Annotated in this window: 52 protein-coding genes (1 of these 52 only partly in view); 16 read left to right on the top strand and 36 right to left on the bottom strand. The window is 65.3% G+C overall.

Translation table 11 applies throughout. The features are described from left to right. The 4 genes in view from PO768_RS04085 to PO768_RS04070 are tightly spaced (at most 27 nt apart) and all read left to right on the top strand, a layout consistent with a single transcriptional unit that may run on beyond the window. Window positions 1–362 carry the end of a patatin-like phospholipase family protein gene (locus PO768_RS04085; RefSeq protein WP_272645006.1) on the top strand. The gene continues 418 nt to the left of window position 1, outside the view, so only the last 362 of its 780 coding nucleotides appear in the window; its start codon lies off the left edge, out of view; the stop codon is at window positions 360–362. Continuing rightward, window positions 311–1066 carry a hypothetical protein gene (locus PO768_RS04080; protein WP_272645005.1) on the top strand — a complete coding sequence of 252 codons (756 nt, stop codon included), beginning with the start codon at window positions 311–313 and terminating at the stop codon, window positions 1064–1066. The genes PO768_RS04085 and PO768_RS04080 overlap by 52 nt, the downstream gene beginning before the upstream one ends. Window positions 1067–1093: 27 nt before the next feature. Then, a complete protein-coding gene (locus PO768_RS04075; RefSeq protein WP_272645004.1) occupies window positions 1094–1828 on the top strand; it encodes an MgtC/SapB family protein in 735 nt (244 codons plus the stop codon). Between the two features lie 14 nt (window positions 1829–1842). Continuing rightward, window positions 1843–2298 (top strand): MarR family winged helix-turn-helix transcriptional regulator, encoded by a 456-nt coding sequence (locus PO768_RS04070; RefSeq protein WP_272645003.1) that lies wholly within the window; start codon window positions 1843–1845, stop codon window positions 2296–2298. A gap of 21 nt (window positions 2299–2319) precedes the next feature. Here PO768_RS04070 and PO768_RS04065 read toward each other — a convergent pair whose 3' ends face one another. After that, the gene (locus PO768_RS04065; RefSeq protein WP_272645002.1) at window positions 2320–3234 is read right to left on the bottom strand and encodes a LysR family transcriptional regulator; all 915 of its coding nucleotides are present in this window, start codon (window positions 3232–3234) and stop codon (window positions 2320–2322) included. 374 nt (window positions 3235–3608) lie between these two features. Here PO768_RS04065 and PO768_RS04060 point away from each other — a divergent pair, with 374 nt between their 5' ends. Then, window positions 3609–3779: a hypothetical protein gene (locus PO768_RS04060; RefSeq protein WP_272645024.1), complete on the top strand. Its 171-nt coding sequence runs from the start codon at window positions 3609–3611 to the stop codon at window positions 3777–3779. Continuing rightward, window positions 3737–4159 carry a DUF4136 domain-containing protein gene (locus PO768_RS04055; protein WP_272645022.1) on the top strand — a complete coding sequence of 141 codons (423 nt, stop codon included), beginning with the start codon at window positions 3737–3739 and terminating at the stop codon, window positions 4157–4159. The genes PO768_RS04060 and PO768_RS04055 overlap by 43 nt, the downstream gene beginning before the upstream one ends. Window positions 4160–4174: 15 nt before the next feature. On the opposite strand, the gene PO768_RS04050 is transcribed toward PO768_RS04055, so the two are convergent. Genes PO768_RS04050 through PO768_RS04025 form a run of 6 tightly spaced genes read right to left on the bottom strand, consistent with a single transcriptional unit; the run spans window position 4175 to window position 12033 of the window. Then, the gene (locus tag PO768_RS04050; RefSeq protein ID WP_272645001.1) at window positions 4175–6070 is read right to left on the bottom strand and encodes an acyl-CoA synthetase; all 1896 of its coding nucleotides are present in this window, start codon (window positions 6068–6070) and stop codon (window positions 4175–4177) included. An 18-nt stretch (window positions 6071–6088) separates the two neighbouring features. Continuing rightward, window positions 6089–7048: an alcohol dehydrogenase catalytic domain-containing protein gene (locus tag PO768_RS04045; RefSeq protein WP_272645000.1), complete on the bottom strand. Its 960-nt coding sequence runs from the start codon at window positions 7046–7048 to the stop codon at window positions 6089–6091. A 55-nt stretch (window positions 7049–7103) separates the two neighbouring features. After that, window positions 7104–8738, bottom strand: a complete 1635-nt coding sequence (locus PO768_RS04040; protein ID WP_272644999.1) for a bifunctional 3-(3-hydroxy-phenyl)propionate/3-hydroxycinnamic acid hydroxylase — start codon at window positions 8736–8738, stop codon at window positions 7104–7106. Continuing rightward, the gene (locus tag PO768_RS04035; RefSeq protein ID WP_272644998.1) at window positions 8735–9691 is read right to left on the bottom strand and encodes a fumarylacetoacetate hydrolase family protein; all 957 of its coding nucleotides are present in this window, start codon (window positions 9689–9691) and stop codon (window positions 8735–8737) included. Before PO768_RS04035 ends, PO768_RS04040 begins: the two co-directional genes overlap by 4 nt. Before the next feature lie 12 nt (window positions 9692–9703). After that, complete coding sequence (locus tag PO768_RS04030) at window positions 9704–10846, bottom strand: biphenyl-2,3-diol 1,2-dioxygenase (RefSeq protein WP_272644997.1); 1143 nt, start codon at window positions 10844–10846, stop codon at window positions 9704–9706. Between the two features lie 14 nt (window positions 10847–10860). Continuing rightward, on the bottom strand, window positions 10861–12033 hold the full coding sequence (locus tag PO768_RS04025; RefSeq protein WP_272644996.1) for an OmpP1/FadL family transporter: 1173 nt from the start codon (window positions 12031–12033) through the stop codon (window positions 10861–10863). A gap of 64 nt (window positions 12034–12097) precedes the next feature. On the opposite strand from PO768_RS04025, the gene PO768_RS04020 reads away from it, so the two are divergent. Next, on the top strand, window positions 12098–12820 hold the full coding sequence (locus PO768_RS04020) for a TetR/AcrR family transcriptional regulator (protein WP_336297744.1): 723 nt from the start codon (window positions 12098–12100) through the stop codon (window positions 12818–12820). A 52-nt stretch (window positions 12821–12872) separates the two neighbouring features. On the opposite strand, the gene PO768_RS04015 is transcribed toward PO768_RS04020, so the two are convergent. Beyond that, window positions 12873–13097, bottom strand: a complete 225-nt coding sequence (locus PO768_RS04015) for a hypothetical protein (protein WP_272644995.1) — start codon at window positions 13095–13097, stop codon at window positions 12873–12875. Window positions 13098–13215: 118 nt separating this feature from the next. Further along, window positions 13216–13689, bottom strand: coding sequence for a hypothetical protein (locus tag PO768_RS04010; protein WP_272644994.1), 474 nt, complete (start codon window positions 13687–13689; stop codon window positions 13216–13218). 313 nt (window positions 13690–14002) lie between these two features. Here PO768_RS04010 and PO768_RS04005 point away from each other — a divergent pair, with 313 nt between their 5' ends. From PO768_RS04005 to PO768_RS03995, 3 genes are all read left to right on the top strand, one after another. After that, a complete protein-coding gene (locus PO768_RS04005) occupies window positions 14003–14629 on the top strand; it encodes an SDR family oxidoreductase (protein WP_336297743.1) in 627 nt (208 codons plus the stop codon). A gap of 621 nt (window positions 14630–15250) precedes the next feature. Then, entirely contained in the window at window positions 15251–15925 is a 675-nt protein-coding gene (locus tag PO768_RS04000; RefSeq protein ID WP_272644993.1) for a hypothetical protein, read from the top strand. Further along, window positions 15918–16619 carry an RES family NAD+ phosphorylase gene (locus PO768_RS03995; protein ID WP_272644992.1) on the top strand — a complete coding sequence of 234 codons (702 nt, stop codon included), beginning with the start codon at window positions 15918–15920 and terminating at the stop codon, window positions 16617–16619. The genes PO768_RS04000 and PO768_RS03995 overlap by 8 nt, the downstream gene beginning before the upstream one ends. Window positions 16620–16954: 335 nt before the next feature. Here the strand turns inward: PO768_RS03995 and PO768_RS03990 are convergent, their stop codons facing one another. The 20 genes from PO768_RS03990 to PO768_RS03895 form a co-directional block, all read right to left on the bottom strand. Further along, window positions 16955–18091, bottom strand: a complete 1137-nt coding sequence (locus PO768_RS03990; RefSeq protein WP_272644991.1) for a DUF1173 domain-containing protein — start codon at window positions 18089–18091, stop codon at window positions 16955–16957. A gap of 9 nt (window positions 18092–18100) precedes the next feature. Further along, window positions 18101–19321, bottom strand: a complete 1221-nt coding sequence (locus PO768_RS03985) for an LPD7 domain-containing protein (RefSeq protein WP_272644990.1) — start codon at window positions 19319–19321, stop codon at window positions 18101–18103. 54 nt (window positions 19322–19375) lie between these two features. Continuing rightward, complete coding sequence (locus tag PO768_RS03980) at window positions 19376–20074, bottom strand: OmpA family protein (RefSeq protein ID WP_272644989.1); 699 nt, start codon at window positions 20072–20074, stop codon at window positions 19376–19378. Between the two features lie 12 nt (window positions 20075–20086). Beyond that, entirely contained in the window at window positions 20087–22123 is a 2037-nt protein-coding gene (locus tag PO768_RS03975) for a type IV secretory system conjugative DNA transfer family protein (protein ID WP_272644988.1), read from the bottom strand. Further along, window positions 22120–23265, bottom strand: a complete 1146-nt coding sequence (virB11, locus tag PO768_RS03970) for a P-type DNA transfer ATPase VirB11 (RefSeq protein WP_272644987.1) — start codon at window positions 23263–23265, stop codon at window positions 22120–22122. The genes PO768_RS03975 and virB11 overlap by 4 nt, the downstream gene beginning before the upstream one ends. Then, the gene (gene virB10, locus PO768_RS03965) at window positions 23262–24830 is read right to left on the bottom strand and encodes a type IV secretion system protein VirB10 (RefSeq protein WP_272644986.1); all 1569 of its coding nucleotides are present in this window, start codon (window positions 24828–24830) and stop codon (window positions 23262–23264) included. Before virB10 ends, virB11 begins: the two co-directional genes overlap by 4 nt. After that, window positions 24827–25834: a TrbG/VirB9 family P-type conjugative transfer protein gene (locus PO768_RS03960; protein WP_272644985.1), complete on the bottom strand. Its 1008-nt coding sequence runs from the start codon at window positions 25832–25834 to the stop codon at window positions 24827–24829. The genes virB10 and PO768_RS03960 overlap by 4 nt, the downstream gene beginning before the upstream one ends. Then, window positions 25831–26583 (bottom strand): virB8 family protein, encoded by a 753-nt coding sequence (locus PO768_RS03955; protein WP_272644984.1) that lies wholly within the window; start codon window positions 26581–26583, stop codon window positions 25831–25833. The genes PO768_RS03960 and PO768_RS03955 overlap by 4 nt, the downstream gene beginning before the upstream one ends. Window positions 26584–26733: 150 nt before the next feature. Beyond that, entirely contained in the window at window positions 26734–27450 is a 717-nt protein-coding gene (locus tag PO768_RS03950) for a type IV secretion system protein (RefSeq protein ID WP_272644983.1), read from the bottom strand. Window positions 27451–27500: 50 nt separating this feature from the next. Then, window positions 27501–28556 (bottom strand): type IV secretion system protein, encoded by a 1056-nt coding sequence (locus tag PO768_RS03945; RefSeq protein ID WP_272644982.1) that lies wholly within the window; start codon window positions 28554–28556, stop codon window positions 27501–27503. Window positions 28557–28568: 12 nt separating this feature from the next. After that, entirely contained in the window at window positions 28569–28979 is a 411-nt protein-coding gene (locus PO768_RS03940) for a hypothetical protein (protein WP_272644981.1), read from the bottom strand. Continuing rightward, window positions 28976–31468, bottom strand: a complete 2493-nt coding sequence (locus PO768_RS03935) for a VirB4 family type IV secretion/conjugal transfer ATPase (protein ID WP_442953168.1) — start codon at window positions 31466–31468, stop codon at window positions 28976–28978. The genes PO768_RS03940 and PO768_RS03935 overlap by 4 nt, the downstream gene beginning before the upstream one ends. Then, window positions 31452–31784 carry a type IV secretion system protein VirB3 gene (locus tag PO768_RS03930; protein ID WP_272644979.1) on the bottom strand — a complete coding sequence of 111 codons (333 nt, stop codon included), beginning with the start codon at window positions 31782–31784 and terminating at the stop codon, window positions 31452–31454. The genes PO768_RS03935 and PO768_RS03930 overlap by 17 nt, the downstream gene beginning before the upstream one ends. Before the next feature lie 37 nt (window positions 31785–31821). Beyond that, on the bottom strand, window positions 31822–32085 hold the full coding sequence (locus tag PO768_RS29200) for a TrbC/VirB2 family protein (RefSeq protein WP_336297742.1): 264 nt from the start codon (window positions 32083–32085) through the stop codon (window positions 31822–31824). Window positions 32086–32288: 203 nt separating this feature from the next. Continuing rightward, a complete protein-coding gene (locus PO768_RS03920) occupies window positions 32289–32840 on the bottom strand; it encodes a lytic transglycosylase domain-containing protein (RefSeq protein WP_272644977.1) in 552 nt (183 codons plus the stop codon). A 9-nt stretch (window positions 32841–32849) separates the two neighbouring features. After that, on the bottom strand, window positions 32850–33425 hold the full coding sequence (locus PO768_RS03915) for a hypothetical protein (protein WP_272644976.1): 576 nt from the start codon (window positions 33423–33425) through the stop codon (window positions 32850–32852). A gap of 345 nt (window positions 33426–33770) precedes the next feature. After that, on the bottom strand, window positions 33771–37262 hold the full coding sequence (locus PO768_RS03910) for an NACHT domain-containing protein (protein WP_272644975.1): 3492 nt from the start codon (window positions 37260–37262) through the stop codon (window positions 33771–33773). 164 nt (window positions 37263–37426) lie between these two features. Next, window positions 37427–38617, bottom strand: a complete 1191-nt coding sequence (locus PO768_RS03905) for a hypothetical protein (protein ID WP_272644974.1) — start codon at window positions 38615–38617, stop codon at window positions 37427–37429. Then, window positions 38614–42309, bottom strand: coding sequence for a hypothetical protein (locus PO768_RS03900; RefSeq protein WP_272644973.1), 3696 nt, complete (start codon window positions 42307–42309; stop codon window positions 38614–38616). Before PO768_RS03900 ends, PO768_RS03905 begins: the two co-directional genes overlap by 4 nt. 262 nt (window positions 42310–42571) lie before the next feature. Then, window positions 42572–42892: a helix-turn-helix domain-containing protein gene (locus PO768_RS03895; RefSeq protein ID WP_272644972.1), complete on the bottom strand. Its 321-nt coding sequence runs from the start codon at window positions 42890–42892 to the stop codon at window positions 42572–42574. A 245-nt stretch (window positions 42893–43137) separates the two neighbouring features. Between PO768_RS03895 and PO768_RS03890 the strand changes: the two genes are divergently transcribed. From PO768_RS03890 to PO768_RS03880, 3 genes are all read left to right on the top strand, one after another. After that, window positions 43138–43623: an RNA polymerase sigma factor gene (locus PO768_RS03890; protein WP_272644971.1), complete on the top strand. Its 486-nt coding sequence runs from the start codon at window positions 43138–43140 to the stop codon at window positions 43621–43623. Continuing rightward, on the top strand, window positions 43620–44738 hold the full coding sequence (locus PO768_RS03885; protein ID WP_272644970.1) for a FecR family protein: 1119 nt from the start codon (window positions 43620–43622) through the stop codon (window positions 44736–44738). The genes PO768_RS03890 and PO768_RS03885 overlap by 4 nt, the downstream gene beginning before the upstream one ends. A 214-nt stretch (window positions 44739–44952) precedes the next feature. Continuing rightward, window positions 44953–45912 (top strand): alkaline phosphatase D family protein, encoded by a 960-nt coding sequence (locus tag PO768_RS03880; protein WP_272644969.1) that lies wholly within the window; start codon window positions 44953–44955, stop codon window positions 45910–45912. A 90-nt stretch (window positions 45913–46002) separates the two neighbouring features. Here the strand turns inward: PO768_RS03880 and PO768_RS03875 are convergent, their stop codons facing one another. The 4 genes from PO768_RS03875 to istA all read right to left on the bottom strand — a co-directional run bounded on the left by PO768_RS03875 (window position 46003) and on the right by istA (window position 50853). Next, window positions 46003–46659, bottom strand: a complete 657-nt coding sequence (locus PO768_RS03875; RefSeq protein ID WP_272644968.1) for a PEP-CTERM sorting domain-containing protein — start codon at window positions 46657–46659, stop codon at window positions 46003–46005. Window positions 46660–47089: 430 nt separating this feature from the next. Then, window positions 47090–48058: a C1 family peptidase gene (locus PO768_RS03870; RefSeq protein WP_272644967.1), complete on the bottom strand. Its 969-nt coding sequence runs from the start codon at window positions 48056–48058 to the stop codon at window positions 47090–47092. 489 nt (window positions 48059–48547) lie between these two features. Continuing rightward, window positions 48548–49285, bottom strand: coding sequence for an IS21-like element helper ATPase IstB (gene istB, locus PO768_RS03865; RefSeq protein ID WP_272645020.1), 738 nt, complete (start codon window positions 49283–49285; stop codon window positions 48548–48550). A gap of 17 nt (window positions 49286–49302) precedes the next feature. Continuing rightward, window positions 49303–50853 (bottom strand): IS21 family transposase, encoded by a 1551-nt coding sequence (istA, locus tag PO768_RS03860; RefSeq protein ID WP_272645019.1) that lies wholly within the window; start codon window positions 50851–50853, stop codon window positions 49303–49305. Between the two features lie 194 nt (window positions 50854–51047). Here istA and PO768_RS03855 point away from each other — a divergent pair, with 194 nt between their 5' ends. After that, a complete protein-coding gene (locus tag PO768_RS03855; RefSeq protein ID WP_272644966.1) occupies window positions 51048–51407 on the top strand; it encodes an H-NS histone family protein in 360 nt (119 codons plus the stop codon). Between the two features lie 173 nt (window positions 51408–51580). Here the strand turns inward: PO768_RS03855 and PO768_RS03850 are convergent, their stop codons facing one another. Then, a complete protein-coding gene (locus tag PO768_RS03850) occupies window positions 51581–53164 on the bottom strand; it encodes a methyl-accepting chemotaxis protein (protein ID WP_272644965.1) in 1584 nt (527 codons plus the stop codon). 541 nt (window positions 53165–53705) lie between these two features. Then, complete coding sequence (locus PO768_RS03845) at window positions 53706–53927, bottom strand: hypothetical protein (RefSeq protein ID WP_272644964.1); 222 nt, start codon at window positions 53925–53927, stop codon at window positions 53706–53708. A gap of 4 nt (window positions 53928–53931) precedes the next feature. Here PO768_RS03845 and PO768_RS03840 point away from each other — a divergent pair, with 4 nt between their 5' ends. After that, window positions 53932–54099, top strand: a complete 168-nt coding sequence (locus tag PO768_RS03840) for a hypothetical protein (protein ID WP_272644963.1) — start codon at window positions 53932–53934, stop codon at window positions 54097–54099. Between the two features lie 180 nt (window positions 54100–54279). Beyond that, window positions 54280–55650, top strand: coding sequence for a Fic family protein (locus tag PO768_RS03835; RefSeq protein WP_272644962.1), 1371 nt, complete (start codon window positions 54280–54282; stop codon window positions 55648–55650). 70 nt (window positions 55651–55720) lie between these two features. Here PO768_RS03835 and PO768_RS03830 read toward each other — a convergent pair whose 3' ends face one another. Beyond that, window positions 55721–56341: a class I SAM-dependent methyltransferase gene (locus PO768_RS03830; RefSeq protein WP_272644961.1), complete on the bottom strand. Its 621-nt coding sequence runs from the start codon at window positions 56339–56341 to the stop codon at window positions 55721–55723. Between the last annotated feature and the right edge of the window lie 179 nt (window positions 56342–56520).

Here is a 56520-nt window from a genome sequence, read left to right as displayed (position 1 = left end):
TGATCCGCGACGCGCTGTCGCCGGCCACTTTGTACAAGCTCAGCTCGCCCTGGTGGGGGCGCAGCAACACCTTTGCCGAGCGGCTCGATCCAGTGTTTCGCGGCCTGACCTTCGGCGATCTGCAGGCGCGGCGGCCGCAGTTGCTGGTCACGGCCACCGATCTGACCACCGGCGCGCCCTTCGAGTTCACGCCCGAGCAGTTTGCGCTGATCTGCTCCGATCTTGATAGCGTGCCGCTGTCCTTTGCGGTGGCGGCCTCGTCATCGGTGCCGCTGCTCTTGAGCCCGNGATCTGCTCCGATCTTGATAGCGTGCCGCTGTCCTTTGCGGTGGCGGCCTCGTCATCGGTGCCGCTGCTCTTGAGCCCGCTGACCCTGCGCAACCACGCCGGCAGCTGTGCGGAGCCGGCGCCGGCCACGACGCTGGCCGGTGGCAACCTATCGGCGCGCCTGCTTGATCTGATCGCCGACAGCTATCGCGACGCGAAGGAGCGGCCCTTCATCCATCTCATCGATGGTGGCGTGGTCGACAACCTCGGCGTGCGCGGTCTGCTGGAGCGCACGCTCGCCGGTGGCAGCTTCGAGGCCAGTTTCAAGGGCCTGAAGCCGGGATCGGTCCGGCATATCGTGCTGATCAGCGTCAACTCGGAGCGCGACACGGCCGAGCGCATCGACAGCAGCGACCGCGTCCCCGGCCATCTGCAGGTGCTGGACGCGCTGGTGTTTGGCGCTGGTTCGCGGCTGAGCAAGGAGACAGCCGTGATGGTCGACGATGTGGCGCGCCGCATGAACGAGGCGATCCAGGTCGAGCGTGCCAGGCCCGGCAGTGTGTTTGCGCCGGACGCCGAGATCCATGTGATCAACGTCGGCTTGCGTCAGCTGAGCGACCCCGAGATGCGCCGCCGCCTGCTGCTTGTGCCGACCGCGCTTACCGTCCTGCCGATCCAGGTCCACGAGCTGCAGAAGGCCGGCCGTGAGGTGCTGCGCGAGTCGCCGGCCTTCCAGCACCTGCGGCAGCGCCTGCTGGCCGAGACCGGGCCGGTCGCGCATGCGAACTCGGCGCCATGATGCGTTGGCCGCCCATTCGCTGATCCCATGCTCGGTCAACTGCAACATTACTGGAGCGGCGGCTTCCTCGCCGCCAATGCCTTCATCGGCCTGAACCTGATCGGGGCGCTGCTGCTGGGCATGCTGGTCGGCTACGAGCGCTCCTTCAATGGCCGGGCCGCTGGCATGCGCACCTACGGGCTGGTGTGCATGGCGTCCACCGCGCTGACGGTGTTCGTCGGCCATGCGCCGCTGTGGTACGGCGGCACGGCCCCTCATCTGGTGGCCGATCCGACCCGGGTGGTGCAGGGCGTGGTGACGGGCATCGGCTTCCTGTGCGCCGGCGTCATCATGAAGGACGGCATGAATATCAGCGGCCTGACGACAGCGGCCTCCATCTGGGCCGCTGCGGCGATCGGCGTGCTGCTGGGTGTGGGTTTCTATGCGTCGGCGCTGCTGCTGGCCCTGCTGTGCATGCTCTCGATGTCCCTGCTGCATCGGCTGGAGGCGATGCTGCCCGGGCGGGCGACGCTGGAGGTCTCGCTGACTTTCCGACCGACCCACCCGCCCTCGTACGAGGTCCTGTCCGGCATCGCGGCCTCGCGCGGCTACCGGCTGCTGCGCGACAGTCTCAGCATCACTTTCGCCGAAGGTCGGCCGGTCTGGCGCATTTGCGTCGTCGCGCTGGACCGCGCCAGCGCGATGGCGCCGGCCTTGCTGGCCGATGAGATTGCGGCCGCCGAAGGCATCGCGAGCTTCAGCATCGCGCCGGTGCGCCACTGAGTGGAGTGAAGAGAATGTTTGAACAAGAAGCAGGGGCCGCAGCCGCCCTGATGCAACAGGCCACGCACGCCATGGCCAGAGACATCGAAAAGCGCCTGCGTCAGCACCGGTTGACGCTGGCGCAACAACGTGTGTTGGCGATTCTGAGCAAGGGTCAGGCCCTGACGCCGAGTTCCCTCTCGCTAGCCCTGCAGCTGGACGCCGGCGCCACGACACGACTGCTGGATCGCCTGCTGGCCAAGCGCCTGTGCCAGGCGCGCTGCGACAACCTCGATCGCCGCTCGGTGCAGTTGCAGCTCACGGAGCTCGGCCAATCGGCGCTGGACGAAACGCAAGGCGCGGTCACGGCCGTGCTGCGCGACTGGTTCTCGGCTGTGGATGCTGCGGAGCTGGCGTTCGTCTGCGGTGTCTTGTTGCGGCTTCTGGCGTCAAGATCCGGCGGGGTTTCGACAAGCCCGGCCTCAAAATAGCCTGGCCTGTTCTGCCCTCATTCATGCAGCGGCGACCTTCGAGCGCTCCGCGTAATTGATCAGATGGTCCAGAAATTCCCGGGTGCGCGGCGGCATATGACGCCGGCTGGCAAAGGCCGCGATCAGCGTGAAGCGCTCGGCGATCCAGGGCGCCAGGATGCGCCGAAGTTCTCCGGTGCGCAGCATCGGTGCTGCCACCTGAAGCGCCTGGCTGCTGATGCCGACGCCGTCCAAGGTGCTGCGTAGCACCGCCTCGTGGTCGTTGCAGGTGAGCACGGGACTCACGCTGATGGTCGTTTCGCGGTGCTGGTCCGTCTCGTCAATCAGGCGCAGCGAGCTGTGATCCAAATCGGGCAAACTCAAACGCAGCAGGGCATGTGCTCTCAGATCCTGTGGCGCGCGAGGCTCACCGTGCTGTCCGAGGTAGTCGGGAGACGCGCACAGGATGGATGTGGTGTCGACCACGCTGCGGATGACCGTCTCGGAAGGCACCGCGATGTTGTCGGTCAGCAGCGTCAGGTCGTTGGCCTCGATGGCGCGAGCAGCCTGCATGTCGGACAGCAGCTCGATGGTCACCTTGGGGTAGCGGCGCCGGAATTCGGCCACGGCAGGTGCGACCAGATGGGTGGCCATGCCGGGCAGCGAGGAGATGCGAATCCTGCCCGACATCTCTTGGGCATGGCTGCGGGCCAGTTCCTCCGCTTCTTCTAGCTGCTCAAGAATGCCGTGCACGCGATCCAGATAGACCTCTCCGGCGGGCGTCAACGCAAGCTGGCGGGTGGTGCGATGAAGCAGCCGCACGCCCAGATGATCTTCCAGATCGGAGATCAAACGCGTCACCGCCGCAGGTGAGATGCCGAGCTTTCGGGCGCAAGCGGCGAATCCGTTCTCGGCCACCACATGGTCAAACACCTTCATCGATCGCAGTTTGTCCATGACAGTTTGAAGTGAAGTGAAGAGAGGAAAGAGGCAGCGGGCGCACTGCTTGGCGCTGCCTGTCGTGACGGGCGGGACCACAGTTGTGTGATCTAGTGTCGGAGTCCTGTTTGCTGGGGTCGTCTCGGGCCGGTCCCGATTCAGTCCCTATGGCGCCAGAGGTTCACCGTCAGGCCCGCAGCAGTGGCCCGACGCAAGCGATACCGAGCCGGGACCGGCCCGAGACGACTTGCCCCGACCGGGCTCAGACACTGGTGCTCCCCGTTATGCGGCCGGCTTCGCCCGGCTCTGCCGAACTCAACTGGCCGGAGCACAGGCTGCTAGGCGCTCATGCCCTGGTGCAAGCCCGGCAACTACCCACAAGGAACTCCTTCATGATCTTCAAACGTCGTTCGCTGATGCTCGGACTTGCTGCCCTGACCCTGGGTCTGGCTGGATGCGCATCCAAGCCCGATTTGTCCCGTATCCAGGATCCCACGGCGGACTTCAATGCCTACCGTACATTCGCGATCCTGCCGGCGCAGCCCGACGGCACGCCTCGCTGATCGAGCGACGCCTGATCTCCGCCGCGCGCATTCAGCTCGAACGGCGCGGCTATGTCTTCGACGAATTGGCGCCGGACCTGCTGGTGAATATCGCCGCGGTCGTCGAGGAGCGGCAGGGGCTGCGCGCCACGCCCGGAGGTTTCCCCGGCAGGGACGGCGTGGAGACCGAGGACTACCGTCTGGGGCGTCTGGCCATCGACCTGATCGATGCGCGCCGACGCGATGTCGTCTGGCACAGCACCGCCGAGGGCCGTATCAGCCCCGAGATGCTCCGCGATGCGGGCAGTGCGGCCGAGAAAGCGGTCGCGGCGGTCTTCGAGGGCTTCCCGGTCAAGCCCAAGGCGAAGGCCGTGGCCGCCAGCGCGGCAGCCTCCCGATAAGCCGCTGTCTGCCGGTCAGCCCGCCAGCTCGTAGCGGAAGGGAAACCGGCCCAGGACCCGGCGGGCGATCTCGGCCCCGGCCGGGTCTGCCAGCGTGAGCTCGATGCGGATGCCGAGCTGCGGATCATTGACCGCCACCAGGGCGGCGGCCGCAGCACCGGCCTCGTGCAGCGCCGTGCGCAGCGCATCCTCGGTCTCACGTTGCTTCAGCTCGGGCTTGAAGATCTTGCCGACGCCGGTCAGCGGCAAGGCCGGCAACACCCGGATCGCTTTGGGCAGCGCCGCACGCTCGCTGATCTCTTGCTTGGCGAAAGCCAGCAACTCGGCCTCGGTCGCGCTGGCGCCGGCCTTGAGCTGCACGTAGGCTACCGGCAGCTCGCCCGCGTGCGCGTCGGGGCGGCCTACGGCGGCGGCCAGTTGTACCGCCGGATGCCGGTGCAGCGGACCCTCGATGCTGGCCGGGTCGATATTGTGGCCGCCGCGGATGATCAGCTCCTTGCGCCGCCCGGTCAGGTAGAAATAGCCCTCGGCGTCCTGGCGACCCAGATCTCCGGTGTTGAGCCAGCGCCGACCGTCGCGGCAGTCCACCCACAGGCCCTTGTTGTGCTCCGGCACCTTGTAGCCCTCGAACACATTGGGGCCGCTGATGACCAGCAGACCGGCCTCGCCGACTTCGCAGTCGCGCACATAGTGGCCGGCTTCGTTCAAGACGATGGCCCTCATCGCCTGCCATGGCAGGCGCAGGCCGATCGAGCCCAGGCGGTGCTCGCCCTCAGGCGGGTTGCAACTGCTGACGCAGGTGGCCTCGGTCAGGCCATAGCCCTCCAGGATCTTCAGCCCGGTGCGCTGCTCGAAGCCACGCATCAGCTCCACCGGCATCGGCGCTGCGCCGCACAAGCCGTACTGCAGCGAGCTCAGATCGCGGCCGGTCATCGGCTGCTGCAGCAGCGCGGCATATAGCGTCGGTACCGCGCTGAAGAAGTTGATGCGGTGGTGCTCCACCAGCTCCCAGAAGCGGCTGACAACGCCGCTGTCGCGATAGCCCTGAGGCGTGCCGAGAATCACATGGGCGCCGCGCGAGAAGGGCAGCAGGCCGGTGACCAGCACCGCGTTGACATGGAACAGCGGCAGCCCGCAGAAGATGTTCCTGCCCGGCCCCATGCCCTCGCCGAGCAGCTGGGCAACGGCGTGGGCATTGGCCACCTCGTTGCGATGCCTGCGCATCGCGATCTTGGGCGCACCCGTGGTGCCGCCGGTGCAGAAATAGGAGGACAGCTCATTGGGCTCGAACTGGCGGCCGCTGACGAGACGGTCACTCGGCTGATAGCGGATGCCGGCGGCAAAGCCATGCACGCCGATCCGCGCGGGCAGCGCGGCGCAGGCTTGCGCCAAGGTTTCGGTCGCCTCGGCCGGCTCGGCCCCGCTAGGCTCCAGCAGCACCACTTGCTGCAGACTCTGCACGCCACCGAGCACGGGCTGCAGCTTGCGCCACAGCTCGGTGCCAGGCGCCAAGGTCACCAGCACCTTGGCTTGCGCTGCGACGAGCAAATCGGCGATGGCCACCGCCTCCAGCAGCGGATTGATCGGGAACACGATGCCGCTGGCCTGCGCCCCCCAGATCACCAGATGCGTCTGCGGCAGATTGGGCAGCGCGAAGGCGACCACGTCTGCCGGGCCAACGCCCAGCTCATGCAGCAGATTGGCGCAGGCGTGGATGCCCGCGAGCAGCTCGGCATAAGTCCAGACCTGGGCGTTCTCATGATCCTCGACGCGCGCGAAGAAGGACAGCGCTGGCGCGTCAGGATGGGTGGCTGCGGTGGCGCGGATCATCTCGTAGGTGCTGCTCGGCAGCGACGGGGGCGGCTCGGCTTCGATGGCCAGCAGATCGCTCAGGCGGGCGATGTTTGTCATGGCTTGTCTCCTCAGGTTTCAGGGCAGCAGCATCGCGCGACCGGGCCGGCCGGCCGACACATGCGCGAAGGCCTCCACAGCCTGATCCAGCGGCAGCGCAATGCCGACTGGCAGTCCGATGCGGCGCTGACGCAGGCCGGTGGCGAGCGCCTCCATCGCCTCGCGGTCGGGCTTGAAGACGGTCCAGGCATAGCGTGCGCCGGGCGCGCGTGCGCTGACACGGGCGCGAGCGGCGCGCCAGTCCTTGCGGCTGGCCCAGGCGCCGGCCAGCAGACCCAGGCGGTCGATATGGCCGAGCAGCGGATGCACGGTGGTGGCCTGGCCCAGGGCCTTGGGGCCGAGGCGGGAGGACAGCAGCGCGTCGTCTTCCCAGCTGCCGAAGTTCAACACGGCGTCGAAGTCGCTGGGCAGCGACTCGATGCGGCCCGGGCCGCGCTCGATGGCGTACTCGGCCCCCATCTCAATGCCGAGCTGCCGCTGCCCGCGACCACAGACGGTGGTCAGCCGGCTGCCCCAGGGGGTCAGCAGCTGCATCGCCAGACGGCCGAGGCCGCCGCTGGCGCCGTTGATCAGCACGCGGGCCTGCCTGGCGTTCGACAGTGACAGGCCGGCACCACGTAGCGCCAGCCACATCGTCACGAAGGAGTAGGGCAGTGCGGCCAGGGTCGAGGGCGGCGCGTGCTGATCGGCCAGTATCAGCTGCTGCTGCGGCACGAGCACATGGGTGGCATGCGCCCCGCCTGCGCGACCCGTGGCCAACAGACCGAACACTTGTTGACCGGCCGTGAATTGGCTGACACCGGCCCCGACGGCCAGCACCTGGCCGGCCAGGTCGTTGCCCAGCACCAGCGGAAAGTGCCCGGCGCCCTTCAGCGCCAGCAGGCGCTGGCCATAGCCGGCGGCGCGCTTGGCGTCGATCGGGTTCACCGAGCTGGCCAGCACGCGCACCAGCACCTCGCCGCGGCCGGGGCGGGGCAAATCCGCTTGGCGGACTTCGAATCGGGGCGGCGTCGCGGGCGCCGTGCAAATGAGTTCACGCCGCATGCTTGGCACTCCTGGGATTGAGGGAAACAGTGGATGAGTGGGCGGCCAGGGTCTGCAGCGCCCGGCGCAGCAGCGCCTCGCAGCGCACGGCCGGACCTTCGGCGAGGACACAGCGGTCGGGCCTGACGAGAGCCACCCAGCCCAGCGGCACCTTGCGCGGCAGCAGCGCCTCGTCGAGCGCCTCCAGCCGCTGCTCCGGGGCCGCCAGATGCTGGCCTTGCGAGCGCTGGCACCATTGCCAGACCCGGCCACCGGCGGCCTGCCAGCGCTGCAGCAGATCGGCCGGCAAACCGGCGCTGGGATCGACGCCAAAGCCGATCAGCGCCCAGTCCAGCCCGAGCGCGTCGTCGCTGAGCAGGGGACGCTCACCGGTGGCCCGGCGGACCCAGCCTTGCGGCAGCATGGCGCCGGCGCGCAGCCGCTGATGGCGGCGCTCGCGCCAGAACAGGCCTTCGTCGAAGGTGTTCTGCGGCTTGACCTTCAGGTCTTCGAACAGCGCCCGGCCGGCCGGCAGCAGGCGCAACAGGCTCATCAGCCCGTGCACGGCGAAGGCGGTGGCGCGGTTCTGCGGCATCACCAGGGCGCCGAGCCGCAGCGCCAGATTGATGATTTTCCGGGCATGGGGGCGGCGCTCGGTGTCGTAGCTGTCGAGGATGTGCTCGCCGGCCTGGCCACGCAGCACCCAGGCCAGCTTCCAGGCCAGATTGGCCGCATCGCGCAGCCCGGCCACCAGACCCTGGCCGGCGAAGGGCGGTGTGATATGGGCCGCATCGCCGGCGAGGAAGCAGCGGCCCTTGGAGAACCGCTTCACCTCGCGCGCATGGAAGCGGTAGACCGCCGTGCGCTCGATCCGGATGCTGCGGCTGTCACACCAGGGCGCGAGCAGCCGGCGCACCGATTCAGGCTTCTCCATCTGCTCTGGCTTTTCTCCGGGGCGCAGCATGAACTCCCAGCGCTGGCGCCCGCCCGGGGCGACCATGCGCGGCGTCGGGCGCCGTGGATCGCAGACGAACTCGACATGGTCGATCGGCGCCGGCACATCGAAGGCATCGACGATCAGCCAGTCCTGCTGGAAGCTGCGGCCCTCGAAGTCGAGGCCCAGCTCGCGCCGCACCAGCGAGTGGGCGCCGTCGGTACCCACCATATAGCGGGCGCGCACCTCGGTCAGTTGTCCGGCACCGTCTTTCAGCCGGGCATGGACCGAGCGGCCATCGTCGACAAAGCTTTCCAGTTCGGCACCCAGTCGGGTCTCGACACGGGGGTACTGAGCCAGCTTGGCTCGCAGCACGCGCTCGAGCTCCGGCTGGTAGAAGGTCACCAGGGCCGGATGGCCGTCGATGATGCCGGCGCTGTTGATGCGGGCGAAGCGGCCGAACAAGGGCGAGCGGTACTGCACCTGAGGAATCGCGAGGGTCTCGAACTCGCCGTCGCGCACGCCGGCCAGCTGCAGGATGCGCAGGGCTTCGTTGTCGAGCGCGATGGCGCGCGGCTTGTCGAAGACGGCGCTGGCCTTGTCGATGGCGAGCACGCGCACGCCGTAGCGGCCCAGCAGATTGGCCAGCGCGGCACCGACCGGGCCGAGACCGACCAGCAGCACATCGGTGTCGATGGTGGATGTCGTCATGGAGCGGTAATGCGGGTGTTCTGTTCGCCCAGGTCGATCAGCCCGTCATCGGTGCGGATCGAGGCCTGGATGCGGTCGCCGGGACGCAGATAGGCGGGGTTGCTCAGGCCCTTGCGGATGAAGATGCGCCATTTGCCGGCTTCGCTGAGCAGGTGCTTGAAGATGAACATCACCAGCTTGCCCGGCGCACGGGCGGCGCAGCCGGCCGGCGTGCCGGTGGCGATCAGATCGCCGGCATGCAGATCATGCATCGCGGCGAGTTCGGTCAGCGTGGCGGCCGGCCCATGAATCATGTCGGCGCAATACGCTTCCTGCCGTGACTGGCCATTGACCGACAAGCGCATATGCAGCTCCGGCCAACGTGCCCATTCCTGGGGCGTCAGCAGTACCAGGCCCGGGCCGACCGGGCCGAAGCCGCGGTAGCTCTTGCCCTTGTAGAACTGGCCCTGCGGCAGCTGCACATCGCGCGCTGAGAGGTCGTTGACGATGGTCACGCCGGCCAGCCATTGCGGCAGGTCCTCGGGCGCGACCCTGGTGCCGGCGGGCAGCGACTTGCGCAACACCAGGCCCAGTTCGATCTCGTAGTCCAGCAGCTGCACACGGGCCGGCCGCACGACCGGCGCGTCGGCCGCCGTGATGCAGGAAGAGGCCTTGGTGAAGATCGTGTTGAAGGGGAAATTTTCCGGGCGCAGGCCCGACTCGGCGATGTGGCTGCGGTAGTTGACGCCCTGGCAGATGAACTGCTGCCGATCGGTCACCGGTGCCAGCAGCTCGACCTCGCCGAGCGGGATCGTGGCGCTTTGGGCCTCGGTCGCCCAGATCTGGTCCCAGCAGATTTCCAGCAGTTCGCCGGTGCTGCGGGCCTGGCTGGCAAGCGGGGCGATGCTGCGGCCGAACAGGACGCCCCAGTGAGGCGTGGCGCGGAGGGAAAAACGAACAACGGTACGTGACATGGTGGTGATCTGTTAGAGCCAAGGGCGTGCCGGCGCATCGAGCGCGGCACTCAGCAGCTTCAGGCGCTGCGGCGTGATGGCCTTGCGGCGTATCAGCGTCAGCAGGCGCAGCAGCGTGGGCAGGTTTCTCTGCGGCTTCATCGAGGCCGGGGCGTCGTCGCCCCAGGCCCAGATGCCGCCGAACTCGAGCGGCGAGTACTCGGTGGGCACCTCGGCGGTGAAGACATCGCCGTCGGTGTAGTGCTCGTACTCGAAGCCTTCGGGGTCGCACCAGTAGTCGAACAGCTGGCTGCCCAGCAGATGGCGGCCGATGCCCCACAGATGGCGGTGGCCCTGGGCGCGCAGCACCTGTTGGCCCTGGCCAAGCGCGTCGAGGTCCAGCACCTCGTAGGCGCTGTGCTCGTACCTCTCATCGATGCCGCCGACGATGACCAGACTGTGGTGGTCGGCCGGCTGCGCGCCCAGGTCGAGCCGGCAGAACGCCAGGTTCGGACTGCCGTCCGGCAGGTATTGCACATCGGTCGGGATCAGACCCAGCACGCGCAGGTACCAGCCTGCCATGCTGGCGAAGTCCAAGGTCTGCAGCACCACATGGCCGAGCCGGACAACGCGAGCGGGCTCGATCGGCGTGCGCACGGTGCGGTTCACGCGCGGGGTGCGGTCTGCCGTGTTAGTCAGCGGCGTCGCCGAGGCCCGCAGCGGCAGCGGCTCGACTTTGGCCTGCCGCTGCAGCAGCCAAACGCTGCGTCCGCTCGGATCCGCCAGCTCGACGCCATAGCCGCCGGCGGGCAATTCGTCGGGCCGCAACCATCGCGCGCCCAGCTCCTGGATATAGCGCTGCAGATCGGTGTCGTCTGACATCTGGAAGGCCGGGCCGACGAAACGGTCGCTGGAGCCTGCCTGGGCGAGGGCGATGCAGGGCGCGCTGCTGGTGCCGCGCGCCAGCAGACGTTCGGGCGTGGCCTTGACGATATGAAAGCCGAAGTCGCGCCAGAAGCGGTCGGTCCGGGCCAGATCGCGCTTTTCCCAGCGCAGAAAGGCCAACTCGGTGGCGCGCCCCAGCGCGACCGGCCGCGCCAGCGGCTGGACGCCTACCGGCAAGCGGCTCTCGGGATAGGACTCGGGCTGCCGGAGTACGGCGCGGTGAGCGGTCACGGTGAACTCTCTTGTCAAAAGCGGTGGTGATAGCCGAGCAGGACCATCTGGACCTTGCTCGTCAGGGAAGTGCCGGTGCTGGCGCCGGTTCCGTTCAGCGTGGTGCGCGGATTCAACTCGTAGCCGAGATTGATCTCTACTTTGGGATCGAGTTGCCAACTGACGCCGAGCGTGAAGGCGCGCTGGTTGATCGAGGGCACCAGCAGGTTTTGGACGGCGCGGGCGCTGTCGATCTGCCGGCTGTTGCGGCTCAGGCCGGCGCGCAGGGTCCAGCGCTCGTCGAGCTGCCAGGCCGCGCCGAGGCGCAGCACCGGCTGATTTCGCCAGGCGAAGCCGTTCGGGTCCTTCATTGCCTGGATATCGCCCCAGAGAATGCGCAGCCAGTCGGCCGCCACGGTCAGCCGCTCGCTCGGCTGCCAGGCGAGGCCGATGCCGTACTGCGCGGGAATGTCCAGGCGGCCCTTGCTGTAGGCCAGCAGATCCTGCTCGTAGCCCTTGAGCTTGCCCATGCGGGTGCGCGACTTGAGGTTGAGGCCGACGCTCCAGTGCTGCGTCGGCTTCCACAGCAGGCCGGCCCGCAGGCCAGCACCGCTTGCGGACTGCTTGCCATGGCCCGGTACGGGGAAGAGTCCGCCGGGCGTCGGCACGATCACGCCGCCGGCCTCGAACTGCTGCACGGCGATATTGAGACCCAGGCCGAGCGAGAGCTCGGGGCTCGGTGTCCAGGCGGCGGCAGGAATCAGCTCCATCACGCGTAGCGTCGTGTTGGCTTCGCCCGCGCCCGGTACCGGCAACGCCTGCTGGCCATAGTCCGAGCCGGCGCCACTGCCGGCGATGCCAAGCCCCACGGCCCAGGTCGAGTTCAGGCGCCAGTTGATGCCGCCTTCCGGCGCGATCTCGGTCTGGCGGTTGCGCAGCCGGTTGCCTGGCAGCACATAGTCGGCCGACGAACGCCCGTTGAACACCTGGGTGCCGAGGGTCCAGGAGGAGGGCAGGTGGCCCAGGCCGGCGGGATTGTTGGCGGCGGCCTCGGCGTCCAGCGGCAGCGCGATGGACGCACCGCCCATCGCCGCGTTCTTGATGCCGTAGCCGCCGGGCTGGGCGCCGTTGACGGCCAGTACCGCGCTGTGGGACGCCAGCGCTGCGGCGGCGACCGCGAAGTGCTTCAGTCTGCGAGTGGCTTGCATTGTCTTGTCTCCTGTTTTGTTTCTACGAACCTTGTGTGCACATCATAATGACAATAGTGTCACCATGACAATAGTGTCGTTATTACAAAAGCGCTGGCACAATCGACGCATGCAAACAGAAGACCATCGACAGCGGGTCGCCGCCGAGCGGCGCGAACGGATGCGTGCCAGGCTGCTGGCCAGTGCGATGAAGCTGGTCGCGGCCAAGGGCCCGGCGGCGATGTCGATCGACGACGTCATCTCCGCCGCCGAGGTGTCGCGGGGCACGTTCTACAAGTACTTTTCCTCGCCGGAGGAGCTGGTGCGCGAGCTGGCCGTCGATGTCGCGAACGAGCTGATCAAGATGGCCGAGCCGGTGGTGCAGCGCTATGACGATCCGGCGGAGCGGGTGTCATGCGGCATGCGGCTGGTGGCACGGCTGGCGCTGGAGCATCCGCTGGCGGCCAGCTTTCTGGTGCGGCTCGGTTGGCCGGATGTGCGCGGCCCGACCGTGCTGCTCGACTTCGTCGCACGCGATCTCGCCGAAGGCCTGCGGCGCGGCCGGTTCACGCCGATGCCCATGGCGCTGGCCTTGAACATCGTCGCCGGCGCCGTCATCGGTGCGGCGAACTGCATGCTCAAGCCTCAGTGCGAGAGCGACTTTGCGGAGCAGAGCGCGGCCGCAGCCTTGCGGGCGCTGGGTATGGACGCCAAGGAGGCGGCGCGCATCTCACGGCTGCGCTTGGCGCCGGTCGAGATGGGCTCGCAAAGCCTTCTTTCCGGGGGTATGGCAGAAGCCGCCGCTTGAGCGCTTGCGTGTTCGGCCACGCTGGCCCGGACCGATCTCAAGTTGGGGGCAACTACTGCAGGCGCCTGAATCTCAGGTGGTCGATCAAGGTCTCATCGCCGACACGACGCTGGCGCTCGTGCAGGATTTCGACCTTGCCCTGCATTTCAAACTCGCGGAACTCGCGCGCGGTGCTGTCAAACACCAGGGGATGTTCCAAGGCGCTGCCGGCATGGGGGAGGTCGGAGACGGCACCCAGCTCGGAATCCAGGAAAACAGACATTGCAATCGATGCCATGGCAATCCTCGTGCGTTGTCAGGCGGCAATTTGCAAGGCTTGCCGTGAGCCGGCCTCAGTCTATGTTGCGTTGCAGCACTATGAGGTCCGGGTTTACCTGGAAAGCGACCATCCCGGCTCAGTCACCTTTCTTGGTCTTGGGGCGGCCGGTCTTGATGGTTGGTACTCTTTTGAGTGTGCGCAGCAGCTCAGCATCACTCAGGCCCTCCAGCAGCTTGACGCCGGCGCGAAGCAACTCGCTTTTCTTCACCGGATGGGCCTTGGCCAGGGCACGCTGCTTGATGACCGCCAGAACGGCGTACTCGTCTGAGGGCATCGTGAAACTGTCGCGCACCAGCTTGACCTTGGCGGGCTTGGGCTCGGTGTCCTTGAGCTTGGCTGGCACGGTCTTGGTCTTCGTAGCCGGTTTGACGGCAGCGCTGGTGGCCTTCTCGGTCGTGCTTGCTTTGCGAGCTGGGCTGGCCTTGACCGCGGTACGGACCGTCTCTGGCTTGATGTCAGCCTTGCGCGCTGCGGTCGCGGCACGGCCAGACGTGGTGGCAGTCGGTTTTTGATCGTGTGGCTGGGTAGTGTCTTCGGTGCGAGCAGTCATGTGGCTTCCTTTTCTATGTAAACCGTATATTCAGTTTACATAATTTCTTCCGGGTTGGAGGCTTGCACCGATGTCGGGAGTTTTTCCGTCGGACTGCCCGGTGCTGGCAGCCATTGATCTCGGATTCGACGGCTTTCGGCTTGAAGTCGGGCGAGTAAGGCGGGCGCGATACCTGCGGTGTCCGCGCAACTGGAGCATGGTGTGCCTTAGTGCAGGGCGGGGAACGCAGGGCATGCTCACTTACCTAGCTCGACGCTACAGCGGTTCGCTTAGGCGAAGTATGCGAGGCGAATTTCAGAGCCCCGTTGGCCTGGTGCAGCTCGCCTACCTTGCACTCCGGTACCGTGATTTGATGTGCTGCTGCTCGGCCATCCACGCAGACCTGTACACCAATGTGCCGCACTTCACAGGCAAACACGCGGTGGAGCGCATGATCGAGAGCTTGGAGTTGCCCGTGACCGTGCTGCGGCCGGCGTACTTCATGCAGAACGATGTGCAGGTGAAACCAGTCATCGAAGGTCATGGCGTCTACCCGATGCCAATCGGATCGGCCGGCGTTTGCATGATCGATACGCGAGACATCGCGGACGTCGCCACAGCAGAACTGCTCCGTCGAGACAAGTCGCCCGAGCCGCAGCCCCGACTGACTCTAGACCTGGCCGGCCCCGATGCCTTGACGGGGGAATCCATCGCGCGCATCTGGAGCGAGGCATTGGGTCGGGAGATCAAGTACGGGGGCGACGACCTCGATGTCTTCGAGAGCCAGCTGGCGGCCTTCGCGCCGGGGTGGATGGCCTATGACATGCGACTCATGATGGCCGGCATCCAGCAGCACGGCATGCATCCGGCAGTTGGTGCGGCCCTGCGGCTGCAGGCATTGCTCGGGCGCCCGCTGAGGAACTACCGTGAGGCGGTGCGCGAAATGATCCAGTTGTCCTGATACTCCAGCGGCCCCGCCGATGCTTGAAAGAATGTTGGCTTCTTGCTGGCTAAACAGTTCTTGGCGCGATCCGGTGTGAACTGCACACCTGGTCGAAGCTCTGCGGGGGCTGAATTCCTGGGGCATATGCTGCGGGCTGGCAATTGTCCGGCTCTGCCAAAAATTGAGGCAGTGCAACGGGCGACCGACGCTTGCTGGGCCGGGACAACGAGATGACTGCCTATTCACAAACTTGTCCACAGAATTTGTGGGCAAGTTGGCCTTGGCCGGAATAGGTGGCGACGTGGCTGTGGCGCTTGCTCGCAAGGTCTGATCAGCGATGGTCATGGCGGCTGGCTTCGTGGAACTGCGGGTCAGCGGCACCAGTTCAAGACGGGCGACAACACGAGCGTTGCGCCTGCCTTGGTTGCCTTGCACAGCCTGTCGCGGCGGGAGCGTGGGGGGCTAACGCGAAGGTCGGTGCAGGGCCACGAGGATGCGTCACAGTTCTGCCCGGCTGAGGGGCAACGCACAGGGCATGGGCCTTCCAGCTGAATCCAGGCTGGCAAGTCGGTGTTGTGTGTTGTTGGTTATATGGGTCATGGTACCATTTGATAACCTAAATAACCTGCTGAGGTAGTCATGGGCGTCGCTGCAGACCATTTCGGCGTATTGGCCTCGGTGGGCACGCCCAAGGAGGTTCAGGTCCGGCTCGGCCGATCGCAGGCTGATCGCGTGCTGGTGCTGGAGTTCGACAGCATCGAGCCCTCCGACTTCGCGGCGCTGGCGGACAACTTCACGAACGTGGCGTCTTCCATGTTCGAGGTGTTGATCGAGCGTCAAGACCGGGGATCGATCGAACGCCTGGCCGAAGTGCTGGTGCCCCGTACCCCGCCGTCGCCCCGCTTGCTGAAGGAAGCGAGCATGCTGGTGCAGGCGCGCAAGGCTGTGCTGGAGAGCGGCGATTGGCTGACTGCGGCCCAGATAGCGCAGTTGGCGGGCTTGAGCACTCGCAACCCGAGCGCCCAGCCGAACAAGTGGAAGAAGCAAGGACAAATCTTCGCCATCAATCACGGCGGCGTCGACTACTTTCCGGGTTACGGGCTGGACCGGGATGCTGGCTTCCGCCCGCTGAAAGCCCTGGCCAAGGTCATCGAGGTCTTTGCGGGGCACAAGGACGGCTGGGGCCAGGCGTACTGGTTCCGCTCCGAAAACAGTTTCCTGGGTGGCAAGCGCCCCCAGGATCTGCTGGCCTCGGCCCCGGACCGGGTCATTGGGGCCGCCATGGACGAGCTCCAGGAAGTCAGCCATGGCTAAGCGCAGGGCCAAGCCTGCAGGCGATGCTGCGCCTGGTGGTGAGGCATCGCTGAGCACACCGGAGCCTTCGGGCAGCTTGAAGGTCACGCTCATGGAGCTTGCCAAAGACACCGTGCTTCATCGCGTGCATCAAAGCAAGTACAGAGCGGATCAATTCAATCCCGGCAAGCAAGGCAACGCGCGCTTCAGTCCGATTCAAGACGAGAAGGGAAAGGCGATTCCCACGTTGTACGCGGGCACGACGTTGCCTTGTGCGTTGATGGAGACGGTCTTTCACGACGTGCCACATACCGCCGGCTTCAAGAGCATCGACAAAGCGAAGCTCGAAGGGCAGGTCCATTCCACCGTCGTGGTGGAAGCGCCCGTGCAACTGGTCGATCTGAGCAGCGTGCCGCTGCGCAAGCTGGGTGTGACACGTAAGCAACTCATCGACACGGAGAAGGATCAGTACCCCGGAACCCGGACGTGGGCCGTGGCTTTCCATGGGCAATGCCCTGGCGCCCAAGGCTTGTGCTGGGTGTCGAGGCAGGACGATTCGGCGCGAGCCGTGATGCTCTTCGGCGATCGCATCCCGGCGGGCGCACTCAAGGCTGAAGGCGCATCGCGCAGCCTGACCGGCGATGCTGAAACCTACGATGCCGTACTGGATCTGGCAGATCGGATCGGTGTGGTCATCGTCCCGGGGAAGAGTTGAATTGAGCCAAGGCCACGAAAGAGACGATCTTGATCGCGAACTCGAAGGTGAAGGCTTGGCTAGAAAGCACCAGCTGTCCGAAAAGTTCTTGTGAGTTCAGATCAGGTATTGGCCGGTGCATTCATGTGTCGAAGGGGATGGCGTTGCAAGCAAATTAGCCCGTCATGAACAACCCCCGATTTCCGGATTCCAGGCCCACTGCATCGGCGCGGGTGCACCGCGATTGGGGTTGTTGGATTGCCTCGTTGTAGAGAGCAAGACTCACATGGTGGTTCGGATCCTTCCCTGAAAACTCCCCATCTGATCGGAGCTTGCGAATCAGCCCAGGCCGCTGTTCAGAGAGAGATCGCGTTATCGCAGTCCTCCACAAAAACCGGCTCTGGCACATCTCCTCGATCGGTCAGTACCAGTGCAGGAATCTGTGTGTCGGGACTGAGGTCGTAGCGCAGCAGCCGCAAGAACGAGCGGCGCGTCCGGACGAGTGTTTCCAGCAGCTGCTTGTCGCCCATGGTCTCGACGGGCAGCCAGTGCTGGTCCACAGTCATGAGGCTCAGCTCGGCAATGTGGGGCAGCAGTTCGGGGCCGATGCCAAAGGTCGCGATGATGATCAGATGGGTATCGTCTGCGGCACTCCAGAGCGTCAGCTCCGGCTCGAAGCGAGTGACGAGGCGGTGATAGAGCGAGGGTTCCAGGGCGAACCCGACGTCGGGCACATGCTTGATGACGAGCTTGTGCCCATGCCTGGCTGGAACGATTTCCTTCGCTTCGGCGATCAGCAAGAGCATCGACGCCTCCCCGGTGCGGAGCCTTGCGGCTTCGGCCCATCGGGCATGCCTGCGTGCACGGATCGCGTCCGCCTGCTCGACCGAGAAGGGTTCTGGGACGTCGAGCTTGCTGGACAGGGCTTCGCCGCACGCGAGCATCCGCGAGGCGGCCTGCAGCAGTTGGCGGCGGACGGCCCCCCAACTGCGGCGGCCCTCGAAGCCGGGGTGCCAGCGCGTGAGCTCTGCCTGATCCCAGAGGTAGTGCAGCAGGGCGCGCAAGGACAGGCGATGCGTGCTGCTGCTGGCCGTGCTGGCGACAGAGGGAAGCCGGCTCGGTGTCGTGTTGGCCGGCCGCCGGGACAAGGGGAAGCCCAGCTTCAGCAGGGTTTTGCCGCTGCAGGGATCCTCCTTGATCGCGCTGCCGAGCAAGGGGCGAATCCCCGACAGCTCCGGCGGCGGCTCATACGAAGGGCAGGCCGGTGCGTGCCTATCGCCGGTCCCGGGCATGCGCTTGACGAGGTAGTTGCCCGCCAGCCTGGCGATGTACATCTCGATGCCCTCCGGCCGGCACAGGCAGCGGGGGCGCCGCTGCCTGCCGTAGGCATGGGCGACGGCTGCTGCGAATCCCGGTGACGTGGGCAGGAGCCGCAGGCCTTCAAGCTCCAGCACTGACGCCTTCGGTCCCATCTCGGTGGCGATCGTGCTCATCGCAGGGCTTCAGCGCACGGGGGACGCTGGGGCGCGATCGCGCTGTTGATCCTGGGTCCGGCTGACATCGGGTGCCGGTGCTGCGGCCTGCGCCTGACGCTCGGCGTTGCGGTCGTAGACCTTGACCTTGGGCACGTGGCCGTTGCGGGCCATCTGCGCCAGCTGTCTTTCGGCGGCGGCCAGCACGGCCAGGCGCTTGGCCTCGGGTACTTTCTTCTCGGTCAGGATCGCGTCCATGGCGGCAATCACGGCCTTGCGGCTGCCGCCACGGGACGAGGACTTGTCGCTGGCGACCGCTAGTGCATGTGGGCTGGATGCGCCAACGGCTTCGGGTGTGGGTTCGATGCGGTTGTGCTGCCGAGTCTCGCGCTCGCGCCTGAGTAGGTTCAGGTCGCCGATATTGGGCTCGTAGCCCAGGGCTTTGACGCCACGGATGGAGGCTTCCAGCCAGACCATGCGACGGAAGTCGTCTGCGCCGGAGACCCGCAGACCCATCCAGCCTCGGGCCAGGGCGAGGTCGACCATGGAGCGTGCCACCGAGGGGCTGTTGGTGTCGGTGCTCAGGCGCAGATGCGACTCAGTGAAGGCGACCCGGGAGCTGTCGCCACGGAATCGGTACTCGGTGCTGCCGATCGCCATCTCACCGAGCGTGATGGGAGCCCGCTTGATGATGTACTGCTCCTGCAGCGAGCTCTCGATGCGCGCCACCATGGCGGCACGCTCGGCTTGCGCGTCGATTCTGGCCTGGACCTTCGCGCCGGCCTTGTCTGGGCCGGCGGCGCGCTTCGCTGCTGGACCCGTCGTGCGCTCGTCGGCAGCGGCCTCAGACCGGTCCGGGAAGTCGTCCCGGGTGGTCCGCAAGTCCGGTGCAGGCTTCATCAAGGCAGGTAGGCGATCGCCACGCCGCCACTCGCCGTCGATCTTGCGGATCGGCGTTCGCGTGCCGTCCGCATCGATCGCTGTGAAGCGACTCGCATCCAGTTGTGCCGCCTTGGCGGCCATCTCGCTGAAGGTCCTGGCGCGGTAGGTGACCTCGTTGAAGGGATCCCGAAGCTCGTAGCGTTCGCCTTGCGGCTGCTTGGACTCCGGGGTCAGATCCCTGTCCGCGCGGGCACGCGGGGCCGGCTCGACCGTGCCTCCGTGTGCGCCTGCATGCGTGGCGGTGGCGGCAGCCGATTGATGTGCCGGCGCGGCGGCGGCGCCAGGCCTGTTGGCGTGTTCCTTGTCCATGAGGGTCTCCTGTGCGGGCTTGGAAGTCGCTGCGCTTGAGGCTCAGTGCGCGATTCAGTGGGCAAGGGCGCTGGATGCCGAGGTGACGTTCAGTGCCACAGGCAGGGCGCGATAGATCTCGATCTCGACGCGCCGGTTCAGCCTGCGACCTTGCGCGGATTGGTTGTCCGCCACATGGTCTCCGGTGGGCTGGTAGGTCGCCCGGATCTGCGAGGGGTTCACACCGGCAGCAACCAGGTAGTCGGCCACCGCAGCCGCACGCGCTCGGGCGATGCGGCTTTCCGCTGCGACGTCGCCTTGTCCGTCGGTGCGGCCGCGCAGCAGGATCAGCGGCGCGCCTTTGGCTTCCTTGAGCAGCGCCCTGGCCGTGCTCGCCGGGATCTCCACCCGGGTGCTGCCGTACTCGAAGTGCACGGTGGCCACCGCATTGGCCGCGCTGGCCTCAGCGTTCGGGCGGGGGGCAGGACGGGGCGGCTGGGGCGGCTCCAGCTTGGCGACGAGGTCCCTCAGCACTGCCAGGCGCTGTTGTTCTGTGGCGGCCTTTGCGGCGCTTCTCTCGGCGTCGAGGGCGCGCAGCTGGCTGTTCCGAAGGTCGGGGCTGCAGGCCTGCAGCTCCACGGCCATGGCGGTGTTTGCCGGCCGCTTGCGCGCATCGTCGACCGAGGGTGGCCTGGGCGGTGAGCTGCAGGACGCAAGCAGCAGAAGCCCGGGGAGGCAGGCGGGGAGGGGGGCCAGGAGGCGGGTGAGGCGCATGGTCAGCTCCTTTCATGGGTGGGGTCGTTCGATGGCCGGCGCGGGCTCGCGGGGGCCATGGGCAGCGATAGCGGCGTGAGCCGGGGGCTCCGTTGTCAGGACGCCGTCTCCATCGGGCGCTGGCTCGATAGAGCCACCGGTGGCGCGCGGGGGTGGCGGCATCCCGTCGAGGAACTTCGCCAGCCCCTTCGCGATCGACTCGGGATCGCCTTCCAGGGGCGGCAGCTTAGAGATGTCGTAGGCAAGCGCATCGAAGCGCAGGGTTTCGCCGGGTGCGAGCTCGTCGTCTGCCTCGCGCCAGCGTTGCTGAAGGCGGGCGAGGTGAAGGTCCATGTCCAGGGCGGGCACTACGGGCGGTGACTGCATGCGCTGCTGGAAGACTCGTTCCCGGTAATAGCGGATCTTGTCGCCGAGGATGGGCTTGCAGCCTTCCATGATGATGACCAGGCGCTCGCTACCGAGTTCCTTGAACTCCTGGGGCAGCAGCAGGGCGCGACGCTGCTCGCTGTCATTGCGGCTGACCGTCGTCTGGCCCTTGCCGCTGAAAGACCGGCTTCGCCCGTGCGAGGTCGCGCGCTCGGTGAAATACCCGAGCATCTCGCTGTACTCGTTGGCATCCCGCTGCTCGCGGGGTGCGAACAGGATCTGCAGCCCGTGGTTGGTGGCGAAGCTGCGCGCTTCCTTGTCGCCATAGACGGCGTCGAGCTGGGACATGGCTTGCACCACGGTCAGCAGGCGCAGGTTGTAGCCGGCGAGGAAGGCGGCCGAGCTCGTGATGATGGGCACGCGACCCATCGCGGTGAACTCGTCGTTCACCAGCAGGCATTGGTAGCGCAAGGTCGAGTCCTGCTCGGGCAGGCGCCGGGTGTTCAGGCTCACCAGCTGCGAGAAGAACAGGCTCAGCAGGGGGCGGGCGCTGGCCAGGCGGTGCGGCGGGATGCGGACATAGATGGAGTGGCGGGTGCGCCGCACGTCCTCCAGATGAAAATCGTCCCCGCTGGTGGCGGCATCAACGACCGCATCGGCAAAGATCGTCAGCGGCGCATTGAAGGTGGCGACGATGCTCGACAGCGTGGCCTCCGAGCTGGACAGCAGCCGCTGCAGGGCATCGACGCACTCGTCGGACAGGGGGCACTGCGTCTGCCGCCGCTGTTCGATGGTGTCTGTCAAGTGATGCTTCAGCGATCGGCCCTTGCCGGAGGACTGGCGCAGCATCTCGCCGATCGTGCGGTCCAGGCTTGGGGTTTCCAGCAGCAGCAAGCCCAGACCCAGGAACAGGTTGCGAGCCTGGTCGTTGAAGAAAGCCTCGGACGAGGTGACGCTGCCATCGTTGGGGTAGAACACCTGCGCGATGCCCAGCAGATCGCCGACCCGGTGCAGCTCGCTGGTGCGTACCGCCGTCAAGGGGTTCCAGCGGTGGCTGCGGGCCTCTTCATCAAAGGGTGAGAAGGCATAGACGGTCTGGCCATGCGCGCCGCGGTAGCCGGCGGTGAAGGCGTAGTTCTCTCCCTTGATGTCCAGGACGACGACCGAGTCTGGCCAGTTCAGCAGATTGGGGATCACGACGCCTGCGCCTTTGCCGCTGCGCGTGGGGGCGGACAGCATCACCGAGAGCTGGCCGTGCAGGCTCAGGAACTTGCCGCGGTGCCGGCCCACCAGGATGCCCGGTCCGCCGGTCGCCGTGAGTCCCGCGCTCTGGATCTCCTGTGCCGTCGCGAAGCGGGCATTGCCGTGCAGGGGGCGGCGCATGCGCAGCGTGGACCACATCGCCGCAGGCAGCAGCACCAACAGCCCACCTGCGCACAGTGCCATGGAGGCCTGCAGCTTCTTGCGAAGCGCAGGATCGTCGGCGTAGAGCTGCCAGTAGCTGGCGATGCTGGTCAGCCGCGCCTGCGCGGGGTTCGCCCGGTTCAGCAGCAGGAACAGGGCGCCGGACAGGTAGGCCGCAACACAGGCCAGCGCGGTATAGCCGGCCAGGACAAAGACGCTGGCCACGACTTTTCTGGAGGTCGACCAGGCCCGGGTGGGCAGTTCGCCCGGGCCGCTCATGGGAACAGCTCCCCATTGGCGGGCGCGAGCTCGATGCGTCGCGTCCGGGGTTCATAGCTGATCTCGGAGACGAATCGCCCCCGTTCGTCACGGTCGAACTGAACGACCACATCGACCACCTGACGCAGCAGGTGCCTGATCTCGTCCAGGGTCATGCCGCCACCGCCCCCATTGGACTCGCGGATCATCAGGGCCATCTGCTCGATGGCCAGGGCACAGCTGCCGGCATGCACGCTGGTGAAGCCCGGATGGGCCGATGCGGCCAGCCGAACAAAATCAAAGCACTCCTCGCCGCGGAGCTCGGCCAGGAGGATGCGGTCGGGCCGCATGCGCAGGCAGGCTTCCAGCAGGGACTTGGCGCTGACCCGTGCCACGCCCTGGCTACCTTTGCTGTAGAACAGATGCACGGTGTTGGGGTGGTGGGGCATGGGCAGCTCGGCCGTGTCCTCGATCGTGATCAGCCGTTCCTGCACGGGCACTTCCTCAATCAAGGCCTTCAGGAAGGTGGTCTTGCCCGAACCGGTCTTGCCACTGACCACGATGGTCTGGCGCTGGCGCACCGCCAGCTGCAGGAACTCGACCAGGCGCCCGGCCTGCAGCAGCGACTGCAGTTCCCGCTCATAGGGCTGAGAGGCCTTAGGCCTCGCGCCGCAGCCCAGACGGTCGAACAGGCCATCGATGGCCAGCGCCGGCAGCGGCCGCAGCAGCGTGGAGGGCCGTCGCATCGTGATCGACACCGTGCCACGCGTGACGGCCGGCGGGATCACGAACTGGATGCGCTCGCCGCTGGGCAGCGTGGCGGCCAATAGCGGGTGCTCCTGGGAGACCTGCTGGTCGGTGTAGGTGGCCACGGCCATGGCCAGCGACAGGCAGCGTTCCAGGCTCAGCGTCGGCAGCTCGCAGCGCCGCCAGCCCGCCCCGTCCTCGACCATGGCCCAGCCCGGCGCGTTGACGCAGACCTCCAGCACGCCCGGCTCGTCCAGCAGGGCGCGCAGCGGGCGCAGGAACTCGATCACCGAGGTGGCATCGCCGGCCCAGGCGGCGTCGGGGCTTGCGGCGACGGCAGAGTTGTCCGCAAAGGGGCTTGCTCGGGGCGCCGTCACCGCATCAGCGGGGGCAGGATGTGCCGGCAGCGTGCTCATGGTGCGCTCGGCTGCAGTTCGTAGACCCCCGAGAAGTCGATGTCGCGGGCCACGTGGATGGCGGCGATGCTGCCTTGGTTGCGGTAGATCGTCGGCGGGATGTTGATCGTGCTGTCGAGCACCTTCTCAGCGAGCTTCGAGGTGTTCGAGGTGGTCGAAGACAGCACCACCGTGCCGCTGCGGTGTTCCTCGGACTGCTTGCTCGCGATCAGCTGGACCGAGTCGTCGATCAGGGACAGCAGCATGGCCGCGCCGATGCGCTCGGACCAGCGATTGTCGACATGACCGTCGATGCCCGACTCGCCGAGCTGGCCGGTGGCCGGGGAGTCGATGTCCACGGTCACGCCCAGCGGCGTGCGCACGCGCGTCCACAGCACAGGAATGCGCACGGTGCCGGGGCGCACCGTGGTGACCCGGTACTCGCCGTCGAGATGGGAGCCCCGCTCGATCAGCAGCACGCGGCCATCGTCACCGTAAACATTGCGCTGGACCATGCAGCTGACCAGGCCGGCGCTTGCGCTGACGATCCGCGTCTTGAGCGCGCAGCTGAAGGAGGTCCCCTTGGGCAGGGTCAGGCTGCGATTGCCGAGCATGGCCGCCATCGCCTTCGGTGTCGCCGAGCGGGGCAAGATGCCGCCGAGCAGCGCCGCTGCAAGCTGGCCATCAGGGGCCTGGCCATGGGCCTGGGAACCAGGGTATGCGCCAGCAGCTGAATGGTCGGGCGCAAGGTAGGTGGGAGCGCTCAGGCTCGGCGCTCCAGGCTGCGTCGCACCCTGTGCCAGATCTTGACCGCGCGCCAGATCGCTCGCCTGGGTCAGCTGGTCGAGCAGGCCTTGGAGGCGCCGCTGATAGTCCTGGAGATTGCGCTCCGTCGCGAGCATGCGATCGCCCGCCTCGGTGCCGGGACCGCCGCCCCGCGCGTCCAATAGGTGTCCTGCTGAAGACTCGTTGGGCAGGGGGCTCGCCACCCGTGAAGCGGCCAGGCCGGGTTTTGCGGTCACCAGCATCACGGGTGCATCCTCGGGGCGCCCAGTGCCAGCGCCTGGCTGTGGGGCAGCGCCCGTCCGCCGCACACCGATGGGCTCGGACAACTCCGCGTCAGTCGGCACCAGCGCGGGAATCCGGTGTGGCGATCCAGCGGCCGGGCCAGCGCTCGCCTGCTTGGTCGTCTGATGCGGGCTGCTGAGCGCTGCCGCACCCGTGAGATCAAGCTTGCGGGGCTCGGCGCTGGCTGCGGCCGGCCTGTCGCGGCCGGTTTTGCTGTCGTCAGCCGCCGTGCTGGACCAGCTTGATGACCAGCGTTGAAGGGCGGTCACCGTGATGGTGGCCAGGGTGCCAGCGAGCAGGAGCACCGCTATCACGCTCTTCCAGGAGATGGGCGGATGCCGAGGGGCCGACACGTCCGGGATTCGCGCCTGGTCGTCAGTCTGGGCTCCTGGCTTTGCGCCAGCGCTTGCCCGGCTTTCCGATACGCTGTCCCTGTCCTCGGGTGAGGCGGGAACCACCGATCCGCCCATCTTGCCTGGCCGGTCCATGTCGCTGGGGCGTGTAGATGCGGTGTTCATGGTGCAGCTCCGGCAAGTCTGGACGGTGGGGCTGCAGGCGCGGCTGGGGCCCCGGAGGTGGCTTTCAGCGCGCGACGGATGCCCGCAACGGTGGTGCCCTGCTCGGGCGGGATGCCGTCGAGGTCGAAGGCTTCGTTCCACAAGCCGACCACAGCCGTGCCGGCGCGCAGGACCAGGCGCCGGCTGACGCGGTCCACGACCAGCAGGTCGTCCTCCATGCGGGCATTGACCAGGGCTTCGCTGCCGTCGCCGAGGACCTGGAACACCGCTGGCATCTCCCGGTTGCCCGGGAGTCGCAGGTAGGTGAAGCGCCCGTCGTCGAACACCAGCGTCGGCACGATGTCCTGGGAGTGCTCGCCTTCGGCCAGGGAGTACTGCGTGTTCACGACGGCCGGCTTCGCCTGCAGGCGTTCGGAGACCAGCTGCGCCGGGGAGGACGGTCGCGGCGCTGGCGCTTGAAGACTGGCCTCGATGGCGCGGAGCGCCAGGAGGGCACGTTCGGCCGAGCTCATGCGATTCGGCTCGCGGTCGCGCGGGGCTGGTGCTGGGCCAACAGGCGGTGCCTTGACGATAAGGCGGTACAGCGCCGGCCTGGGATCGTCGTCGGGAAGCACCTGGAACCGCAGGTTGTGGATACGCCGGCTGGTGACGATCGCCAGGTTGTTGGCCGCTGTAGCGGTGCTCTTGGGCTTGATGAAGACCGTGCGCCCGCCGGGCTGCGCCGCGATGCACCAGGCCGAGTCCGCCTTCGAGCAGTCGCCGCCCAGGCCGGCGGCGAGCTCCGTGATGGACTCGTCCGCATCGAGCAGCACAAGCGTGACCTGGCCTCGCCTGACGGGCACCGTCACGACGCGGTGCGGGTCATAGCTGATCTCACGCAGGCGCGGGTCAGCGCCTGCGGCTGGCGTGCTGCCGGCCGTTGCCGGTCCGGCGTCCAGCAGCAGGCCTGCGATCAGCGTGCCGAGCACCGCCGTGCGGCTCATCGCTCGATGGGGCGCATTCATGGCCGCCCCCCGGCGGTGTTGATCTCTGGATCCGAGCGGTAGGCGGTGACGACGAACCCGAAGGGGTTTTCGAGGCGGTCTTTCTCCTTGGCCAGGGCCTTGGGCTGGTACTTGAACACGACGCTGGCGATATGGCGTGTGCTCACCTCGGGCAGGTTGCGGTCCGTCATCCTGACGGTCTTGTCGTAGGTGACCGTCGCTTCTCCGCGGTTGTCGCTGCGACCCGTCGGCGAGAGCCGCACGCTCACGATGTGGACCTGCCAGTCTTCGGTCGCCCCGATCCTTCTTTGCAAGGCGGTGTCGCCCTCGAACTGGCGGTTGTAGTCGGCGAAGACGGCCGGCGTCGCCGTGCGGGCGACCTGGTCGAAGTCGCGCTGCAGGAACATCCAGCTGTAGCCCTCGCGGGCCCGCACAAAGGTGGCCAGGTTGTGCTTGTCGAGGGCTTCCAGCGCCGGGACGGACTCGACGCTAAGGCGCTGCTGTATCGTGGTCTCGCCGGTGAGGCGGTCCACCACGATGGGGATGGGCACGAGTTCGCGCAGAGGGCTTTGTACGAGGACTGTGGCAACGCCCACCGCGGCGAGACTCAAGCCGGTCCAGGCGGCGCGCCAGGCGCGCTGCTCGGAGTGCTCGAGCATCTCGACCCGATCGATCTCCCAGGCGGCGTTGTGGCCCAGCGCTGCGTCCGATGGATCGCTGTCGCGCGCGCTGGCACAGGCGGCGTTGGCCTTCGGGACGGCATATGGCATGGGATCTGGCAATGCGGCGGCCTCTCCTGGCATCAGGATTGCACTCATGGCGTGACCTCTTGATTCGGTGGTGCGCCGGGCGGCGCGATCAGGTGCTGGCGCTGGTGGCGAGCTTCAGCGCGTGTGAGGATGGGGTGTCAGGGGTGCCGATCAGGGCAGGAAGTCGGCGACCTTGCCGGTGCGATTGAGCATCTGGTACTGGCGCTCTCGGTCGCGCGAGCGCGCGATCCTCTCCTCGCTGTCCGACATGCCTTGCAGCATCTGCACTTGGGAGACCTCGTGGGCGAGCAGGGCGTTCTCGGCGCCGATGCGAGCCTGGATCTCCAGCACGGCCTTCTGGTCGGTCGTGGCATTGATCTGCTGCATCAGGGACTGGATCTGGTTGAGGCGACCTGTCGCCGTGCGCATCGCATCCTGGAGCATGCCTTTTTGCTGGTAGGGCTGGGCCAGGCTGGCCTGGCAGCGGATCCGCTCGTCGCCGCCAAGGTCCGCGCAGTTGTAGATCAGACCTTGGTCGCGCAGCGCCTTGGCGGTGCCGCTCAGCCCTGCGTAGCCCGAGGTGTTGACTGCGTTGATCAGGGTGTAGGCCTCGGCGGGCACGTAGTTGCGCAGCAGCGGGCTGTCGAAGACGGCGCCGAGATTGCGAGAGCCGATGATGCTGTTGAGCTGGCTTTGCAGGTGGACGATCTGCTGGACCTGGTTGTTGATCGCCGTGATGTCGTTCATCACCTGCTGAATGGTCTGGGCCAGGTTGGCGGCATCGATGACCGGGATGCCCTGGGCCTTGGCCGTGCCTGGGCTGAAGGCGGTCACGGTGATCGCGAGCGCGCAGAAGAAGGATGCGAGCCGGAGGCGAATGATGATCATGGCGATGCTCCCTGGTGTGGCAGTTCGGGGCCGTTCCTGGCTTGGCCTTGTCAGGCCAGGCCGCGCATAGCGGCGCGTCGGTAGGCTGGGGTGATGGGCGGCGGAGTTCTGCCGGTGCGTGCGTATGAGGCGGCGCTGCCTGCCGCTCGCCCCAGTGCATAGGGCAGGCCGGTTCCGGCCCGGATGACGCCGCCCTGGGCGCTGGCGGCGGTGCCGCTACGACCCGCTGTCGCGCCCAGCCTGGAAACCATCATGACGTTCTGGATCATCTGGACGCCTTGCTGCACGGCCGCCCCACCGGTGAGGGCGGACGCGAGGCCCGGCGCCTGGAAGCAGACGATGGCCATCAGGATCATCACGATGCAGTACTTCAGCGACTCGGCGACGACGTTGAGCTGGGGCCCGAGGAAGCCGCCTTGGGACTGAATGGCCAGCACGATGGCGTCGCCGATGTAGGCGCTGAGCCCCAGGGCGAAGAATGCGAACCAGGCAAGCACCACTGAGTTGAGTAGCGCCGACAGCCAGCTGTCGAAGAAGCGGGCGGTCGGGCGCCAGGCCAGGCAGAGGATGAACAAGGGGCCAACCGCCAGCGTGAAGCTCAGGAAGGCCTTGGCGAGCGTGACGACGAAGAGCGCCAGGCAAAGGAAGATGACATTGCCGAAGGCGGTGACGACGGCGGCGAAGACCAGGTCGAGCCGCGTGATGCCGGCCTCCTTCATCAGGTCGAGGACGAGCTGGCTGGCTCTCTCATTGAATGCATCAAGCAGCGCGTAGGGCGTGGCGACTGTGGTCGGATCCGCTGAAGCGGGGAGGAATGTGGCCGCAACGCCGGTCGCCAAGGCATTGGCGACTTCAACCACATGGCTGATGTAATTGCCGGACTGGAGGGCGAAGGCCAGCACCAGACCGATCTTGACCACTTTCCAGACGAAGATCGGCACAGTCTCTGAGGCCTCGCCGCGCAAGACTGCCCAGCCGAACAGCAGGACCCAGAGCGTCATGGCGGTCAGCGCGAGCGGCGTGATCGCGCTTATCAGCGTAGCGATGACGCCGACGACATACGTGTTCAACACGCTGTCAAGCTGAGATCCGACCCAGGCGAACATGATGTTTGCTCCTCACTGAACCACAAGATTCGGCAGCGCCTTGATGCTGACGCAGCGGCTGCCGAGGTCGGGCCGCTCGCACTGCAGCCAATCGCCCTTGAACTTGACGATCCATTGGCGGGGGCGCTTCTCCTGGCCGAATGTCGACGCACGGCAGGTGCCCGGCCGGGCGTAGAACTCGGTGCACTCGCGGATGCCGTCCTTTGTCTCCACCATCCGCCAGCCGCTGGGCGTGCATCCAGGCTTTGTCGCGGGACAGGGCTTGCCCAGCGACGCCTTCGGCAGCGGCGGTGTCTCGACACGAGTGCTGCCGTCGGGCGCGACCGTCACGGCTTCATTGCCTTTGACGAAAGGGGCGGAGCAGGCGGCGGCGGTGCCGAACGCGAGCGAGCTGAGCACGGCGAGCTGCAACGATGTCTTCATGCGGTTCTCCCTGAAAATCTCAGTCGACGATGCTGAACCTCCCGCATGAAGACGGGAAGCCATTGACACGGATCGTCACCATGTTTTTGGCGGATCTCATCGAGCAAGGCCACGTTGTCTGTGGTCGCGGACAGCACGGCCATGAAGTCGTCCAGACCCGTCAGGTCCAGCTCACAGATCGCGCTGGCATGACCCTGCTTGATCAGGAAGCGGCGGTTGCCGTGCGTGCCCAGGCTGCGCACGATGTCGTACTCGGCATTGGTGAGGCCGAAGCCCTCGACATACTCCTCGCGCAGCGCCTGGGGGTTGGCCAGGAAGATCTTGGTCACGCTCTGCTCGACCATGGTCCGGCCTATCGGATGGCTCAGCACGTCGGACGGGCTCTGGGTGTCGAAGATGCCCAGGCCGTTTTGCTTGCGGATGGTCTTCTGCTTGTGCTTGGCGAAGTCGCTGAAGATCTCGTGATCCAGGGCTTTCCAGAACTCGGAGATCACATAGATCAGCCGGCTGCCGTCGATGCGCTCCTTCATGACTTCGAGCAGGACCATCATCACCGGCGTCCGCACCTCGGGCAGGTCCAGAAACTCCGTGGTGTCGAAGGCGATGATGGGCGCTTCGTCCAGACCGATCAGTTGATCGCCGGCCTGGTCGAAGACCCAGCCCAGTGCGCCGCCCTCGCACCAGCGTCCGAGCCGCTCGAAGAGGCTGTTGTCTCCCGTCTTGGGCAGGTTCTGCCGCAGCGTGGAGAAGCGGCGCAAGGGGGCCGGCAGCATCGCCACCGCCTTGACCGCATCGGCGATCGCGCGCTCATCAGCGGGCAGCAGGGGCAGGGGCGTGGTCGCGATGCAGGTGCGCACCAGCTGTTCCCAGAACTGGATACGGGCCGGCGTCGGTTCGCGCTGAAGCGGATTGCAGCCGGTGGGCTGGCCCGCTTCGAGTGTGAAGTAGCGGCCGCCCAGGGCCCGGATGGCGATCTCGCAGCCGCGGTCGAGGTCGAACAGGACCAGGCGCGGTGCCGGCTGCCATTTGCGGGTCAGTACCAGCAGGAACATTTCCAGCGCGGTCTTGCCCACCCCTGTCGATCCGATGATCAGCGTGTTGCCCGGCAGCTTCTTGTCGGCCGAGTCTTCGCCATCCGGGCTCGCATGCAGGTTCAGGTAGAAGGGCTGGCCGGAGGGCGTGCGCAGCAGCGCCAGCGCCTGGCCCCAGGGATTGCCCTCGCGCTTGCCGCTGGCGAAGTTGTGGCCGCTGGCCAGGGCCGCGAAGGCGCGCGAGGAGAGCTTGGCGTCGCGCGGCCGCCATTTCCAATTGCCGGGCATCTGGGCGAACCAGGCGGCGTCGGCCACCAGGTCGACCGGCGACATCTGCAGGCTTGAGGCTTCGCCAACCGCGCCGATGGCCTGCGCGGCATGCCGGCCGGCATCCGCCCCGTCATGGCCGAACACCACCAGGCTGTAGTGGTACTCGCCCATGCAGAACTGGCCATCGCCGAGCTCGTTCAGGGCCGCGTCCATGTCGGCGATCTGGCTGGCCACGACATCGTCGCTGGCGATCAGCTGGTCCCGCTGCAGTTCCAGCGCGCGCATGGCCTCACGGCGCGGCAGGATGGAGAAGGACTGGGTCTCGATGAACTCGCTGGCCTCGTAGAGCAGCGAGTCGAGGATGCCGGGTTCGACCGCGTCGGCATACTCCTTGATGTCGACCAGGGCCGCGTAGCGGCGCTCGTCGCCGTATCGCAGCTCCAGCTTGTCGCCCGCGAAGGACAGGCGGACCTTGGGCAGGGTCCGGTACAACGGCCCCGTTGCCAGCGGCACGGGGTCGGGCCGGCCGTTGACCAGGTAGCCCAGGAACTCAGCCACCTCGGCGTAGGCCCGCTGGCCCTGCTGGCGGACGCCCAGCAGGCGCGGGCCGAAGCCTTGCAGCACCCGTGCGACCAGGGCTGTGCGCTCCTCCATCACGCGCAGGGCGTCCGACTGGGCCTCGGCAATGGCGACTCGCGAGCGGGGCCTTGACCGCAGCGCCCGGCCCACGCGCGAGGACTCCGGGCGGTAGACCAGGGTCAGGTAGAGCTCATTGCTCATCATGGGGCGCTCGCCGAGCTGGGCCTGGTAGGCCTGGGACAGGTCGCGGGCGAAGCCGGATACCGGCGGGTGTTCCAGCTGGTCGCTCACATGGCGGTGGAGCCTGTGGGTCCACACGGCCCACTGGCCACCGGCGAGGTTGCGCAGCAGGCTGCACAGGGCCTCATGGCGCTCCTGGACGAGGTGCTCGTCGGCGCACTCGAAGGGAATCCCGTCCAGGCGCCAGACGCGCAGGTAGTCGCCACCCCGCGTGATCACGTCGTGGGGGCTGAGCATCGACGAGAACGGCACGAACCTGGCCAGGGGGTTCTCCGTGCGAACCTGGCGCCAGTACCGGGGCTGGGCCGGTGCAGGTTGCCCGAAGCGGCGGCCCGCGCCGGCCGGGGGGCTGCTAGACATGCCAAGCATCGCGGGCTCCTCGGTAGAGGGTGGGGGCGTAGCTGCGGGCGCACCAGAAGCGATGGTTGCGGTCATGCAGGCGCAGTCGCAGGGCGAGATAGGCCTGCCGGAATCGCTGGTCGTCTCGGGCGGTGATGAGCCGCATCCAGATCAGGGCCGGGCACAGGGCCAGCAGGACCACGAGCGCCGTCCACCAGCTCACGAGCAGACCGCCCCACACGATCAGCAGCATGCCGCTGCCGAAGAGGGTGACCAGCGGCGTGAGCGGAATGCCCAGCTTCATCGCGGGCCGCGTCGCACCCTTGTAGATCGTCTCGGGCTGCATGGTGGAACTCCGATCCAGGCTGAGCGGTGCTGGACGCTCAGCTGACGATGAAGGTCGCAAAGGCGGCGGCGCCGCCGACCAGGGTGCCACCGATCAGCACATTGGCCACATCGGCCAGGCGGGCGCCCTGGAAGATCATCTTGAAGCCGGCCCAGATGATGGCGATGGTCACCACGGCGACCGAGATCGTCACCAGGATCATGTTGACGTTGGTCACCGTCGTGTTGATCTTCTCGAAACCCTGGGCCAGGGCTGGCTGCGTCACCAGCGGCGCAGCGATGGAGGCGGCCAGCGCGCGCATCCGGCGCGAAGCGCGCAGATTGGGGAAGGCCCTGGGCCGGTGATCGAGCCAGCGGTGATGGCGGCGGCCGCTGCGAGGGGCAGGGCTTTGAGTCTGCGCGCTGGCAGCGGGCGGGCAGCCGGCCGGGAGGCGGCGAGTCCGGCGGCCGATGGGGGGAGGGGCGGCGGCGCTGGGGGTGTCGCCTCGGACGTGTGCGGTGTCGCTCATGGCTGTTCCTTTGCCTGTGCAATGGGGTGGAGGAGGGGTTGGGGAAGGGCGGCCCGAGCCGAAGCCGGGGTGCCCGCAGCGGCGACCACCCTTCGCACATAGCCATGCTCAAAGCCAGTGACGAAGTTGCCGCTGTAGTAGCAAGACGGGGTTTTCCTGAGTGAGGTCTGGTCTGCCTGAGACGTCATGTCTGTATCGGAAGCGCGTGAAGCAGGGACCCGGTCCAGGCACTCGGTCAGCACGGCCTGCATGGCCGCCAGGTTGATACAGGGCTCGAAGGCGCTGCTCAGCGTCAGCCCCAGGCGTTCGAAGTTGCCGATATTGATCTGGCCGAGCCCAACGCTGAAGTTCCATCCGGCGGCACGCAGCGCGCGGGCCGTGGCCAGCGCCTCGGCGCGCGTCCGGGGTTGCCGCTGTAGCCGCCCGCCCACCACGCCGATGGCCCAGGGGTGGAGGGCGCTTTCGGCGGCGGCCAGGGCATGGGCGGTGCTGGGCGCCACCTGCGGAGCGCAGGCCAGCGCCAGGGCGAGGAATGTGGGGCTGTCCATGGCCGTTCCTCAGTTCCCCGACTCGACCGGTGGTGCCGGTGGCTGGGATGCCAGCCAGGCGGCGTAGTCGTCGTCGAATCGCCGGTCCCAGCGGCCGAGCATGGCTTTGGCGGCTGGGCTGAAGTCGGTCACGGTGTCGCCGCTGAGAGTCCACCAGGTTCGCGCAAAGGCCTGGCCGTTGACGGTCACTGCCACGGCGCCGGTGTAGTTGCAGTAGTAGCGGGGGCCGTTGGGGCCATCGACGATGCGCGTGTATTGGGGTGGGCAAAAGCTGGGTGCGCTGGCCCAGGCATGGCTGGCCGAGTTGCCGCCGCCGGCCATGCTGCAGTTCGGGAAAGCCCGGCCGCGAGCCAGGTCGCGCCAGAGCTGCGTGATGGGCGGCACGCACTGGGGAATGGCGCGCCAGCTCGGCGCGGCAAGGCAGAGCAAGACCAGGCAGCCATCGAGCGCCAGGGCCGGCGTGCTCGTGCCAAGGAGCAGGGCTGCGGCGCTCAGCGCGGCGGCGATGGGGGCCTGCTTGCCATGCGGTGCCGGGTGATCACCACGAGACGTGAGCGGGCCGGCAGAGGTGGTGCGGAGTTTCATGGCGGCTGGTTGGTTTGGTGGCCGAGAGTTCCTTGTGTGGGGCGCTGTTTGCTGCGCTCCCGTGAAGAAAATCTAGGCGTCAAACCAGCCAGATCGCGTGCTGAATTTTGCGATTAATCAGCGGTTACAAAAGGGCGGTTGCGGGTGCGAAGGCGGCTGCGCCAGCGCTGCATTCAGCCGCTCTGCAGCGGTTGCCGCCATCGGCGATCAGCCGCCGAGTTCACGCTCTCTGGTATGAAGCAGACGCCGGCGCGCCTGTCCGCCTGACGGATTTAACGACCGGTGTCGTGCCTTCGTCAAAGACGCACCAGCTTGCCGGCCAAAACCGTTGGGCACCAAACCTGACTACACCGCCGATGCCAACAGCATGTCACCGACTCTGGTTATCCGCAGGCCCAACCTACCAGCCAATGGTTCTAGAGCCTCAAGCAAAGACTTCCGAAGGTCAGCCGGAAGCCCAATGAAAAGCCGCATTAGCGACTCAGCTGCGGACAAAGTGCCGATTTTGGCGAGGAGCCGAAGAGCACTGTTGCAGAGGTTGTACGTAGCTGTTGCGGCGATTCGCTCGAGTTCGTCAATGGAAACGCCCATCCCACGCGCATGAAGCGCCTCTAGCGCATGACCGGCAGACGCCTCGTCGTTAAGCCTCTGGGAGGTAGGCGTCGCCATAGCTCTTTCGAAAGCTGAACGCAAAAGGGTGATCGCGCCAGGCACTCCAATCTGGACAGCTTCTACGACCAAGCTGAGATGCTTCCACGGCTCGTAATCGGTACGCAATATCCAAGATTCCAACAGTGGAAACGACGCCGTCAATCCAGGATGTCTTGCAAGAGGATCCATGGTGCTCGTTCCGCCGGGCTTATGAACGCGCCACTTCAGACCAGTCATGAGCGAGTGGCCGAGACGACTTCTCTCGTCAGGAGCCCACTCCCTAGCCGAAAGCATTGACACAGATTGCTGAACGCGCGAGCGATCGAGCACATGCCCAATCAGAACGATGGTCTCGCCAACAGTCTCATGCGACATTGAAGGCATTCTCGAAAGTAGCTCGTCGAACGCCGCAACTCGGCCCATGGTCACCAGATGCTGCAGGGCAAGTATGCGCATCCAGTCCTGAATGTCGTTGCTAGCCAGAACCTCCAGAAGTCGGCTCTCTCGAGCGGATGCCGGCCATTGAGCACAAAGATCTGATAGCGCTCTGGAAGCGTTATCGCGATCCGCCGACGGCGCTTGAAGCAATCCCAAAACGGATGACATATCCACGGCGGTGCTGGACATAGCAAGCGCCGCCGAATGGTACGGAAAGTACCCTGGGCGGGAGAGCGCGCCGCTAATGAGCTCCTTGGCGCCATTGTCTAGCGGTGAATCGGCATGAAATCTTGCTGCCAACCGCACCTCGGGGGCCAGCGTCGCGTCGTTCGCTACAGCCAATGCCTCCTCCGTGCTCACGCTTCCTCTTCTGAGGTGGCCGAGCAAACAGCAGATCGCACCACTGTCCGCCTCCGCTCGCGGCTCACGCCTCGCACGATGCACATACATCCTAAAAGCTGTCGCGCCAAGGCGGTCCGCCTCAGCTTGAACGTCGACTAGGGTGAGGAAATTCTCGATATCTCCTGCGAGAAATCTCTCCAAGACTTCGGTCGAAAGCGAGGTGTCATTCGCTATTGAAAGGATCCTGCCCGAGCCGTGATAGACGAGACGACGTTCGCCCAGCCTCGCTCGCACTCGGGGATGCAGCGGCTTAGAGAACGCATCGACAATGATGCCGTCCACAAGATAGTTGGTTCGCCAAGCAAGCGATCCCCACAGCCCAGCGAAGCGGTCCCCAATTCGCTGCCACTGCTCATCGGACGCAGCCATGCCGTTTGAGAGACATCGGCCGAGCAGCCTCAAGCCGGTGTGGAACGCGTCATCTTGCTTCGCAAGGATCTCGTCGACGACAGCGTGCGGTGCAGGATGCTGCTCGAGCGCAAACTGGATCGCCTGAGCCCAGGGGCGCCTTACGATCATGGACAGGCGTCGCCCCAACTGGTCTTCGTGATTTCGGAGCAATTCTGCCGAGGCCAGATATTCCTGAACGATCGGGAAAGGGAACGTCAATCTTGCCAATCCGTCTCTGCGGAGCACGCCGCGGCGGATAAGCGCATCTCGAACATCGTCCGTGCGCAGCGCCGGCGAGACTTCCCTGACGTGCCGTTCGAGCTGACGAACGCTAACGCCGATGGTGTCCGTCTCCAACGCCTCGAAGGCCGCACGCTCGGCGATGATTCGCAACGTCTCTGTGTCGAGAGAGTCACGCTGCGCAGCCTTGTACTCCGAGGGCCGAAACAACGTCCCCAGGTAGCTCTCAAGCAAGTCGCTACGCCGAAGGTTTTGTTTCTCAAGGCGCAAGACCAGCATCAACGCCAGAAAAATGGGGATGCGGACCATGTGCGCAAGGTCAGGCCGCTCGAAGATCCGCGACAGCAACTCAGCCGCGACGGCTGGCTCGCCGGGCCTGTAGAAGTCGACATACCTCGATAGGTCTGAGTCGCGCAGTGCCGCCAGCTCAACAACCTTGCAGTCTCCGGGAGGGACCAGTGCACTGGCATCGCGGACCGTCATCAGCCACGGGATGGCTGAATGGCTTACCCGATACACATTGAGCCGTTCCAGTACGAGGGATCGTCGGTCGCTTGAGACCTCATCCAACCCATCGAGGAAGAGCACCAGTGTTCCAGTGCTGGCTGCGGCACGCCAGTCGATGCGGACTCCAAAATCGCCATTGATGCGCTCAGCGAGGTATTCGGCTATCGGAAGTTCCGATTCGGCAAGACGTGGGATCGAAATGATTACAGGCAGGAAACCTGCCTCTGCCGTCTTGCGCGCCAACGCATTGACCAAGGTGGACTTACCGAAACCTGGCCCGGCGACAACAACTAGCGCGTTGAGCTCAGTGCTGGGAAACTGTTGTAGATCGACTTCAGCCACGCCACCTAGTTGGCGCCAACTCGAGAAGTCATCGTCAAAATCGGGCGCTTTGTCCATCCGGTATTCAAGACATCTCGGCCACAAGACCTGCGCGCCGTGCTTCTGCTTGAAGTTCGTACCCGGAACCTCGATGGTTGCGAGCGAGGAGATGGCTTCACGATATTTAGCGCTTCCCCAGCTCGACGGGTCCGCAATCATGATCCCGGCATCAGAACGTAAGCGCTCGTAGAGGGTCGGCCCATCGAAACGGGCGCGCGCTGCCGCGCCTTCGAGCGCAATCTCCGAAAGTGTGCGAAAGACCCGTGCCGCAGGCACAGATGACGGTGGCATCCACAGAGGCACCTGGTCGCGCTCAACCTCATCGGCCACGCACACGGTCAGGTCAAGGCGACAGAAGATCTGCCAGAGGTCCTGGACCGTGCAGGCTAAGGCCTTTTGGATCGACTGCAGAACCTGAAGCTGACTCGCGTTCAGCCGGCCTTGCCATTCGGAGGCATCAGACCCAGTGCAGCGTTCCGCTAGTGCGCGAAGATTTGTTGCCAGGCGCGACGGTTCCCCTAGGACTAGTTCGATACGATCGTCCGGCGTGAAATCGCCGGCGACTTGGCTTCGGATCGCAACCCACAGTTCCTTCCACCGCTTCCCTTTCGCCTCCAGCGAGAGCTTGACCTGAAAGAACCGACGCGACCCGTCCGCGAATCGGACGACGAAGTCGTCAACGCTCACTGGCGCTTCAAGCCTGACCTCAACCGGCTGGTCATGGCGCGCCCGCTCGCGCGGGTCGAGCATGCGCCCCAGATAGAGCGCCGCGACTTGATCCTGATACCTGATACCCGCCTGTGTGGCCGGTCCTCCCGCCTCTGCCATCTAGCTCCCCAGCCTGCCTGCACCATCCGTGCGTAGACGAGCCCGTACTGCCTCCACAGCGCCGGACAGGGCGCAAGGCATTTGCGGGCGAATACCTCAGGCTAACAGGATGCGCCAGGTCCTCAAGCCTGAGCCCAGTTGGTCACGCGATCTTGGAGCAGCAGCTATCGAAGCAGTTCCGGTAGCTCGTAGAGCAGTTTCAGAGCTTCAGCCCAGCCGCCTTCTGAAAACAGGCGGAGGATTTCCACGAGTCGAGCGCGTCGGCCTTCGTCTTCAAAGATAGCCCTGTGATCGGCGACATAACGCTGAACGATGCGAACCACTGCCGTGTTGCCGAGCGACTCAAAGTGATAGCCTTCTTCGCGGCCGCGGCCCAGCAGTACTTGGTAAACCGATTCAAAAACGGTGGCCGGGTTGCCAGGAATCAGGTGCTCATAGAGTTCGATCAGGTGATGCAGCGTGCCGGGTTCTTGCGAGGCTGCCAGGACGGCTAGCGTGTCGGCGTAGTCGTTGAGGAACTGCGCCTTGGTCGTGACGTCGAGCAGGCCCGGTGTGTCGTCGTCCTGACTGTTTTGCTGTGCCTGCCGGGCCGCGTAGGCACCCGATCCGAAATAGAGCTGATTGACCGCAGCTTCCACCAGCATGCCGGCAGCACGGTAGCGCTTGATTGCGGCGTCACGGGCGACTTCTTCCGGGCCGGACACGAGCACCGACCGCGCCTCGGCGGCGGTTTGCGACATTTGCTTCAACACGATTCGCAGACTTTCCTGTGACCGGTCGCAGATGTTTCGGGATTCTTCTGTCGCATTGGACCGATACCGGTCGAACAGGTGGCCTCGCAACATGCCGACAAACGTCTGAAGTGCCGCTGAGTAGCGGACGGGATCGGCAGCGAATTCTTCCAGCCATCCCCTGGCCAATGGTCGCCCTTGCCCGACGAAGAGGATTGCCACCCATTGCCCCAAGGCCTCCGGGACGTGATTGCGATCTCCGGCGGTCGTGAATTGCCCTGCCGAGAGTCTGTTCTTGACTGTGGTGAGGAGCGCCTCGCATCGCACTAGATTTGTCCGACCGAACCTGATCAATGAGCGACAAAGCAGCGCGGCTACAAGGTCCGGGTGTGTCTCCGACGCTGCAACACGCTCGGCCAGTTGCCACATGCGTTCCGGGTCAGCGGCGCTGATTACCTGCATGTTCTGAATGAACTGGAGACGGACGGCAGGAGCGGGGTCGTCAAGTGACGACGCCAGGCTGTCCAGAATCACTGGATACTCGCTGGCAAATCGCGGCGCAAGCGAGACCCACGACTCGGCGGCATATACGCGCACATCCCAATTCCCCCATCCCAGGCTCACAGGTCTTCCTCCTTTAATTTCGGATAAGGACTGGCCGACAGGCGCTGGAGCAGCGCGAAAAGAACCGGCAGCGAGGGGAGTCCAGCAACATCCGGCGAATAGTTTGGGCTGGAGGCAATGCGCTCGGCGACGTTGGAGACGTGCCCCCACGCCGGCATGTCGACCTGCTCGTGAAGGCCTGGTGCCAAATCGAGCAGGATCACCAGCGCGACCGCCTCGGCCCACAAGCCGGCGAGATAGGGGCGCGGGTGGTCCTCAGGCGTCTTGCCGAGGCGTTCATAGAGGGTATTCGACGCCTCGCGCACCGTTCGTTGGGGCTCGGCATGTGGGTCAATGCCTTCGCGGCGCAGGCGTTCGCGAGTCCAGTCAAAATGGTCGTCGGCGTCCGCCGCGTCAGTGGCAATGCGCCCGGTCGTCCGGGCTGAATCTGCTCCAGCTTCATCGAGCGTGCGCCGAAGTTCGCGGCTTGATTCGAGCACAAGCGCGTCGTCTTCGACTCTCTCGAAAAACCAATGCAGCATGCTCTGCCAGCAATGCTGGTCGGAGGAGTCTTCAGAAGCCGCGCGCCCAGACAGCAGACTTTCGAACTGGGCCTTCTGTTCATTGGTGCGGCTTGCCCAGGCCTGTGCTGCAAAGGTGGCCGCGTCGCGTGCCGTTCCCCGTGCATTCAGAAAGTCGATTCGCTCAAACAGCGGCCACAGCTGATCCGCCAGTTCGGCGATACGTTCGCTGGCGACACGGAATATCCGGTTCCACACGGCCGCTGTCGCGTGGCCGACGGAGGCGGCTGCCACGCTGGCTTGGAAGGCGTCGACAGAGCAGGATCGAAGAAAGAGTAAATAGTTTCGGAGAAGGTCGTCGTCGCGATTGAAGCGCGTGGCGTCATCGTCGTCCCACGCTTGGTACTCGAACTCGTGACCGCGCAATTCAACGATTTCGGCGCCGATGGTGACCCGTTCCGGCTCTCGCTGTCGGGCGTAGCTGTCCCTGCCGTCCTTCCCGACCGAACCTTCGATCAAGGCCCTCGTGCCGGACGCCGGATCGATGGCGAGGAACTCGGGCAGGGCTGTTCCGAGGCGCCACAGTGCATGGTCATAGTCCTGCCGACGATTCGACGTGAGCGGCAGGATGCGGCTCCCGGCGCCGCCGAGCATGGTGCTCGTGTTGTCGTAAATGGTCTGGCTGTACAGGCGGCGATAGATCTCCACGGCGAACTCAGGATCGGCACGCGCGATGGGCAGAATCTGTTCGCCGAGCCAGCCTGCCTCCTGGTCGGCATGTTGGGAGAAGCGCGGCTCGCGAAGGATGCGATCGAGCAGCAGGCGGGAGGCTTGCACATCGGACGCGAAGCTCTTGCCCACGAAGCGTATCGCCTGGGTGCCAAGCAGGGTCAGCTCTGGATTTGCGGACCAAGCTGCCTCCAGCAGTGCCCTGGACGCCCGGCCATAGCTGAGTAGTACGTCAGGAGTGGCCAGGCTCGGCTGGTCGAACAACATAAGCAACAAAACCCGGGCAGGCTCAAGCAGGGCGCGCTCACGCGTCGCCAGCAGTGCCTCCGCCAAGCGGGCCCAGACCGCATCACGTGAGGAGGCGGCCGGCCGCGCGCTGCTGTCCATGGCAACGAACCTAGATAGGAGGTTCAGCAGGCCCGACATGCCGGGGCTGGCGGACGACGCGGCGATGAGCGACAGTAGACCGTCGATGTCGGATTCGCTCTCGACGCTTTCGCTAGCGACACGCAGCGCCACATGACCCAAGACGGGATCGACTTGATCGGTGGCGAAGATGTCCGCCAGAAGCCGCCAGGTGTGCGGCCGTCCAGCATCGTCGTTCCGCCATACCCGCTCGACTGCGAACCGGAACGCGGGCGCGAGCAAAAGAGCCGAGGAAGTCTCCCCTCTCAATTGCAGCAACAACTGCCCGGGGTCGTCCCAGTCCAAGAAGAAGCGTCCCGCGACATGGTCGAAGAGGACATGATGCCCAAAGCCCACGAGATCGCCGTTGGCGACCAGGACGCCGGTCTGGATGACCGCGTCGACACTATCGTGCGCAATCAAGACCTTGCGTACGGTCAGGCGGCGACGTCCCAGCATTACAGTGCAAGCCGCCGCTGCGGCTTGCTGCATAGCGGTACTGGTCAGGCGGGTGTCTTCGTAGACGTCGATCAAACCGGATTGCGTCGAAATGGCACTGAAGGTGGAGGCGCCGACGCCGTCCGACAGAAGCTGTGCAGCCAGCGACAGATTGAAGATGTTCTTGAGCAGGGCACGAAGTTGACTTGGCGCTGCGTCGAGCAGCGTTGCCATTTGCGGCGCGAGGCTGCCGACTTCCGTCAAGTCCTGTTCCGACAGGCGCGGAACGGCAAAGTGCATAACCGCGCTGAGGGCCGGGTCGGCATAGTCTGGATCGACAGGGGTCCCTCGAAAGGCCTCTCGATACCTGCGGCCGTTCCGAAGATCGAAGGTGCGAATGGATGCAACGACCGTCCACTCGTCGAGGTCGGTCCGCGCGCTCTCGATGAGCGCCGCGAATACGGCTTCGGCGGCCCCCCCGCGTGCGGCATCCAATGCATCAACGATAAGCACCTTCGGCCCGGGCCCCGGAAAGGCGGCGAGAACCTCCAACAATGGACGCTGTAGTCCCAGCTCCGACGCGAGATCCGCCGCGATGGTGACACCAGGAAATCGATCCACAGACAGAAAGATCGCAGTACCGCCGCGGCTCAGGATGGCCGCGGCAGCGGACACGAGGGCACCGGTCTTGCCGGCACCTGGCTCGCCGACGACCAAGGTGGATCCCGCCAAAATCGCCTTGGCCAGTGGCGCGTCACTCTGTCGTGCAACGCGCAGGGCCGGAACGAGGGGCAGATGACTGTGACGTTCCAGTCGAAGCATTTCTTGGTTCGTTACCGCGCGGAGTCTGGTGACGTCAGCCTCATAGTCGGCCGCAGTAACATCGAAGTGACCGCGACGCCGAAGCTCGCGCAGGAGACCGCTTCTGTCGGCTATCGCCCCACTGCGGATCAGGTCGCGCATCAGGCCGCGAAGGTCACGCATCGCCGACTCGCTGGCTGCCTCATCGGCAAAAACACGACGCGCGAGCTGTTGCGTAGCCTCTCGCCAGTCCCGATCCCCTTCGTCCATGTCGAAGCGGGCCACGTGAAAGTGGCGTGCGAGTTGAACGAGTTGGTCGCCGGTCGGATCTACCCCACTGCTGGACCGCCAAGCCGGCTTCGCCAGCGACTCAAAGAGAGCTAGGGCCTCTTTCTCAGCCTTGTTGCGATGCACCGGAGTGCTGACCCAAGAGCCGCCCATGTCGAAGGCCCTGCAGCTGGCCTCCAGAATGTTCAACGTCTGCGGCGCACCGGAGCCCACAGCTAGTAGGCCGGCGGTCTTGGTGGAGTCTGGCGTACCGCCCGCCGTCATCGCGCGCTCAAACCAGAGGGTGTGCTGGGTGATCGTCTTGCCAAGAGGGCTCGCCTCGCGGTCGCTAAGACTTGCTGTCGTCTTGCACTGAATGTGGATGCTGCCGCCGTCGGACAACTTGACCTCGATATCGTCCAGCCCGTCTCCAGTCTCGAGTTGTATGGAGATCGGGATCGCAGCGTTGTTGAGGCCAAATCTGCCGCCGACAGGCGTCCGCGCCAGTAGGTGGGATGCAAACCACGACGCGACGGCGGCCTGAAAAGCCATTCCTGCCTCGGTGGCTCTTCCGCCCGCGCGCATTGGAGTTGGCACAGAAGACGCTGTTACCGAAGACGCGACGCCACCACTCGCGGGCAAGGAAGTTGTTGTTGCCATAGGGTAGTTCTAGGTCCCTCGAAGAAAAACCACCTTTCGATGGCCTGCCAGTCGGGGCGCGGGTACCCAACGGCCGGTCTTGGCAGGAGCGGTCGTCAGATTCTGAACCACGAACGACTCACACCAGCCTTGAGCGTGTATTGGCCTGCGGCCTTCACTGCGTTGCGTCGCTGGCGGCCTCCAGTGCCAACCTGTAGGCTTTGTCGAACTCTTCGACCAAAACCGCCAGGCTGCAATCGAGAGCGGTTGCGATCTTGACGACGCCGACGAAGTTGGGAACTGTGCGGCCATTCTCGATGGCTGACATATTGGATCTCCCAATCGAGGCGGACAGTGCCAGCGACTCTTGAGATATTCCTGCGGCAACCCGCAAGGACACCACTGCTTGGCCGAACGCGGCGGCAATGATGGGGTCTGCCGATTTCGAGCCTACTGGTCGTCCTTTTGGAATGCTCTTTTGTGCCGTGGGTCTCATGGGCATGAGCCTCGCGACACGTAATCAACAAAACCACACTTAATTAAATAAGTTGACCTAGAATTGCTCGTGCGAGTTGAAAGCCGGCAGATGCCTCCCGCAAGCAGCTGACGCTGATCCCTCGGCGAGCAGTTCGATGTCAAGCCGCTCGCGAAATGTCAAACGGCGCACCCCTTGTTGCGCCTTGTCGGTTCTGATGCGGCCGGCGTTGCTCCGCCCGGCCTTTGACCCTGGGAGGGTTCACCATGAAGAAGCATCTACCTCCGGTCTTTTCCCGCATCCGAGACGCCTTGCGGCGGCGCGGCAGCTCGACTCAGGATGCGGAAGACATCGTCCAGGAAGCCTGGGTGCGGCTGGCCCGCTACGAGCGTGAGCAGGTCGTCGAGAACTCGGATGCCTTCCTGATGCAGACCGCGCTGAACCTGGCCATCGATGAGCATCGGGGCCGGGTCACCCATGGCGAGCAGGTCGTCCTCGAAGAGGTGATCCTGGTCGATGACTCGCCGCCCGTCGAGGCCGTGGTGCTGGGGCGAGAACGCCTGGCGCGGTTGCACTATTGCTTGGGGCGACTGACCGAGAGGAGCCGGGACATCTTCCTGGCCCACCGCCTGGACGGTCTGACCTACCGGGAGATCGCCGACCATCACGGCTTGAGCATCAGCACGGTGGAGAAGCACATCGCCAAGGCTACGATGCAACTCATCACCGGGATGCAGGACTGGCGAACGTGACTGGCGCGGACGGGCGGGACGGGCGAGACGGGCAGGGGGAAGAAAGACAAGGGGCCGAGCCCGTCGTGACGCGAGAGATCGCGGCCGAGGCGGCGGTCTGGATCGCCCGGCTGCACGGGCCGGATCGATCGAATCACATGGAACGCGAATGCCGAGCCTGGCAGGCGCGCTCGGCGGCACATCGGCTGGCGTTTGAGCGCGGGACGGATCTGTGGATGGAGGCGGCGGGTGTGGACCGGGCCGCTGTGGCTCGGGCAGCTGCCAGCAGGCCTGAGAGCCGAGGTGGGGCAGGGCAGGGCGCCAGCCCCTCGAATGCCGGCACCAGGGGATGGGGCTGGCCGCGCCCCTGGGCGCTCGCTCTGTCGCTCACAGCGACGGTCCTCGTGGTCGGTGTGCTGGTGGGCCAGCCCTGGCGCGACATCGACAGCTACGACACCGGCATCGGCGAGCAGCGCCTGGTGATCCTGAAGGACGGGACCCGGATGTCGCTGAACACATCGACGCAGGTGCGGGTGGCGCTCGGCGCTTCCAGGCGCGCGGTGGAGGTCATCGGGGGCGAGGCGTTGTTCGAGGTGGCCAAGGATGCGAGCCGGCCCTTTGTGGTGCGGGCTGCGGGTTCCGAAGTGACGGCCACGGGCACGGCGTTTGTCGTGCGCTACAGGCCGGCCATCGAGGGCAGCCAGGATGCGCTGGACATCACCTTGGTGGAGGGCAGGGTGGTGGTGCGCGGTGCGGCCGAGGGTTCACCCACCACCGAGTTGGTGCCGGCCGTGGAGATGCTGCCGGGGCAGCGCTTGAGGGTCGCCGGCCGGTCGCGTGGTCAGGTGGCTGCTGCGGTCGAGCCGCAGATGGACAGGCCCCATGTCGATCAGGTGCTGGCCTGGAAGCGTGGCGAGGCGGTTTTCGACGACGTGTCGCTGCTTGAGGCCGTGGCCGAGATGAACCGCTACAGCTCGGTGACTATCCGTGTGGCCGATGGCGGCGCACTGGGCAGCCTGCGGGTCAGCGGGGTGTTCAAGACGGGTGACAACCTGAGTTTTGCGCGAGCGCTGGGCAAGCTGCATGGACTTGAAGTTCGGCAGCGCGGCGATAGGCTGGAGCTTGAGGCGAGGTAGGGGAACTCGAAAGGGCGGCTGCCCCGTCGGGTTGCGGATGGCGCCTCACCGGGATGGGTAGGTCTGGTCCAGATTGATGATGCTGCGCAGCCGGGTCTGCTGAGAGCATTCGCTGCGCTTGCGCTGGGCTGCCATGCCCGGCCTTGGGCAAAGTCCCCGGCTGGAAGGCTACGCGTTCCAGCTGCTCCACAGCGTCAACTGGATGCCGGCCACCATGAAGATCGCCTTCACTTCGTGTTTCAGCGCTACCGTCTTCGCGGAGCAGCCGGTTTGGCGTCAGATCCTGGCGCACAAGCCGGACGCTCTGGTGTTGACGGGCGACTCGATCTACATCGATGAACTGACACACCCCACCCATCCGAAGGCCATGGCGGACTTCGAGTTCTTCCGATTGGTGGCCGTGAAATACCGCCAGCAACTGGCGCAGGCCGATTTCGCAGCCTTGATCGCGGCGGTGCCTACCTATGCGATCTGGGACGACCACGACTTTCTCTGGAATGAGTGCTACGAGGAGAAGGCCATTCAGAAGAAGGTCTATGCCGGACACATCCGCGCATCACGGGCGCTCTTCAACGCCTACTGTGCCCATCTGGAAGGCAAGCAGCAATTTCCGGCCGATGACAGCGATGCCCGGCTTTGGTCCGCCGATGAGCCCGCCCCCGGATACCGGCGAGTGGTCATGGACGTGCCGGGCGGCGCTGCTGTTCACCTTCATCTGACCGATGGCAGAAGCTGGCGCGTGAACCGCACCCTGCTGGGCGCCAAGCAGCGCACCGATATCGGGCTGGCGATGGAGGCTGCACCAGCGGACACGCTGCACCTGGTGGCCAGCGGCTCCGTGATCGAGGCCCACAAGGGCGATCAATGGGGAAGCTTCGAGGACCTGGCCTGGCTGCGCGAGCTTGCAAAAAAGCACTGCATTGCCTGCCTGTCAGGCGACATCCACGCCAACGACTTTCATCGCATCCCGACGGACAACGGGCGCATGGTTTACGACTTCACGGCGTCGGGTGCGGCGATCCGCCGTGCAATCTGGATCGGGACCGAGTGCCAGAACTTTGGCTTGCTGGAGATCGACGCCACGGAGCTGCGCGGCCAATGGTTTCGTTTCGGGAAGCCTGCGGCATTGGCCCCTGTCACCATCAATCGCAGCAACTGGCAATTGCAACCCTAGCGTCTGATTCGCCTCCAGGCGGTTCAACAGCGTGAACTCGGCCGCAGGCTCCAAAGGACAGGAGACGCTGCAGAGTCGGAGTCCAACGGGCTACGGTCGCGGACTAACTGACGAGGATCGCCGCCTGGCGGCCAGCAGTACGGCCAAGGAGCCCAGCGCCATCAGCCCGAAAGTAGCGGGCTCTGGAATCGGCGCTGAGACGTCGGCGGTGAAGCCGATGTTCTGGAAATCTACCTGGCGGTTGCTGCCGCTCAGAAAGGCCGTTACATAGCGCACATTCAGCGGCGCGGCCAGGGTCAGATTCTGAGCGCGGATGCCGGGACTGGTGCCGAGCTCCGGCTCCACGGACAGCGCGCCGACTTGGACATTGGCCCCGCTGTAGAAGGTGAAGCTGACGGTGTCGACATCGAAGTTCTCAGACGTGTAATTCCAGAAATGCAGCACGCTGATGTCGTACTCGGTTTGAAAGTCGAAGCGCAGTTCGAGCCCACCGCCGAGCGCGTCGGCGGTAAACCAGATGTGCGTCTGCTGGTCATGGAACTCCTCGGCGGAAGCGGATGGGGCATCGATCACCTTGGTGATCGTCGCGCCGTTGTTGAAGGTGTTGTTGAAGTCGCCCGGCGATGTGCCAGCGCCAACGGCGACGGTGATATTGCTGCTGTTCAGATAGGTCGCCGCAACGGCTGGGCCGGCGGCGGCTGCGACTCCTGCCAGTGCGAACGAGACGATCCAAGGGCTCAATCTCATGGTGCATTCACTCCTGTTGCAGGAAGTTCGTCGGATGGAGTGCATACAGTGGCGGTTCACCTTGACGGCGTCAAGGGCCTGGCACAGTGTGCTGTCCCCTGGTTAACTGACAAGCGAGCAGGGCCTGTCTGCAGTTGCGAGGTGTGAAGCTGTCGTGGCTGCGGCCTCACTTCGAATCGATGTGCCACCGATCGTCATTGATCGAAATGCCCTGCGCCAGCAAAAGCCTGGGAGCCGAATTCCACCCGTGACTGCTGTGGCGCAGCTTGTGCGTTCGCACTTCGTGGTCGACAACCTGCTGCCGTCAGCGGCGAACGGTCGCTGCAGAGTCGCACCATCACTTCAGATTGAACATGGCCACGGGGACTCGTATGAGGTCCCTTTCGTTGCCCGCAACTCCGCGTTAGCGGTGCTGCCGCGTCACGAACGCTCAAGGCAGCAGCACATACGCCTCCATCAAGATCTGTTTTAAATCCGTGTCCTTGATTCGGCCGAATCCCTGGTCTGCCCACCCGGCACCCCAGTGGTTGGCGAAACGAAACTCAGCTGTAGCCGCCTCGTAGCCGACGATTGCGAGGCACGATCCTCCGGTCGGCTCAAGCGGGAGTTTGATTGTGATGAGCCCCTTTGGGCCCGGCGTGTCAAACGCCGCCGTCATGCTTACGCACAGCGGAACCACATTGCCCTGCCGAAGCTCTTTCAGAATGTCGGCGACGTTCGCAAGGCGCCTGGCTCTCACTTTAAACAGCGGCTTGGCAGCGGCGCTGGTAGGTTTCTTCGCCCCATACGGCCAGTCTGCTTCGCTGTAGACGCCGACTTTGGCGATCGCCTTTATGCCCCCACTCAAGGAGCTTCCGTCATAGTCCGTTCCTGGCCATTCGTCGTACTCCTTGGACAGGCTATAGATGCCCTGCGCGGAGATTGCTGTCGTCGTTGCGCCGAGCTTTCCTGCCTCAGCCTGTACCGCGTACTTCAGCACGAATCCGACTGTCGCCCCCTCGGGTCCTGAGTCGGCGATGGGGCCAATGCTGGCCGATAAGTCGATGACTTCATGCGAAGCCTTTGCTTCCGCAGCGGCTACTTCCGATGCCCGGTATTGCGGCGGCAATACCTTCTTGCCCATTGCCACTTTCACTCCACCAGGCAGTTCCACTTGGCCGCTCTCGGCGTCTGCGAAGCGTTGCATCACAGTCGTGATCGGCTGGCGGAGGGCCAGCACCATGAGCAGGACAACGACCGGCCAGGACAGCACAAGCGGCAGCAATACCTTGACCCACTCCAGTATGTGGCTGCTGATCAAGAAGCGGTCCGTCCCGCTCGGCTGGTTAGCAGCATCAGCTTTGGCAGGCTCGGTACCATCCTTGTGCCTTCGTGAGAACAGCCTCTTGGGAATGACCATCACGTCGCCTCCTCGTCCAATGCAGGCATTGACCCCACGAGGGGACCAGCACGCCAGCGGCGTGGTTCTCAATCTTCAGTCAAGAGTTGCATACCCACTTCGAGCTGTGGTCCCCAATATTGAGGAGCCATAGCCCGCACTTGGTGTCCGGACCAGTGGCAAGCGCGAGATGAGATCTTGCAAGGTGGTCTGCGATGCAGTTTGCGTCAGCGTTTTACCTTGCCGGACCGGCTCAGCCATCAAGTGTCCTGGGCTCGGACAGCTCGTTCAAAGCACTGCGCGGCAGCGTACTATTGCGCGCCGCTGCCCGGCGGTGCTGCGGATTTCAGCGATCCCGGACAGCCATTTCAGCGTGATGGCGGACAGCGTTTCAAACTGATCGCGGACAGTTTGGGCGCGCGCAAGTGCCTGGGTTGATCGTAGCTCAGGTGTCCGCGATCAGCCTGAATTGGGCCGCCCCGGACGGGCTTGCGGTGGTCGGTTTGGTGGTCATGCCGGGTCCTGTTTCTTGCGCAGCGACTCCCCCTTGAGCGCGATCTTGTGGGCCGAGTGAACGATGCGGTCGAGGATGGCGTCAGCCAGCGTCGGATCGTCCAGCCACTCGTGCCACGCCGACACCGGGAGCTGGCTGGTGATCAGGGTCGCGCGGCTGCCGACCCGGTCGTCAAGCAGTTCGAGCAAGTCATTGCGGTCGGCGGCCGTGATCGGCGCAATCGCAAAGTCATCGATGACCAGCAAGTCGATGCGCGCCAGTTGCGCCAGGCGCCGGCTGAAGGAGCCATCGCCGTGCGCGACCCGCAATTCCTCCAGCAAGCGAGGCGCCCGCGTGTACAGCACGGCGAATCCCTGGCGCGCCGCCTGCTGAGCCAGCGCACACGCGAGCCAGGTCTTGCCGCAACCCGTGGCCCCGGTGAGCAGCACGTTGTGGCCGTGGCGCAGCCAGTCGCAGCCCGCCAGTTGGATGATGAGGCTGCGATCCAGGCCGCGCGAGCCGCGCCAGTTGATGTCCTCGATGCAGGCGCTGCTGACCTTGAGTCTGGCGGCCTTGAGCAGCCGGGCCAGGCGTTTGCCGTCGCGCCAGTCGACCTCGCGCTGGACCAGCATGGCCAGCCGATCCTCGAATGACAACTCGGCTGCCGCCGTGCGCGTGGCGTCGTCCGCGAGGGCGTGCACCATGCCGTCCAGGCGCAGGCTGCGCAGTTGATCCAGGGTGTGTTCGTTGAGCAAGAGCTTCTCCTTCATCGTTAGTGGTAGTAATCGGGGCCGCGCACGTTGTCGTGCAGCGGCAAGGTGGCTTGCGTGGCCTGGGCCGGCGCGGCTTGCCGGTCCAGCCCGGTGGTGAGGATCGACTTGATGCTCTGATAGGTCGGCGAGCGGATCGCCATGGCGCGAACGCAGGCCGCTTCCAGCCGCTCATGGCCGAACTGGCGCGCCAGGCTCTGCAGGCCGAGGCAGGATCGGTAGCCCTGCTCGGGGTGCGGCCTGTGCTCCATCTGCCAGCGCACCACGGCGGCGGTGGCGACGCCGATGCGCTCTCCCCAGGCAATGAGCTTGGCCGGCGTCCATTCCCGGTGGGCGCGGTGCGAGGCCGGCATGTGCTCGGGTGTCGTCGTGTGGGCGCCGTGCCGGTCGCTGTAGGCGTGCACGGCCACGCGCTGCTGGCGGCTGAGGATCTCCACCGTGGTCGAGGTGATGCGCAACTCGACCTGCTCGCGCACCAGCCGGTGCGGCACGCTGTAGTAATGGCCGTCGAGCTCGACGTGATAGTCGATGTTGACCCGGGCGCGCTTGAAGCGGGCGATGGGCATGCGGGCCGCCGGCAGCGGCTTCAGAACAGGCCGGTCCAAGGCTGCGAAGGCGCTGGCCCGGCAGCCGGGAAGCTTCTTGAACGGGCGCTGGTTCAGATCGGCCAGCAAGGCCCGGATCGCGGTGTTGAGCTCGGTCAGGCTGAAGAAGCGCCGATGCCGCAGCCGCGCCAGGATCCAGCGCTCGACGATCTGCACGCCGACCTCCACCTTGGGCTTGTCGCGGGGGTGGGCCGGCCGAGCCGGCAGCATCGCCACGTCGTAGTGGTCGCAGAACTCCTCGACCAGGCGGCCGGGCGTGGCCTCGTAGCGGTCCGGCCGGGCGATCAGGGCGCGAGCCTGGTCCGGCACGATCAGCCGGGGCACGCCACCCATGAACTCCAGCGCGTCCATGATGGCGCCGACCCAGTCGGCGGCAGTCTGCGTCGGGGTGGCACAGGCAAAGGTGTAGTTCGAGGCGCCGAGCACGGCCACGAAGATCTGGGCGGCACTGATCTCGCCGGTGGCGGCGTCGATCAGCGGCACGGTCTGGCCGGCGTAGTCGATGAACAGACGCTCGCCGGCCGGATGGATCTGCCGCATCGAGCGCTTGAGGCCGGTCACCCAGGTACGGTACTTCACGCAGAAGCTGGTGTACTTGTAGGCTTGCGAGCCGGCGTCGGCCAGGCTGCGCTGGTACTCCTCCCAGAGCAGCTGCAGGGTGACGCCGGGGCGTTTGAGTTCCTGGTGGACGAGGGCGAAGTCGGGGTCGAGCTGGGTGCTCGCGCGCGGCACGGGCGGGCCGTACAGGCGGGCTTCCAGGGCAGCATCGTCCAAGGTCTGAGCGGTGGCCCAATCCACGCCGGCGGCGCGGGCCTTCATGACGATGCTGTTGACGGTCGTCTTGGCGATGCCCAGAACGCGCGAGCACTCGCGCATGCTCAGGCCCGATTCCAGGTGCAGTCGAAGGGTTTGACGTAGTTGGCGCATGTGAATCCTGGGGGTGGGCATGAGGACCGAAAAATCGGTCAGCATGCCCACGGCTCAGGTCACTTGCGCGCGCTCGGGGTGTCCGGGATCAGATTGAAACGCTGTCCGCGTTCAGCCTGAAATGGTGTCCGCGTTCGTCTGAAACGCTGTCCGCGTTCCGCTGAAATGGGTGGCCGCGATGGGCTGAAATACGCAGCGGTGCCATTGAGAGACGCATGACGGAAGTTGATGTTGGAAGGCTGTCCTACGCAGAACTGCTTGCTCTGCGGGCGAAGCTGGATCGAGAGATAGAGGACAAGCGCGGCGAGGAGCTGAAAGTCCTGGCAGATGGGTTTGCCAAGAAGGTTCAAGCGGCCGGATTCTCGGTGGCGGAAGCGATGGGTGCTCTGCGGCCCTATGTGGGTCCGGCCATCCCTGGCAATCGCGCTGTGAGGAATGGCCCATTGCAAGTTCTCTACCGAGATCCGGCGAACCCGGAAAACACCTGGAGTGGCCGGGGGCGGGCGGCGAGATGGCTGGCCGACTATGAAGCCAAGGGTCATCATCGGAACGAGTTCAGGGTGGGTAGCTTTTGAGGGATCGGACTGGAAGCCGTTCTCCGGGCATGAGCAGGGCGGTGCCCCCAGCGCCGCAGATCCCGGCAAGCGGCCCCGCCAGCTAGACCGGCGAAGTGGCGCCGGCAGGGGTGATGGTGGGACCGCCGCTGCGCATCCGGCCGGTGAATCTATGCCGCCGGCTGGATGACGCCTTATCGAGCGGTTTCTTCTTGATCCTGCCGGAAAATGCGCACCACCTCGGCCAACCGACTGGCCTGCTGCTTGAGACTTTCGGCGGCTGCCGCGCTTTGTTCGACGAGGGCTGCATTTTGCTGCGTGCTGCGGTCCAGCTCGGAGACAGCCCCGCTGACTCTGCCGATGCCGTCGGTCTGTTCCTGCGTCGAGGCACCGATTTCATTGATCAGGTCCGAGACGTTCCGAACTTGGCTGACGATGTCATCCATGGTGGCGCCGGCATCACTGACAAGCCGGGTGCCAGCCTCGACCTTGACGACGCTGGCGCCAATCAGCGACTTGATTTCCTTGGCGGCCTCCGCGCTGCGCTGGGCCAAGCTGCGCACTTCGGAGGCGACGACGGCGAAGCCTCGTCCTTGCTCACCAGCCCGGGCCGCTTCAACGGCAGCATTGAGGGCCAGGATGTTGGTCTGGAACGCAATCCCATCGATGACGCCGATGATGTCGGCGATCTTCTTCGAGCTGGCGCTGATGTCGTCCATGGTCGCCACGACCTGGCCCACCACCTGACCCCCCTTGGCCGCAGCAGCGCTGGCGGACGCGGCGAGTTGCGTCGCCTGCCGTGCGGTGTCGGCGTTTTGCTTGACTGCGACGTTCATCTCGCTCATTGAGGAGGCGGTTTGTTGCAGGCTTGCCGCCTGCTGCTCGGTCCGGTTGGACAAATCGGCATTGCCTGTCGCGATCTCTGCGGACCCGGTGGCGATGGAGTCGGAGGCTTGCCGAACCTGGGCAACGATGCCGGCCAGGCTCTCACGCATCCCGCCCAAAGAGGCAAGCACGCTGTCGGCGGGGGCTTGCAAGACTCCCGGTACTGGGCCGAGATCTCCCCCGGCCACGCGCCGTGCCGCGTCTCCCAGGGCTCGGGGCTCAGCGCCCAACTGTCTCACAATGCTCCGTGAGATCGTCCAGGCCAGCGCCACTCCGCACAAGAGCGCCAGGACCAGTGCTGTCAGCATCACGGTCAGGAAGCCGTCGGCCTGGTCCAGCGCGATCTTGTTCTGCGTTTGGATACGGCTTTCTTCGTAGTCGATCAGCTGATTGACCGCAGCCAGCCACTGCACGTATTGGGGTTTCGCCTCTGACCAGAGCAGGCTCTGCGCGCCGGCGGTGTCACCAGAATTCACCAGTTTGACGATGGACTGTGTGGTCGCTACGGCCTTGGCCTCGATGTCCTTGATCGCGGCGTACAGCTTGTCAAGCTCCTGCTTGTCTTCGCCCTTGGTGACGAGGGCCTCCAAGGGCTTGGCGGATTCCGCATAGAACTTGGCCAGCGCGTCAATGGCTGCCACCTCTTTTTGCCGTTCGGCGGGGTCGGAACCCAGCACCACATCGCGTACCGCGATGGCCCGGTCGTGCGCCGAACCCCGGAAATTGATTGCGAAACGCTGGATGGGTGCATGCACATCGCTGTTGGCATGCAAGGCCACGGTGATCGCGTTCACCTTGACCAAGGCCACCGTCGCGACGATGACCAGGATCAAAAGCACCAGTCCAAACCCGAGGTTGAGGCGCTTGCCCACCGTCATTTGGTCGAATTTCATAGAAATAGCCTCATATCCAGTTGTCCTGGGACCACGAAGTCGCAAGATGGCGATCGATCGCAACAGGTTGAGACAAAGAAGAACCAACGTTGTCCAGTTGTTGTCTATTGTTTGTCTAGGACAAATATAGCAGCCAGCCTACGATTGCGACGGGTGTCGGCGGCGCGCGGGCGGTGATTTGCGTGGGTTATTACGCGTAAACGGTAGGAAAGTCACGGCTGGGCAAGGAGGGGCCCGAGCCTGTCTTGTCTTGTGCATGCGCGTAGCCGGTGTGGCAGTCGCAGAGGCTGGGGTAGGCGGGCTCATGGCCGCCTTCAGGAATGCATGCGATGTAGACGCTCGCGCTGGCGCCGATTGGCGGGGTGTTCAAGATGGGCGACAACGTCGGCTTCGCGCGAGCTGTGGCTGCCTGGCATGGGTTGGCCGTGCGTGAGCGCTTAGATAGACTGGAACTGGAGGCCCGGTAGGCGGGCTCGAACTGCGGCAAAGCTGGCGGTGTGGTGTGTCGCGAGAAAACGAGACGACGGAGAGATTTTGCTGCTCAAGAAGAGGCGCGCTTGATCCAGGCAGGGTTACGGTCTGCCCCAGGATTGGCGATGCGCGTGACCGGGCCTGAGCCGATCGCGTCGCGCGAGTGGATGTCGTACTCGCTGCCGACACGACCCACGAAGGCAATGCGCTGGCCGTCCGGCGACCATGCCGGTGTATAGGCGTTGTCGTCGAACTCAAAGAATGTGGGCGATCCACCCGTCACGGGCAGCAAACCGATGCGGTACCGCTCGACCCCGATTGTGCTGGCCGCAGGTCTGTCGGATTTGTGTGTCAGCGGTCAGTACAAGACCGGCGATAGCGAGGGCTTTGCGCGCGCGGTGGCCGCCTTGCACGGCCTGGCGGTCCAGGCGCATGCCGGGCGGATTGAGCTGGGTCGGATGTAAAGAGCTGGTTTCGAGTGGGGTGAGGCCCAGGCCAACTTGTGGGTGGCAAAGATGACAGCCACTGTCATGCAGGGCGTAATCTTGTCATTATTCCTATCAATCGGGCCGATGGCGAGATAAGATTACGGCCTATTCTTGTCGTGTGACGAGATTGATGAGATTGACAAGATTCGCTGCCCCATGACAACTACCTCGCTATCGCCCCGCCATGAGGCGCTGCTGCGCCAAGTCTTTGCAGCGGCGGGGGCGGTTGCGCCAAGCGCGCTGGAGCACGCGCTCCAGGTTTCCCGGCCCACCATCAACCGGGACTTGCGGGACCTTCTTGCCGCCGGCTTTTTGAAGAAGCAGGGGGACGGCCGCTCGACCCGTTACCTGACCACCGCAGCGGCCGAGGCAGCGCTGCGCGCTTTGCCCTCTGGCGCCCAACCGCCGGTCCGGGCCGGCGCCCTTCAATGGTCAGCGGCTGCGCAGCCCCTCGTCGAGGCGCTTCGCGCACCGTTGGGTACCCGCACCCCCGTGGGCTACGACAGCGGGTTTGTGAACAGCTACATCCCGAACCAGTCGAGCTTGCTGCCGCCCCAGCTGGCCACGGACCTGTACAACGCTGGACGCAGCCGGGACCAGCAACCGGCAGGAACTTACGCGCGCGAAGTACTCGAGCAGTTGCTCATCGACCTGTCCTGGTCTTCATCGCGCCTGGAGGGCAACAACAAGAGCTTGCTGGACACCAAGGAACTCTTCGAGCTCGGCCAACAAGGCGGCCCGCTCGATGAGGACACGCTGATGCTGCTCAACCACAAGAGCGCCATCGAGTTCATGGTCGATGCGGTGCCGACCGAGGGCATCACCGTGCCCGTCATCGTCGACTTGCAGGCCAAGCTGATGCGGGACCTTCTTCGCGACTCACGCGACATCGGCAGCATCCGCCGGCGCGTGGTGAACATCGATAGCTCGGTCTACACCCCCAGCAGCATTTCCTCACTCCTTGAGGAGACGCTGAACGCCATCGTCGACAAGGTGCGGAACATCCGCAATCCGGTTGAGGCCGCCTTCTTCCTGTGGGTCAACCTGGCCTATCTGCAGCCCTTTGCGGACGGCAATAAGCGCACGAGTCGTCTGAGCGCCAACATGCCGCTCATGCTCTACAACTGTGCACCGCTGTCCTTTCTGGACGTGGAGCGCTCAGACTACGCGACCGCCATGCTCGGTGTCTACGAGCAGCGCAACGTGGCTGCGGCGGTGGACTTGTTCGAGTTCATCTACCGCCGTTCGATTCAGAAGTACAGCGTGCTGCGCGCCTCGCTGTCATCGCCCGACCCGATTCGGACCAAGTACCGGCAGGCCTTGAACGAGCTGATGCAGTTCGTGGTTTTCCATGGCCGAACGCTGGAGGCCGCATTCGCCGATGTGCATGTCGATGCTGCCGACAGCGCGGCGCTGCGCCTCATCGCGAACACCGAGTTCGACCAGCTGGAGCCATACAACTGTGCCCGGTACAACCTCGCGCGAGGCATGACACAGCGATGGATAGACGCGGGACGGCGCCGATGAGGCTCGCCTGGCGGCGAGGGGAGCCAACCGGGTCGGCGATTTACTACCCAATGCTGGACAATGTCGGCGTTCAGCTGGGTTCCTTGCGGCATAAGCAGTAGATGAACTTCTGAACCGTGCCGAAGGGCGTGTGATGCTCTTCGCGCTCTTGCTGCAAGAGCGTGAACGGCGTGCCGAACTCCGCATGCAGGCCGTCTGCGCTGTAGCGCATGACGGGCAGGCCACTGCACTTCTCCGGACCGTCTTCGGCGAAGGTTGCAACGATGACGTGGCCGCCCGGCTTGACGGCGTGCAGGACCGCGTTGATGTATGCGTCACGCTCTTCGGGTGTCGTGAGGAAGTGAAAGACGGCCCGGTCGTGCCAGACATCAAAGGCGTGCTGCGGCAGCTCGAACTTGGTGATGTCGCCCGCGAGCCAACTCACACCGGATGCCTGCTCTCCAAGGCGAGCTCGCGAAGCTGCCAGCGCGGCTTCGGAGAGGTCCAGGACGGTGAGGTGTCGATAGCCCTGGGCCAGCAGATCGTCGACCAGCGTCGAAGCGCCGCCACCGACGTCGATGAGGCTGGCGGCCTTCGATACACCCGTGCTGCCGATGAGCTGAACTGATTGTCGTGCGTGCTCCTGGAACCAGCTCACACTGCTTTCGGACTTGGTCGTGTAGACCTGCTCCCAGTGGTCCTTGGACTGCATGTAACCTCCTGAACTTGATGTTCCGCTATCGGCGAAACGAACACGCGAGCGGGATCGTAGAGCGATTGCAGCCAGGGGGGTGATGGCCGGCGCTTGCCGACATCATGCCGCCGACACGATTTGGTTCCGCCCGGCCTGCTTGGCCCGATACAGCCTGCGGTCCACGAGGTCGATGAAGG

It is taken from the genome of Paucibacter sp. XJ19-41 (assembly GCF_028462495.1).
In the GTDB taxonomy this organism is placed as follows: domain Bacteria; phylum Pseudomonadota; class Gammaproteobacteria; order Burkholderiales; family Burkholderiaceae_C; genus Roseateles_E.
This window is presented reverse-complemented; position numbering and strand designations above follow the sequence as displayed.

What these genes read in the sequence shown, in the direction of transcription:
- PO768_RS03895 (WP_272644972.1), bottom strand. Translation starts at nt 42,892, where the DNA reads ATGAGACCCACGGCACAAAAGAGCATTCCAAAAGGACGACCAGTAGGC.
- PO768_RS03990 (WP_272644991.1), bottom strand. Translation starts at nt 18,091, where the DNA reads ATGAGCACGATCGCCACCGAGATGGGACCGAAGGCGTCAGTGCTGGAG.
- PO768_RS29200 (WP_336297742.1), bottom strand. Translation starts at nt 32,085, where the DNA reads ATGCGCGCGCTGGCCGCCTCCATCGCTGCGCCGCTGGTGACGCAGCCA.
- virB11 (WP_272644987.1), bottom strand. Translation starts at nt 23,265, where the DNA reads ATGAGCACGCTGCCGGCACATCCTGCCCCCGCTGATGCGGTGACGGCG.
- PO768_RS04000 (WP_272644993.1), top strand. Translation starts at nt 15,251, where the DNA reads ATGGGCGTCGCTGCAGACCATTTCGGCGTATTGGCCTCGGTGGGCACG.
- istA (WP_272645019.1), bottom strand. Translation starts at nt 50,853, where the DNA reads ATGCCCACCCCCAGGATTCACATGCGCCAACTACGTCAAACCCTTCGA.
- PO768_RS04010 (WP_272644994.1), bottom strand. Translation starts at nt 13,689, where the DNA reads ATGACTGCTCGCACCGAAGACACTACCCAGCCACACGATCAAAAACCG.
- PO768_RS03920 (WP_272644977.1), bottom strand. Translation starts at nt 32,840, where the DNA reads ATGGACAGCCCCACATTCCTCGCCCTGGCGCTGGCCTGCGCTCCGCAG.
- PO768_RS03850 (WP_272644965.1), bottom strand. Translation starts at nt 53,164, where the DNA reads ATGAAATTCGACCAAATGACGGTGGGCAAGCGCCTCAACCTCGGGTTT.
- PO768_RS04015 (WP_272644995.1), bottom strand. Translation starts at nt 13,097, where the DNA reads ATGGCATCGATTGCAATGTCTGTTTTCCTGGATTCCGAGCTGGGTGCC.
- PO768_RS03835 (WP_272644962.1), top strand. Translation starts at nt 54,280, where the DNA reads ATGACAACTACCTCGCTATCGCCCCGCCATGAGGCGCTGCTGCGCCAA.
- PO768_RS03875 (WP_272644968.1), bottom strand. Translation starts at nt 46,659, where the DNA reads ATGAGATTGAGCCCTTGGATCGTCTCGTTCGCACTGGCAGGAGTCGCA.
- PO768_RS04050 (WP_272645001.1), bottom strand. Translation starts at nt 6,070, where the DNA reads ATGACAAACATCGCCCGCCTGAGCGATCTGCTGGCCATCGAAGCCGAG.
- PO768_RS03900 (WP_272644973.1), bottom strand. Translation starts at nt 42,309, where the DNA reads ATGGCTTTTCAGGCCGCCGTCGCGTCGTGGTTTGCATCCCACCTACTG.
- PO768_RS03910 (WP_272644975.1), bottom strand. Translation starts at nt 37,262, where the DNA reads ATGGCAGAGGCGGGAGGACCGGCCACACAGGCGGGTATCAGGTATCAG.
- PO768_RS03915 (WP_272644976.1), bottom strand. Translation starts at nt 33,425, where the DNA reads ATGAAACTCCGCACCACCTCTGCCGGCCCGCTCACGTCTCGTGGTGAT.
- PO768_RS03945 (WP_272644982.1), bottom strand. Translation starts at nt 28,556, where the DNA reads ATGTTCGCCTGGGTCGGATCTCAGCTTGACAGCGTGTTGAACACGTAT.
- PO768_RS03830 (WP_272644961.1), bottom strand. Translation starts at nt 56,341, where the DNA reads ATGCAGTCCAAGGACCACTGGGAGCAGGTCTACACGACCAAGTCCGAA.
- PO768_RS03930 (WP_272644979.1), bottom strand. Translation starts at nt 31,784, where the DNA reads ATGCAGCCCGAGACGATCTACAAGGGTGCGACGCGGCCCGCGATGAAG.
- PO768_RS04065 (WP_272645002.1), bottom strand. Translation starts at nt 3,234, where the DNA reads ATGGACAAACTGCGATCGATGAAGGTGTTTGACCATGTGGTGGCCGAG.
- PO768_RS04020 (WP_336297744.1), top strand. Translation starts at nt 12,098, where the DNA reads ATGACAATAGTGTCGTTATTACAAAAGCGCTGGCACAATCGACGCATG.
- PO768_RS03960 (WP_272644985.1), bottom strand. Translation starts at nt 25,834, where the DNA reads ATGAATGCGCCCCATCGAGCGATGAGCCGCACGGCGGTGCTCGGCACG.
- PO768_RS04075 (WP_272645004.1), top strand. Translation starts at nt 1,094, where the DNA reads ATGCTCGGTCAACTGCAACATTACTGGAGCGGCGGCTTCCTCGCCGCC.
- PO768_RS03855 (WP_272644966.1), top strand. Translation starts at nt 51,048, where the DNA reads ATGACGGAAGTTGATGTTGGAAGGCTGTCCTACGCAGAACTGCTTGCT.
- PO768_RS03950 (WP_272644983.1), bottom strand. Translation starts at nt 27,450, where the DNA reads ATGATCATCATTCGCCTCCGGCTCGCATCCTTCTTCTGCGCGCTCGCG.
- PO768_RS03840 (WP_272644963.1), top strand. Translation starts at nt 53,932, where the DNA reads ATGCGGTACCGCTCGACCCCGATTGTGCTGGCCGCAGGTCTGTCGGAT.
- PO768_RS03955 (WP_272644984.1), bottom strand. Translation starts at nt 26,583, where the DNA reads ATGCCATATGCCGTCCCGAAGGCCAACGCCGCCTGTGCCAGCGCGCGC.
- PO768_RS03985 (WP_272644990.1), bottom strand. Translation starts at nt 19,321, where the DNA reads ATGGACAAGGAACACGCCAACAGGCCTGGCGCCGCCGCCGCGCCGGCA.
- PO768_RS03880 (WP_272644969.1), top strand. Translation starts at nt 44,953, where the DNA reads ATGAAGATCGCCTTCACTTCGTGTTTCAGCGCTACCGTCTTCGCGGAG.
- PO768_RS04070 (WP_272645003.1), top strand. Translation starts at nt 1,843, where the DNA reads ATGTTTGAACAAGAAGCAGGGGCCGCAGCCGCCCTGATGCAACAGGCC.
- PO768_RS03940 (WP_272644981.1), bottom strand. Translation starts at nt 28,979, where the DNA reads ATGAAGACATCGTTGCAGCTCGCCGTGCTCAGCTCGCTCGCGTTCGGC.
- virB10 (WP_272644986.1), bottom strand. Translation starts at nt 24,830, where the DNA reads ATGAACACCGCATCTACACGCCCCAGCGACATGGACCGGCCAGGCAAG.
- PO768_RS03975 (WP_272644988.1), bottom strand. Translation starts at nt 22,123, where the DNA reads ATGAGCGGCCCGGGCGAACTGCCCACCCGGGCCTGGTCGACCTCCAGA.
- PO768_RS03870 (WP_272644967.1), bottom strand. Translation starts at nt 48,058, where the DNA reads ATGGTCATTCCCAAGAGGCTGTTCTCACGAAGGCACAAGGATGGTACC.
- PO768_RS04040 (WP_272644999.1), bottom strand. Translation starts at nt 8,738, where the DNA reads ATGACGACATCCACCATCGACACCGATGTGCTGCTGGTCGGTCTCGGC.
- PO768_RS04060 (WP_272645024.1), top strand. Translation starts at nt 3,609, where the DNA reads ATGATCTTCAAACGTCGTTCGCTGATGCTCGGACTTGCTGCCCTGACC.
- PO768_RS04035 (WP_272644998.1), bottom strand. Translation starts at nt 9,691, where the DNA reads ATGTCACGTACCGTTGTTCGTTTTTCCCTCCGCGCCACGCCTCACTGG.
- PO768_RS04025 (WP_272644996.1), bottom strand. Translation starts at nt 12,033, where the DNA reads ATGCAAGCCACTCGCAGACTGAAGCACTTCGCGGTCGCCGCCGCAGCG.
- PO768_RS03935 (WP_442953168.1), bottom strand. Translation starts at nt 31,468, where the DNA reads ATGCTTGGCATGTCTAGCAGCCCCCCGGCCGGCGCGGGCCGCCGCTTC.
- PO768_RS03890 (WP_272644971.1), top strand. Translation starts at nt 43,138, where the DNA reads ATGAAGAAGCATCTACCTCCGGTCTTTTCCCGCATCCGAGACGCCTTG.
- PO768_RS03980 (WP_272644989.1), bottom strand. Translation starts at nt 20,074, where the DNA reads ATGCGCCTCACCCGCCTCCTGGCCCCCCTCCCCGCCTGCCTCCCCGGG.
- PO768_RS03995 (WP_272644992.1), top strand. Translation starts at nt 15,918, where the DNA reads ATGGCTAAGCGCAGGGCCAAGCCTGCAGGCGATGCTGCGCCTGGTGGT.